This window comes from Sphingomonas sp. CFBP 8760 (assembly GCF_014841615.1).
Lineage (GTDB): Bacteria > Pseudomonadota > Alphaproteobacteria > Sphingomonadales > Sphingomonadaceae > Sphingomonas.
In genome coordinates this window covers 1-45,686 of record NZ_JACYUG010000024.1, presented here as the reverse complement: position 1 = coordinate 45,686, position 45,686 = coordinate 1, and the positions used below count along the sequence as shown (strand labels likewise).

General features: G+C 68.6%; 38 protein-coding genes and 1 tRNA gene. 25 read left to right on the top strand and 14 right to left on the bottom strand.

Annotation, left to right across the window (positions count from 1 at the left end; all coding sequences use genetic code 11):
- On the top strand, positions 1-405 hold a 405-nt coding region (locus IFT82_RS18545; RefSeq protein ID WP_192129615.1), incomplete at its 5' end, for an IS5 family transposase.
- 291 nt (positions 406-696) lie between these two features.
- Here the strand turns inward: IFT82_RS18545 and IFT82_RS18540 are convergent.
- The 4 genes from IFT82_RS18540 to IFT82_RS18525 are packed head-to-tail and all read right to left on the bottom strand — an operon-like array spanning position 697 to position 3,669.
- Positions 697-2,499: an acyl-CoA dehydrogenase C-terminal domain-containing protein gene (locus tag IFT82_RS18540; protein ID WP_192129614.1), complete on the bottom strand. Its 1,803-nt coding sequence runs from the start codon at positions 2,497-2,499 to the stop codon at positions 697-699.
- A 50-nt stretch (positions 2,500-2,549) separates the two neighbouring features.
- Positions 2,550-2,972, bottom strand: coding sequence for a MerR family transcriptional regulator (locus tag IFT82_RS18535; RefSeq protein WP_192129613.1), 423 nt, complete (start codon positions 2,970-2,972; stop codon positions 2,550-2,552).
- A 31-nt stretch (positions 2,973-3,003) separates the two neighbouring features.
- Entirely contained in the window at positions 3,004-3,363 is a 360-nt protein-coding gene (gene hisI, locus IFT82_RS18530; RefSeq protein WP_192129612.1) for a phosphoribosyl-AMP cyclohydrolase, read from the bottom strand.
- Positions 3,364-3,417: 54 nt separating this feature from the next.
- On the bottom strand, positions 3,418-3,669 hold the full coding sequence (locus tag IFT82_RS18525; protein WP_192129611.1) for a DUF7218 family protein: 252 nt from the start codon (positions 3,667-3,669) through the stop codon (positions 3,418-3,420).
- Positions 3,670-3,796: 127 nt separating this feature from the next.
- Here IFT82_RS18525 and purF point away from each other — a divergent pair, with 127 nt between their 5' ends.
- Positions 3,797-5,269 (top strand): amidophosphoribosyltransferase, encoded by a 1,473-nt coding sequence (purF, locus tag IFT82_RS18520; protein ID WP_192129610.1) that lies wholly within the window; start codon positions 3,797-3,799, stop codon positions 5,267-5,269.
- Positions 5,270-5,271: 2 nt separating this feature from the next.
- Complete coding sequence (locus IFT82_RS18515) at positions 5,272-5,982, top strand: SDR family NAD(P)-dependent oxidoreductase (protein ID WP_192129609.1); 711 nt, start codon at positions 5,272-5,274, stop codon at positions 5,980-5,982.
- Between the two features lie 45 nt (positions 5,983-6,027).
- Here IFT82_RS18515 and IFT82_RS18510 read toward each other — a convergent pair whose 3' ends face one another.
- From IFT82_RS18510 to IFT82_RS18500, 3 genes are all read right to left on the bottom strand, one after another.
- Positions 6,028-7,239 (bottom strand): SAM-dependent methyltransferase, encoded by a 1,212-nt coding sequence (locus tag IFT82_RS18510; protein WP_192129608.1) that lies wholly within the window; start codon positions 7,237-7,239, stop codon positions 6,028-6,030.
- A gap of 108 nt (positions 7,240-7,347) precedes the next feature.
- Complete coding sequence (locus tag IFT82_RS18505; RefSeq protein WP_192129607.1) at positions 7,348-8,706, bottom strand: cryptochrome/photolyase family protein; 1,359 nt, start codon at positions 8,704-8,706, stop codon at positions 7,348-7,350.
- Positions 8,707-8,713: 7 nt separating this feature from the next.
- Entirely contained in the window at positions 8,714-9,646 is a 933-nt protein-coding gene (locus IFT82_RS18500) for a histone deacetylase (protein ID WP_192129620.1), read from the bottom strand.
- A gap of 59 nt (positions 9,647-9,705) precedes the next feature.
- Here IFT82_RS18500 and IFT82_RS18495 point away from each other — a divergent pair, with 59 nt between their 5' ends.
- The 12 genes from IFT82_RS18495 (at position 9,706) to IFT82_RS18440 (ending at position 21,951) form a co-directional block, all read left to right on the top strand.
- Entirely contained in the window at positions 9,706-10,680 is a 975-nt protein-coding gene (locus tag IFT82_RS18495) for an alpha/beta hydrolase (protein ID WP_192129606.1), read from the top strand.
- Positions 10,677-11,162 carry an RNA pyrophosphohydrolase gene (locus IFT82_RS18490; RefSeq protein WP_192129605.1) on the top strand — a complete coding sequence of 162 codons (486 nt, stop codon included), beginning with the start codon at positions 10,677-10,679 and terminating at the stop codon, positions 11,160-11,162. Before IFT82_RS18495 ends, IFT82_RS18490 begins: the two co-directional genes overlap by 4 nt.
- A gap of 39 nt (positions 11,163-11,201) precedes the next feature.
- Positions 11,202-12,134: a DUF481 domain-containing protein gene (locus IFT82_RS18485; RefSeq protein WP_342355160.1), complete on the top strand. Its 933-nt coding sequence runs from the start codon at positions 11,202-11,204 to the stop codon at positions 12,132-12,134.
- A gap of 53 nt (positions 12,135-12,187) precedes the next feature.
- Positions 12,188-13,339 (top strand): hydrolase, encoded by a 1,152-nt coding sequence (locus IFT82_RS18480; protein ID WP_192129618.1) that lies wholly within the window; start codon positions 12,188-12,190, stop codon positions 13,337-13,339.
- Positions 13,336-14,349, top strand: coding sequence for an arginine N-succinyltransferase (locus IFT82_RS18475; protein ID WP_192129604.1), 1,014 nt, complete (start codon positions 13,336-13,338; stop codon positions 14,347-14,349). The genes IFT82_RS18480 and IFT82_RS18475 overlap by 4 nt, the downstream gene beginning before the upstream one ends.
- A complete protein-coding gene (locus IFT82_RS18470) occupies positions 14,349-15,599 on the top strand; it encodes an N-succinylarginine dihydrolase (protein ID WP_192129617.1) in 1,251 nt (416 codons plus the stop codon). Before IFT82_RS18475 ends, IFT82_RS18470 begins: the two co-directional genes overlap by 1 nt.
- Before the next feature lie 89 nt (positions 15,600-15,688).
- A complete protein-coding gene (locus tag IFT82_RS18465; RefSeq protein ID WP_192129603.1) occupies positions 15,689-15,910 on the top strand; it encodes a hypothetical protein in 222 nt (73 codons plus the stop codon).
- A gap of 68 nt (positions 15,911-15,978) precedes the next feature.
- Complete coding sequence (gene cysD / locus IFT82_RS18460; RefSeq protein ID WP_192129602.1) at positions 15,979-16,878, top strand: sulfate adenylyltransferase subunit CysD; 900 nt, start codon at positions 15,979-15,981, stop codon at positions 16,876-16,878.
- Positions 16,878-18,791: a sulfate adenylyltransferase subunit CysN gene (gene cysN / locus IFT82_RS18455; protein WP_192129601.1), complete on the top strand. Its 1,914-nt coding sequence runs from the start codon at positions 16,878-16,880 to the stop codon at positions 18,789-18,791. Before cysD ends, cysN begins: the two co-directional genes overlap by 1 nt.
- Positions 18,788-19,540: a 3'(2'),5'-bisphosphate nucleotidase CysQ gene (locus IFT82_RS18450; RefSeq protein WP_192129600.1), complete on the top strand. Its 753-nt coding sequence runs from the start codon at positions 18,788-18,790 to the stop codon at positions 19,538-19,540. Before cysN ends, IFT82_RS18450 begins: the two co-directional genes overlap by 4 nt.
- A gap of 87 nt (positions 19,541-19,627) precedes the next feature.
- Entirely contained in the window at positions 19,628-20,824 is a 1,197-nt protein-coding gene (locus tag IFT82_RS18445; protein WP_192129599.1) for an acyl-CoA dehydrogenase family protein, read from the top strand.
- Entirely contained in the window at positions 20,824-21,951 is a 1,128-nt protein-coding gene (locus IFT82_RS18440) for an acyl-CoA dehydrogenase family protein (protein WP_192129598.1), read from the top strand. The genes IFT82_RS18445 and IFT82_RS18440 overlap by 1 nt, the downstream gene beginning before the upstream one ends.
- A gap of 13 nt (positions 21,952-21,964) precedes the next feature.
- Here IFT82_RS18440 and cas3 read toward each other — a convergent pair whose 3' ends face one another.
- Positions 21,965-24,508, bottom strand: coding sequence for a CRISPR-associated helicase Cas3' (cas3, locus tag IFT82_RS18435; RefSeq protein WP_192129597.1), 2,544 nt, complete (start codon positions 24,506-24,508; stop codon positions 21,965-21,967).
- Between the two features lie 173 nt (positions 24,509-24,681).
- On the opposite strand from cas3, the gene drmD reads away from it, so the two are divergent.
- The 6 genes from drmD to IFT82_RS18405 all read left to right on the top strand — a co-directional run bounded on the left by drmD (position 24,682) and on the right by IFT82_RS18405 (position 37,767).
- Complete coding sequence (drmD, locus tag IFT82_RS18430; RefSeq protein WP_192129596.1) at positions 24,682-27,903, top strand: DISARM system SNF2-like helicase DrmD; 3,222 nt, start codon at positions 24,682-24,684, stop codon at positions 27,901-27,903.
- A complete protein-coding gene (locus tag IFT82_RS18425) occupies positions 27,900-31,856 on the top strand; it encodes an Eco57I restriction-modification methylase domain-containing protein (protein ID WP_244646962.1) in 3,957 nt (1,318 codons plus the stop codon). The genes drmD and IFT82_RS18425 overlap by 4 nt, the downstream gene beginning before the upstream one ends.
- Positions 31,853-35,338: a DISARM system helicase DrmA gene (gene drmA / locus IFT82_RS18420; protein ID WP_192129595.1), complete on the top strand. Its 3,486-nt coding sequence runs from the start codon at positions 31,853-31,855 to the stop codon at positions 35,336-35,338. The genes IFT82_RS18425 and drmA overlap by 4 nt, the downstream gene beginning before the upstream one ends.
- Positions 35,339-35,351: 13 nt before the next feature.
- Positions 35,352-37,241 (top strand): DUF1998 domain-containing protein, encoded by a 1,890-nt coding sequence (gene drmB / locus IFT82_RS18415; protein ID WP_192129594.1) that lies wholly within the window; start codon positions 35,352-35,354, stop codon positions 37,239-37,241.
- A 51-nt stretch (positions 37,242-37,292) separates the two neighbouring features.
- Positions 37,293-37,484 (top strand): Flp family type IVb pilin, encoded by a 192-nt coding sequence (locus tag IFT82_RS18410; protein ID WP_192129593.1) that lies wholly within the window; start codon positions 37,293-37,295, stop codon positions 37,482-37,484.
- A 121-nt stretch (positions 37,485-37,605) separates the two neighbouring features.
- Positions 37,606-37,767 (top strand): Flp family type IVb pilin, encoded by a 162-nt coding sequence (locus IFT82_RS18405; protein ID WP_192129592.1) that lies wholly within the window; start codon positions 37,606-37,608, stop codon positions 37,765-37,767.
- Positions 37,768-37,846: 79 nt separating this feature from the next.
- On the opposite strand, the gene IFT82_RS18400 is transcribed toward IFT82_RS18405, so the two are convergent.
- Genes IFT82_RS18400 through IFT82_RS21250 form a run of 4 tightly spaced genes read right to left on the bottom strand, consistent with a single transcriptional unit; the run spans position 37,847 to position 41,626 of the window.
- Positions 37,847-38,794, bottom strand: coding sequence for an acetyl-CoA carboxylase carboxyltransferase subunit alpha (locus IFT82_RS18400; protein WP_192129591.1), 948 nt, complete (start codon positions 38,792-38,794; stop codon positions 37,847-37,849).
- Between the two features lie 9 nt (positions 38,795-38,803).
- Positions 38,804-39,709 (bottom strand): tyrosine-type recombinase/integrase, encoded by a 906-nt coding sequence (locus tag IFT82_RS18395; protein WP_192129590.1) that lies wholly within the window; start codon positions 39,707-39,709, stop codon positions 38,804-38,806.
- The gene (locus tag IFT82_RS18390; RefSeq protein ID WP_192129589.1) at positions 39,706-41,508 is read right to left on the bottom strand and encodes a hypothetical protein; all 1,803 of its coding nucleotides are present in this window, start codon (positions 41,506-41,508) and stop codon (positions 39,706-39,708) included. Before IFT82_RS18390 ends, IFT82_RS18395 begins: the two co-directional genes overlap by 4 nt.
- Positions 41,492-41,626, bottom strand: coding sequence for a hypothetical protein (locus IFT82_RS21250; protein ID WP_274602270.1), 135 nt, complete (start codon positions 41,624-41,626; stop codon positions 41,492-41,494). Before IFT82_RS21250 ends, IFT82_RS18390 begins: the two co-directional genes overlap by 17 nt.
- A 101-nt stretch (positions 41,627-41,727) precedes the next feature.
- Between IFT82_RS21250 and IFT82_RS18385 the strand changes: the two genes are divergently transcribed.
- The 3 genes from IFT82_RS18385 (at position 41,728) to IFT82_RS18375 (ending at position 44,034) form a co-directional block, all read left to right on the top strand.
- Complete coding sequence (locus IFT82_RS18385) at positions 41,728-42,258, top strand: shikimate kinase (protein ID WP_192129588.1); 531 nt, start codon at positions 41,728-41,730, stop codon at positions 42,256-42,258.
- On the top strand, positions 42,255-43,400 hold the full coding sequence (gene aroB, locus IFT82_RS18380) for a 3-dehydroquinate synthase (RefSeq protein ID WP_192129587.1): 1,146 nt from the start codon (positions 42,255-42,257) through the stop codon (positions 43,398-43,400). The genes IFT82_RS18385 and aroB overlap by 4 nt, the downstream gene beginning before the upstream one ends.
- 145 nt (positions 43,401-43,545) lie before the next feature.
- Positions 43,546-44,034, top strand: coding sequence for a MarR family winged helix-turn-helix transcriptional regulator (locus IFT82_RS18375; protein WP_192129586.1), 489 nt, complete (start codon positions 43,546-43,548; stop codon positions 44,032-44,034).
- Here the strand turns inward: IFT82_RS18375 and IFT82_RS18370 are convergent.
- Positions 43,989-45,005, bottom strand: a complete 1,017-nt coding sequence (locus tag IFT82_RS18370) for a lytic murein transglycosylase (protein WP_192129585.1) — start codon at positions 45,003-45,005, stop codon at positions 43,989-43,991. The two genes, IFT82_RS18375 and IFT82_RS18370, sit on opposite strands and share 46 nt — an antisense overlap.
- 122 nt (positions 45,006-45,127) lie before the next feature.
- Between IFT82_RS18370 and IFT82_RS18365 the strand changes: the two genes are divergently transcribed.
- Positions 45,128-45,217, top strand: a tRNA-Ser gene (locus IFT82_RS18365).
- A gap of 222 nt (positions 45,218-45,439) precedes the next feature.
- Here IFT82_RS18365 and IFT82_RS20620 read toward each other — a convergent pair.
- Positions 45,440-45,686: hypothetical protein (locus IFT82_RS20620; RefSeq protein WP_207105836.1), on the bottom strand; the 247-nt coding region annotated here is incomplete at its 5' end.

Genomic DNA, 45,686 nt, shown 5'->3' with positions numbered 1-45,686 from the left:
GGGCGTTCCCGAGGCGGACTGACGACCAAGATCCACATGCTCGCCGATACGTTCGGCCGCCCCTTGAGGTTTCGCATCACGCCGGGGCAAGCCAGCGACATCGCCTCCGCGTCCGATCTGCTCGAAGGTCAGCGAGCCGGGGCAGTGCTCGCCGACAAAGCCTATGACGGCAACGACTTACGCGACAGGATCGCCGCCATGAAGGCCAAGGCTGTCATCCCGTCAAAACGCAACCGCAAGGTCGTCATCCCGCACGACGCCGGCATTTACAGACATCGCAACCAGATCGAGCGATGCTTCGGCCGCCTCAAGCATTTCCGCCGCTTCGCCACTCGCTATGATCGTCGAACGGCACACTTCACCGGCTTCGTCCATCTCGCCGCCGCCATGATCTGGCTCCGCTGAATGTCGATCTGCTCTAAGTCCGCCAGCATACACCGACAAATGGGAATCAACGACAATTCAAGCTGGTTCCTTCAACTTGCCAAAGTAGTGCTAGTCACGATGACATTAGGCTGAACCCGATGTCCGTCATTGCGACCCCAGCGAAGCAATCCAGGGCCGGATCAGGACGCCCTGGATTGCTTCGCTGGGGTCGCAAGGGCGGATTGGGTCAGGCCCATGTCATCTCGCTATACCCCGCCATCCCCCATGGCGGGGTATAGCGATACCGGGGTGTGCAGATATTTCCGCCCCTTACGCGGCGAGGAACATCTCCGGTGGCAACGCCATCACCGCATCCGCGCCGCCCTCGATCTTGCGCCGCAACGCGCCCGCCTCGGGCAGGATGCGCTCCGCGAAGAAGCGCGCGGTCACCAGCTTGGCGTCGAGGAACGCGGCATCGCCCTCGCCGGCCGCTTTCAGCCGGGTCGCGGCCACCGCCATGCGCAGCCACATCAGCCCGGTCGCCACCAGTCCGGTCAGGTGCATATAGCTGACCGCACCCGCCCCGACATGGTCCGGGTTCTTCATGCCGTTGGCCATGAACCACATCGTCGCGGCCTGCTGCTCGCCCAGCGCCCTTTCCAGCCGCGCGGCCAGATCGGCGGTCGTGGCATCGGCCTTGGCCGCAGCGACCTCGGTCGCGACCAGCTTGAAGAACGCCTGGATCGCGCGGCCGCCGTTCTGGGCCAGCTTGCGTCCGACCAGGTCCATCGCCTGCACGCCGTTGGTGCCTTCATAGATCTGCGCGATCCGGGCATCGCGGACATATTGCTCCATCCCCCATTCGCGGATGTAGCCATGGCCGCCATAGACCTGCTGCGCGTTGGTCGCGATCTCATAGCCCTTGTCGGTGCCCACCCCCTTGATGACCGGGGTCAGCAGGCCGATCAGGTCGGCGGCCATCTGCCGATCCGCCTCGTCGACCGCACGGTGTTCCAGATCAACCTGCAACGCCCCCCACAGGCACAGCGCGCGCAGACCCTCGGTCCATGCCTTGCCTTCCATCAGCATCCGGCGGACATCGGGATGGACGAACAGCGTATCCGCCTTCTCGTCCGGTTCCGCCGGTCCGGCCAGCGCCCGGCCCTGCCGCCGGTCGCGGGCATAGTGGACCGCGTTTTGATACGCCGTCTCCGCGATACCCAGCCCCTGCAGGCCGACGCCGAGGCGTGCCGCGTTCATCATGATGAACATCGCGGCGAGGCCCTTCATCTCCTCGCCGACCAGCCAGCCGGTCGCCCCGTCATAGTTCATCACGCAGGTCGAATTGCCGTGGATGCCCATCTTGTGCTCGATCGACCCGCACGACACCGCGTTGCGGGCGCCCAGCGTGCCGTCGTCGTTCACCATCACCTTGGGCACCACGAACAGCGAGATGCCCTTCGAACTGTCCGGCGCCCCCGGCGTCTTGGCGAGGACCAGATGGATGATGTTGTCGGTCAGGTCATGCTCGCCCGCCGAGATGAATATCTTGGTGCCGGTGATCGCGTAGCTGCCGTCGTCGTTCGGTACCGCCCGGGTGCGGATCAGGCCCAGATCGGTGCCGCATTGCGGCTCCGTCAGGTTCATCGTGCCGCCCCATTCGCCCGACACCATCCGCGGCAGGTATTTCTCCTGCTGCTCGGGCGATCCCTTCACCACCAGCGCGGCGATCGCGCCATGCGCCAGGCCGGGATACATCGCGAACGCCATGTTGGCGGAGATCATATATTCCTGGAACGCGGTCGACACGACGTGCGGCATGGCCTGCCCGCCGAACGCCTCGGGCGCGGACAGCGTGCCCCAGCCCGATTCGACGAACCGGCGATAGGCATCCTTGAAGCCGTCGGGCGTCGTCACCGATCCGTCGGCATGGCGGGTGCAGCCCTGCTCGTCACCGATCTGGTTGAGCGGGAACAGCACCTCCGCGACGAAACGGCCGCCCTCCTCCAGCACCGCCTCGACCGTGTCGGGGGTGGCGGCGCCGAAACCGGGGACGTTCGAATAGGCGGGCAGGCCCACGACATGCTCCAGCACGAAGCGGGTATCGCGGACGGGGGGCGTGTATTGCGGCATTACCGGGACATCCTCTGTTTTATCGTCGGTCGTTTTTATCGTTGGTCGTTTTATCGTTGGTCTGGGGCACCGACGGGTTCAACCAGCGCGACGAAGTCGGCGAGTTCGGCGATCGCGGCATCGATGTCGCGTCGTTGCGCCTCCAGCGCCGCGATCCGCGCACGGCAGCGCTCGATCGTCACCTGCCGCTGCACCCGCCGGCCGTCGTCCAGATCGTACAGGTCGATCATCTCGCGGATCTCGCCGAGCGAAAAGCCGACCCGCTTGCCGCGCAATATCCACGCCAGCCGGGCGCGATCGCGGTGCGAATAGACGCGGACGGTGCCGCGCCGGTCGGGGGCGATCAGCCCTTCGTCCTCGTAGAAACGCAGCGCCCGCGCGGTGACCGCGAACTCCTCGCACAGGTCGGAGATCGAATAATCGTCGCGGTCGTGACGCGGGGTGATCGCCGCATAGGAAGCTGCATCGGCCATGCCCCCCTATCGCATGACGTTTACGTCAACGTCAAGTCAACGGGATCAACCGATCGCCGTCGATCCGGCGATAGAAGCAGCTCCCGGCACCGGTGTGACAGGCCGGCCCCGCCGGATCGGCGATCACCCACAGCGCATCCTGATCGCAGTCGATCCGCATCTCCACCACGCGCAGGACGTTGCCGGACGTCTCGCCCTTCTTCCACAGGCGCTGCCGGCTGCGCGACCAGAAGGTCGCTTCCCCGGTGGCCTGCGTCGCCGCCAGCGCCTCGGCATTCATGTGCGCCACCATCAGCAGCGCGCCCGCCCGGTCGGTGACGACCGCGGTGACGAGGCCGGCGGCATCATAGGCGGGGTCGAGAGTCAGGCTGCGGTCGCGGGGTTCGGTCATGCCCCCTGCCTAGCGCGCCGCCACGGCCCCGTCACCGCCATGTCAGCCGCCATGTCAGCCGTGATCGCGGATCGCCTTGATTAGCGCGGCCTTGTCCATCTTCGACCGGCCGGCGATCCCCACCTTGCGCGCCTGTGCCAGCAGGTCGGTCTTGGTCCGGTCCTCCAGGTGGACGCTGTTGTGCGACAGCGTGCCGGCCGCCTTCGCATTGGCGATCCGCGCCGCCTTGCCGGGCGAATTGCCGTCCTCGACCAGCTTCTCGAACAGCGCGTCATCCTTGATCTGCGGGCCGTGGTCGCGTGCCATGATCTCGTCTCCTTGCCGCCGCCAAAACCATCGATGCGACGATCGGCTCCCGATTTTCGTGACAAACAGGCGACAAGCCGGACGACCCTATCTATAGGGCGCGCGACACCAAGAGAGCCCCGCTCCCATGCTGACCACCAATCCCTATGATGTTTCCTCCGACGACGGGGACACGCTGCGCGAAGAATGCGGCGTGTTCGGCGTCTCCGGCAGTTCCAGCGCCGCCGCGCTCGTGGCGCTCGGCCTCCACGCCCTCCAGCATCGCGGGCAGGAGGCGGCGGGCATCACCTCGTTCGACGGCACGCATTTCCACACCCATCGCGCGATGGGCCATGTCGCGGGCAATTTCGACCGCGACGACGTGATTCGCGCGCTGCCCGGCACCGTGGCGGCGGGGCATGTCCGCTATTCCACCTCGGGCGATACGGCGTTGCGCAACGTGCAGCCGCTCTATGCCGAACTGCAATCGGGCGGCTTCGCGGTCGCGCACAACGGCAACATCTCCAACGCGCTGAAACTGCGGCGCGAACTGGTGCGGCGCGGCTCGATCTTCCAGTCGACCAGCGATACCGAGACGATCATCCACCTCGTCGCCACGTCCAGCTACCGCACCCTGATCGACCGGTTCATCGATGCGCTGAAGCAGATCGAGGGCGCCTATTCGCTGGTGGTGATGACGCCGGAGGGGATGATCGCCTGCCGCGATCCGCTCGGCATCCGGCCGCTGGTGATGGGCCGGCTGGACGATGCGGTCATCTTCGCCTCCGAAACCGTCGCGCTCGACGTGTGCGGCGCGACGTTCGAACGGATCGTGGAGCCGGGCGAACTGGTGATCGTGCAGAATGGCGAGGTCCGCTCGGTCAAGCCGTTCGCCCCCGTCCCCGCGCGGCCCTGCATCTTCGAATGGGTGTATTTCTCGCGCCCCGATTCGATCGTCGACAGCCATTCGGTCTATTCGGTCCGCAAGGAGATCGGCGCGCAGCTGGCGGCCGAATCGCCGGTCGATGCCGATCTGGTCATCCCCGTCCCCGATTCGGGCGTGCCGGCCGCGATCGGCTATGCCCAGGCATCGGGCATCCCGTTCGAACTCGGCATCATCCGCTCGCACTATGTCGGGCGCACCTTCATCCAGCCGGGCGACAAGGTCCGCCATCTCGGCGTCAAGCTGAAGCACAACGCCAACCGCGCGCTGATTGAGGGCAAGCGGGTGATCCTGGTCGACGATTCGATCGTGCGTGGCACCACCAGCCTGAAGATCGTGCAGATGATGCGCGACGCGGGCGCGGCGGAGGTCCACCTGCGCATCGCCTCCCCGCCCACCCGGCACAGCTGCTTCTACGGCGTCGACACGCCGGAGCGGACCAAGCTGCTGGCGCACAAGCTGGATCTGGGCGGGATGACCGATTTCATCCATGCCGACACGCTCGCCTTCGTCTCGATCGACGGGCTGTACAAGGCACTGGGCGAGGCGAAGCGCGCCGATGTCCGCCCCAATTACTGCGACGCCTGCTTCACCGGCGATTATCCGACCACGCTGACCGATCATGACGACAGCGCACAGGTCGATCAGTTCGCGCTGCTCGCCGAACGCGTGATCTGACCATGGCTGATCTGCCACTCGAAGGCCGCCTCGCGCTCGTCACCGGCGCCAGCCGGGGGATCGGCGCCGCCACCGCGATCGCCCTGGCGGCGACGGGCGCGCACGTCGTCATCACCGCGCGCACCGCATCGGCGCTGGAGGAGGTGGAGGAGACGATCTTCGCCGCCGGCGGCTCTGCGACGATCGCGCCGCTCGACCTGACCGAAACCGATGCGATCGCCCGGCTGGCGGCGGCGGTCGGCGAACGCTGGCAGGCGCTCGACGTGATGGTGCTGAACGCCGGGATGCTCGGCAGCCTGTCGGCGGTACCCGCGATCGATCCCAAGGAATTCGCGCAGGTGCTGACGCTCAACGTCAGCGCGCAAGGGGCGATGATCGCCGCGTTCGATCCGCTGCTGCGTCGGGCCAAGGCGGGCAAGGTGATCGGCGTCACCAGCAGCGTCGGCCGCGATCCGCGCGCCTATTGGGGGGCCTATGGTGCGTCGAAGGCCGCGTTCGAAACGCTGCTGGGCGCCTATGGCGACGAGGTCGAACAGCTCGGTCGCACCCGCGTCGCGATCCTCGATCCCGGCGCCACCCGCACGAAGATGCGCGCCCGCGCCTATCCGGGTGAGGACCCGCAATCGGTGAAGGACCCCGCGATCGTGGCGGAATGCATCGTCAGGCTGGCGGTCGACGGCTTTCCGGCGGGGCATCGCGAACGGGTGGGATAGCGCAGGTCCCGTCATTGCTTCGCTATGCTCGCAATGACGGACTGCTCACCCCTTCACCAACGTCACCTGCGCCACGTCGATCCCGCCGCCGCGGAACCCGCCCTCGCAATACATCAGGTAATAGCGCCAGAGCCGCCGGAACCGCGTGTCCAGCCGTGCCGGCAGCCGCCCCTCGCGGTCGGCGGCGTCGAAACGCTGGCGCCATTGTCGCAGCGTCTCGGCATAATCCTGACCGAACCCCTGCCGGTCCTGCCAATCCAGCCCGCGCGCGGCCGCCAGCGCGCGAAACCGCGGTTCTGACAGCAGCATCCCGCCCGGAAACACGTGGCGCTGGATGAAATCGACGCTGGCGGCATAGGCGGGGAACACGTCGTCGGCGATCGCGATATACTGGATCGCGGCGCGCCCGCCCGGCTTCAGCGCGGCGGCGATCGCGTCGAGATAGGCGGGCCAGTATTCCTGCCCGACCGCTTCGACCATCTCGATGCTGGCGACCGCGTCGAACTGCCCGGCCACGTCGCGATAATCGGTCAGGGCCACGTCGACACCGGGCAGCGCCCGCGCATCCACCGCCGCCTTCTGTTCGGCGGACAGCGTCAGCGCATGGACGCGCCGGCCCTCGCCCGCCGCCAGCGCCGCGAACGATCCCCAGCCACACCCGATCTCCAGCACCGTGTCGCCGGGCTTGGTCGCGGTGCGGTCCAGTATGGCGTGCAGCTTGGCGGCCTGCGCCTCGGCCAGTGACTGGCCGAGGCGCTCGAAGATCGCGCTCGAATAGGTCAGGCTCTCGTCCAGCCATTCGCGGTAGAAATCATTGCCCAGATCGTAATGCGCGGCGATATTGCGCCGTGCACCGCCCCGGTCGTTGCGCCGCAACCGGTGCCATGCCCGCCCCGCCAGCCGCGCGACCGCCCCCGCGCGTGCCGCATCGCCCAGCGGCACGCGGTTGCGCATGAACAGGTCGAACAACGGCACCGCATCGGGGCTGGACCAGTCGCCCGCCTCCCATCCCTCGTACCAGCCGACCGAACCCGCGGTGGCCAGCCGCCACAGCGCGCGCCAGCGATGCACCGCGACGGTCGCGACCGGGCCGTCCGCCCGCCCGCCGATCAGCCGCGCGCTGCCGTCCGGCAGCGTCGCCTCGATCGCCCCGACCGCCAGTCCGCGATCGATCCGGTCGAGCAGCCGGTGGAACGGATGCGACAGCACCCGCACGGGCAACGACACGCGACGACGATGGATGGCCCCGGCTTTCATGCGCGGCCCCATGCACCCGCATCGTCGGCAGGGGAAGCCCGCTCGGTCGAGCGGCCTGGCTCGATGGATCGTCCGGGCGGGCGCGCGAAGAACGTCGGGAACGCCCCGTCAGATCGCCCGCGCCGCCGCCAGCGCCCGCTCGCGTGCCTCGCGGTGGCCGACGATCTTGGCGGGATAGTTCGCCGGTCGGCATCCCGCCGCGTCGGGATCGTGGATCGCCGCGTCGCCCACGTCCGCCAGTTCGGGCACCCAGCGGCGGATATAATCGCCCGCGTCGAATTTTTCCGACTGGCCGAGCGGCGCCATGATCCGCCCGAACATGTTGGCGTCGACCCCGGTGCCCGCGACCCATTGCCAGTTGACGGCATTGTTGCCGTAATCTGCATCGACCAAACAGTCCCAGAACCAGCGTTCGCCCTCGCGCCAGTCGATCAGCAGATGCTTCACCAGGAAGCTGGCGGTAATCATCCGCACCCGGTTGTGCATCCAGCCGGTGTTCCACAACTGGCGCATCCCGGCATCGACGATCGGATAGCCGGTATGCCCGGTCTGCCAGGCGCGCAGATCGGCCTTGGCCTCCGCGCCCTGCCGCCACTGCAACCGATCGTATTTCGCGCGGCCATTGGCATCGGCATAATCGGGCAGCGCCATCACGACGCCGCTGGTGAAATCCCGCCACGCCAGTTCCTTCAGGAAGGTGTGACCGGCATCGACGTCGGCCGCATGCCACACCGCCCGTGCCGAAATCTCGCCGAAATGGAGATGGGGCGACAATCGCGTCGTGCCCTCGGTCGCGGGCAGGTTGCGCGCCTCGTCATACTCGCCCAGCAGATCGGGGATGTCCGCCACCTTCGCCTGCGCGCACGCCTCGCCCGGCGTCCAGTCAGCATCGAACCCGCCCGACCAGTCGGGCGCGGTCGGCAGCAATTTCCAGTCGGCTGGATCGTCGCTCGCCGGCCATTGCTCTGGCGCGGTGATGCTGTCGGGGGCGGGATACGGTGCCTCGGGCGGCAGGAAGTTCTGCAACGCCTTCCAGAAAGACGAATACATCCGGAACGGCTGGCCACCGCCGGTGCGGACATCCTCGATCCGGGTCAGGTGGTTGCCGTCGTGCAGGTGCAGTCGGTCACCCAGTGCCGTCTCCGCCGCCCGCCACCACGGTTCGTAATGGCGCAAGGCGTGGACGCGCGCCGCCCCCGTCTCCTCGATCACCGCCGCCAGCACGGCCTCGGCCCGGCCGCGCCGCAGGATCAGGCGGCTGCCCTTCGCCTCCAGCGCCGTGGCGAGCGCCGCCAGGCTGTGGTGCAGCCACCAGCGCTGCGCACCGCCGATCCGCCAGTCGCCCGGTGTCTCGTCGTCGAGGATATAGAGCGGGATCACCGGCCCCTCGCCCGCCGCGGCGATCAGCGCGGGTTGATCGCAAAGGCGCAGGTCCTGACGGAACCAGAGGATGACGGGATCGGGCATGTCCCGCCTAACGGTCGCCCGCGCCAAACGCTCCCGCTTCCTGCCCGCCCAGCGCCTCGCCCAGCGTCAGGATCGCATCGACATGCCGCCGGGCGATCGCCATCACGTCGTCGCCATAGCCGCCGCCGACCGTGCAGGCGACCGGCACCCCCCGCTCCCGCGCCAGCCGCGCCACCAGCCGCTCACGCGCGACCAGCCCCGCCAGCGTCAGGTCCAGCCGCCCCAGCCGATCGCCGCCGAACGGATCGACCCCCGCCTGATACAGGATCAGTTGCGGCCTCATGTCGTCCAGTAGCGGCACCAATGTACGCTCCAGCGTGGCCAGATAATCGGCATCGCCGACCCTGTCGGGCAGCGGCACGTCGAGCGTCGATCGGGCCTTGCGGGCGGGAAAGTTCTTTTCGGCATGGATCGAATAGGTGGCGATCTCCGGCCGCCCCGCGGTCAGCACCGCGGTGCCGTCGCCCTGATGCACGTCGACATCGACGATCAGCACCCGATTGACCCGACCTTCCTCCACCAGCCTGATCGCTGCGACCGCCAGGTCGTTGAAAACGCAGTATCCGGCCCCGGTGTCGGGCAGGGCGTGGTGGCTGCCGCCGGCGGTGTTGGCGGCAAAGCCATGCGCCATCGCCAGCAGCGCGGCCAGATAGGTGCCGCCCGGCACCGCCGCCGCGCGGGTCGCGACGACCGGCTTCACCGGAAAGCCGATCCGGCGCTCCTTGGCAGGGGGCACCTGCGCGGTCAGCACCTCGGCGACATAATCGGGGTCGTGCGTCGCCTCCAGCCATGCGGGCGGCATCGGTTCGGGCAGGTGCCAGGCGATCCGTTCCCCTTCGGCGAGCAGCAGGTCGCGGATCGCCCCGTTCTTGCCCCAGCGATAGGTGGACCGGGCCGGCGCCTCGGTGACATAGGCCGGATGGTGGACGACATGGATCACGCCGATTAGGTAGGGTGCCGACCCCGACCCCGCCATCCCGACTTCAGCCCGGAGCCCGCATGACCGACCATTATGTCCGCCCCGATGTCCGCCAGTTCCTCGATTATCTCAATGCCCTGCCGGGGCCGCGCACCCACGAACTCGATCCCGTCGCCGCGCGGCAGATGTTCACCGCGACGAAGGACCTGACCGACCTGCCCGTGGGCGATCTGGCGACGATCCGGGATATCGTCATTCCCGGCCCCGACGGCCCGATCCCCGCCCGCCTGTTCGATGCGGCGGAAACGCGGGTGCCGGGGCCGGTGATGGTCTTCTATCACGGCGGCGGTTTCGTGTTCGGCGAGATCGAGACGCATGCCTCGCTGTGCGCGGAGATGGCGCGGGTGCTGGGGATGCCGGTGCTGTCGGTCGAATACCGGCTGGCGCCCGAACATCGCTGGCCCGCCGCGCCCGACGATGCGGAGGCGGCGGCGCGCTGGGTCGCGTCGAATCCGGCGGCGCTTGGCCGTACCGCGACCGGCCTCGTCCTGTCCGGCGACAGCGCCGGGGGGATGCTGGCGATCGTGACCGCGATGGCGCTGCGCGACCGGCCGGCGGCGGTGCCCGTCATCGCGCAGGCGCCGCTCTATCCCGTCACCGATCCCGCCGGCCGTTACCCGTCGTTCGAGGAGTTCGCCGAGGGGTATCTGCTGACCAAGGCGGCGATGCTGTGGTTCGGCGATGCCTATCAGGCGGATATCGCGCATATGCGCGGCTCGCCGATGCTGGCGCCGCTGGCCGGGATGCCCCCGGCGGTGATCGTCGCCGCCAGCCTTGATCCCCTGCGCGATCAGGGCCGCGCCTATGCCGCCCGCCTGATCGAGGCGGGGGTGCCGACCGTCTACCGCGAGGCGGTGGGGACGGTCCACGGCTTCGCGACGCTGCGCAAGGCGATCCCCTCCGCGGTCGGCGACATCGCCGGCTTCCTCGTCGCGCTGAAGGCCGTGGTGGCGGAGTCCGAGGCGGCCCGCGTGATGGCGCAGGCGGCCCGATGACCGACCTGCCCTATCGCCCGTGTGCGGGGATCATGCTGGTCGATCGCACCGGCCGCGTCTTCGTCGGCCAGCGCATGGATTCGACGCTGGAGGCATGGCAGATGCCGCAGGGAGGGATCGATCCCGGCGAGGAGCCGCTGAGCGCCGCTATGCGTGAGCTTGGTGAAGAAACCGGGATCGCGCCCGACAAGGTGGAACTGATCGAGGCGGCCGATGGCGACTTCGTCTACGATCTGCCCCCCGAACTGGTCGGCAAGGTGTGGAAGGGGCGCTGGCGCGGGCAGAGCCAGCGCTGGTTCCTGTTCCGTTTCCTGGGCGAGGATACCGATATCGACATCGCCACCGCGCATCAGGAGTTCCGGGCGTGGCGCTGGATCGAGCCGGACGATCTCCCCCGGCTGATCGTGCCGTTCAAGCGCGCGCTGTACGAGGCGGTACTCGCGGCATTCCGGCCCCGGCTCGACGCGGAGCGCGCGCGCTGACCGGTTGCAGCGCGGCATCGGTCGGGTAAGGAAGGTCGCGTGCCGTTCCCGATCCTCCTGCTGGCTGCCACCGCCCCCGCCGCCGTCACCCCGGTCGCGATCACGCCCGCCACCGATCCGCAGACCGCCGCCGGCGCGATGATCCCCGAATCGATTCGCGCGATGCTCGACGCCGCGATCCAGTCCGGGAACGACGGCGACGTATCGACCATCGTCAAATATGCCCGTTCCGCCGATCCGTTGAGCGGCGATGCGGTGCTGGCGATCGCGCAGAAATGGCGGAACGACCGGGCCGCCGCGCGCGAACAGGTGATCCGGCAGGCCAGTTTCCTGAACCTGTGGAAGGGGCGCGCCGAGGTCGGCGGATTCCTCACCACCGGCAATTCCGATACCGCCGGCGGCAGCGCGGTGCTCGCGGCGGAGCGTGAGGGGCTGCAATGGCGGCACAAGTTCCAGGTGCAGGCGGACTATCAGGAAAGCCTGAACGTCACGACGCGCGAGCATTACCTCGTCGCCTACGAACCCAACTACAAGATCGACGACCGCGCCTATATCTATGGCGCGGTGCAGTATGAAAGCGACCGGTTCCTCGGCTATACCGATCGTCTGTCGGCATCGAGCGGCGCCGGCTACAGCTTGCTGAAAAGGCCGCGGATGCAACTCGACCTCGAACTCGGGCCGGGTTTCCGTCATACCGAATTCACCGATGCGACCGTCCAGTCGAGCATCGCCGGGCGTGGATCGATGGATTTCCGGTGGCAGATACTGGGTGGCCTGACACTGCGCCACGTCGCCTCTGCGTATATCCAGCGGTTCAATTCGACGGTGAGCACGACGACGTCGGTCAACGCCAAGCTGCTGGGGCCGCTGTCCGCCCAGCTGTCGTACAACGTCCAGTACGAAAGCATGCCGCCGGAAGGGCGGGAAACGACCGACACGATCAGTCGCGCATCACTGGTCTATACTTTTTGACGGCGATCGATCCGATCGGGCGCGATGCGATCGCGGGGATCGACGCCGCCGCGATGCTGGCGCAGGTCGAACGCTGGGCCGCGATCAACAGCGGCACGCGCAACCTGCCCGGTCTGGCGACGATGGCGGGATTGCTGGCGGATGCCTGCGCCACCCTGCCCGGGGCGGTGCGGCTGGTCGATCCCGCCCCCGTCGACAGCGTCGGCGTGGACGGCCGGATCGAACCGATCGACCATGGCCGCCACCTCGTCGTGTCCGTGCGACCGGAGGCCGCACGACGGCTGTTGTTCGTAGGCCATATGGATACGGTGTACGGCGTCGATCACCCATTCCAGACGCTGGCCTGGCGCGACGACGGGGCGTTGGTCGGGCCGGGGGTAACGGACATGAAGGGCGGGCTAGCGGTGATGCTGGCCGCGCTCCACGCGGTGGAGGCGAGCGGCGCCGCCGCCGGGATCGGGTACGACGTGCTCATCAATTCCGACGAGGAAACCGGATCGCTGTCATCGGCCGCGCTGATCGCCGATCTCGCCCGCGGCAAGACGGCGGCGTTCGGCTACGAGCCTGCGCTGGCGGACGGGACGCTGGCGGGGGCGCGAGGTGGCACCGGCAATTTCTCGGTCGTGGTGCGGGGTCGCAGCGCCCATGCCGGCCGCAATCCGCGCGATGGCCGCAATGCCGTGGTCGCGGCGGGCGATCTGGCGCTGCGGCTCGCCCGGTCGGATCGGCCGGGCTTCGCGGTCAACCCCGCCCGGATCGACGGTGGCGGCCCGAACAACATGGTGCCCGATCTGGCGGTGCTACGCGTCAACTTCCGCCCGCGCGATCGCGACGCCATCGCGGCGGCCGATCAGGTATTGCGTGCCACCGCCGCCGCCATCGCCACCGATCATGAGGTGACCACGACGGTACATGGCGGCTTCACCCGCCCGCCCAAGCCGGTCGATCCGGCGGCGGCGCGGCTGTTCGGGCTGGTCGGACGGGCGGGCGCGACGCTTGGCCTTGCCATCGCGCGGTGCGATACCGGCGGGGTATGCGACGGCAACAACATCGCCGCGGCCGGTGTGCCGGTGGTCGATACGATGGGGGTGCGCGGCGGCGCGATCCATTCGGCGGACGAATATCTGCTGGTCGATAGCCTGGCGGAGCGGGCCGCCCTGTCGACGCTGGCGATCCTGCGGCTGGCCAAGGGTGACCTGACATGAGCTTCCGCATCCGTGCCGCGACCGATGGCGATCTGCAGCCTCTCTACGAGATGGCGAAGCTGACCGGCGGCGGCTTCACCAACCTGCCGCCCGATCGCCACGCCCTGAGGGCAAAGCTCGATCGCAGCCACGCCGCCTTCGCGCGGGCGGACGGCCCGGTCGAGGACGAGCTGTTCGTGCTGGTGCTGGAGAATGTCGCGACCGGCGAGGTGCGCGGCACCTGTCAGATCTTCACGCGGGTGGGCGATCGCCACCCCTTCTACAGCTATCGCATCGGCACGCTGACCCAGCACAGCCGCGAACTGGCGCGCACCTTCCGCGCCGAAATGCTGACGCTGACCACCGATCTGGAAGGATCGAGCGAGGTCGGCGGCCTGTTTCTCCATCCCGGCGAGCGGGCGGGCGGGCTGGGCCTGCTCCTCGCCCGGTCGCGCTATCTGTTCATTGCCGCCCACCGCGCCCGCTTCGCCGACCGCATCCTGGCGGAATTGCGCGGCGTGATCGACGAGGCGGGCGGATCGCCGTTCTGGGACGGCCTTGCCGGGCGGTTCTTCGGGATGAATTTTCAGGACGCCGACCAGTTCAATGCGATCAACGGCCACCAGTTCATCGCCGACCTGATGCCCAAGCATCCGGTCTACACCGCGATGCTGACCGACACCGCGCGCGCCGCGATCGGCCTGCCCCACCCGTCCGGCCGCGCCGCGATGCGGATGCTGGAGCATGAGGGGTTCCGGTACGAAGGCTATCTCGACATCTTCGACGGTGGCCCGACGATGACCGCACGAACCGATCACGTCCGCTCGATCGCCGAGGCGCGAAGCGATCCGATCGTGGCGGTGGCGGCGGGTGGCACGGAGGCGCTGGTGGCCACCGGCACGCTGGCCGGGTTCCGCTGCACCTTCGGCACGGTCGCGGCGGCGGATGGCGGCATCGCCCTGTCGCCGGCTGCCGCCGCGTCGCTGGGCGTCGCTGCCGGCGACCGCGTACGCCATGTGGGGCGCTGGTGATGACGGGCGTGGTGGAGATCAATTTCGACGGCATCGTCGGGCCGAGCCACAATTATGCCGGTCTCAGCCCCGGCAACCTTGCCGCCACCCGTAACGCCGGCGCGACCGCGCATCCGCGCGCGGCGGCGTTGCAGGGTATCGCAAAGATGCGCGCCAATCTGGCACTGGGACTGACGCAGGGCATCCTGCTGCCCCATCCGCGCCCCGATCGCGTCTGGCTGACCGACCTTGCCACCGACCCCCTTGCCGCCCCGCCGCATCTGCTGGCGCAGGCGATGTCCGCCTCCGCCATGTGGGCGGCCAACGCGGCGACGGTATCGCCCGCCATCGATACGGCCGATGGCCGTTGCCACCTGACGGTCGCCAATCTCGTCACCATGCCGCACCGCAGCCATGAATGGCAGGCGACGCTGGCGCAGTTACGGATCGCCTTCGCGCACCCCCACTTCACGGTCCACGGTCCAATCCCCGCCCCGTTCGGTGACGAGGGCGCGGCCAATCATATGCGGCTGTGCGACGGGCACGGTGCGGCGGGTGTTGAGGTCTTCGTCTACGGCCGCAGCGGCGGTGCCTTTCCCGCGCGCCAGTCCGAAGAGGCGAGCCGGGCGGTCGCGCGACGCCACCGGCTCGATCCCGTCCGCACGCTGTTCGTCGAACAATCCCCCGCCGCGATCGCGGCGGGCGCGTTCCACAACGATGTCGTCGCGGTGGCCAACGAACGCGTGCTGTTCGCGCACGAACACGCCTTTGCCGATCCGGTTGGTTTCCATGCCGAGCTGCGCGGGCGCTTTCCCGCAATCGAGATCGTCGAGGTGCCTGCGGCGGCGGTGCCGCTGGAGGAGGCGATCGCCGCCTATCTGTTCAACGCCCAACTGGTATCGACGCCGGCCGGCATGACGCTGGTGCTGCCCGGTGAGGCACGGGCGAGCGAACCCGTCTGGCGCTGGCTTCAGGCGCATGTCGCCGGGAACGGCCCGATTCGCCGGCTGGAGGTGGTCGACGTCCGCGAGTCGATGGCGAACGGCGGTGGCCCCGCCTGCCTGCGGCTGCGCGTGGTGGCCGATCCGGCGACGATCGACCCGCGCTTCCTGGTCGACGAGCACCGGCTTGCCCGGATCGCGGGGGTGATCGAGGCGAACTGGCCGGCGGAAATCGCCCCCACCGCGATCGGCGATCCGCAATTGATCGCCACGGTGGAGGCCGCCCGCCTCGCGCTGCTGGACGTGCTCGACCTGCGTGAACTGGCCTGACCTGTCGGGTTAATTGACGATCAACCATCTCCGTTAACCCAGAAACCGCGCTTTTCCGGCAATGGCCCGGTTCTTGCTGCATAATCGACATGCTCCACCGCTTTCTCCGCCTGTTCGTCATCAAAACCAAGTTCGAGGCGTTCCTGGTCATCTATGGACTGGCGCTCGGCGCGACGCAGCGCGGGGCCCAGTATCTCGATCAATATCCCGGCTATGCCGGCTGGCTGCTGTTCGCATGCTGCCCGGCGGCAGTGTTCATGGCGGGTGTTCGCATCCTCGATTCGCTGGAGCGCGAACAGGAGATGACGTGACCGGGCTTGGGGGCGTGACAGGATAAGTTGGTCGCACACCGCGGCGGCGTGACTATCTGCACCGTGACATGAGCACGCTCACCCATCTGCAACGCCTCGAAGCCGAGAGCATCCACATCATGCGCGACGTGGTCGCCGAAACCGAACGGCCGGTGATGCTGTATTCGGTCGGCAAGGACTCCGCCGTGATGCTGCATCTGGCCAAGAAGGCGTTCGCGCCGGGTCGCCCGCCCTTCCCGCTGCTGCACGTCGATACGACGTGGAAATTCCGCGCGATGTACGAATTGCGCGACCGTGCGGCGCAGGCGGCGGGCATGGACCTGATCGTTCATCGCAATCCCGATGCCGAGGCGGAAGGGATCAACCCGTTCGATCATGGCGGCCGCCATACCGATATGTGGAAGACCGAAGGGCTGAAGCAGGCGCTGACGCTCGGCGGTTTCGATGCCGCGTTCGGCGGCGCCCGCCGCGACGAGGAGAAGAGCCGCGCGAAGGAGCGCATCTTCTCGTTCCGCTCCGTCAGCCACGGCTGGGACCCCAAGGCGCAGCGCCCCGAACTCTGGCACCTGTACAATGCCCGTAAGAATCGGGGCGAGAGCATCCGGGTGTTTCCGCTGTCTAACTGGACCGAGCTCGACATCTGGCAATATATTTTGGCGGAGGGGATCGAGATCGTACCGCTGTATTTCGCCGCGCCGCGCCCCACCGTGGAGCGCGACGGGATGCTACTGATGGTCGATGACGACCGCTTCCGGTTTCTGCCGGGCGAAACGCCCGTCGAACGATCGATCCGTTTCCGCACGCTCGGCTGCTATCCGCTGACCGGCGCGGTCGAGAGCACGGCGGATACCCTGCCCGCGATCATCCAGGAAATGCTGTTGACCACCACCTCCGAACGGCAGGGGCGCGCGATCGACCACGATCAGTCGGGCAGCATGGAGAAGAAGAAACGCGAGGGGTATTTTTGATGACCGCCTATCGCCCCGATGCGCTCGTCGCCGAGGACATCGACGCCTATCTGGCGGGCCATGCCGCCAAGTCGATGCTGCGCTTCATCACCTGCGGGTCGGTGGACGACGGCAAGTCGACGCTGATCGGTCGCCTGCTGTACGACAGCCGCGCGGTGTTCGAGGACCAGCTCGCCGCGCTGGAGGCGGATTCGGCACGGGTCGGCACGCAAGGAGCCAATATCGATTTCGCGCTGCTGGTCGACGGGCTGTCCGCCGAGCGCGAACAGGGCATCACGATCGATGTCGCCTATCGGTTCTTCGCGACGGAAAAGCGCAAGTTCATCGTCGCCGATACGCCGGGGCACGAACAATATACCCGCAACATGGTGACCGGTGCATCGACCGCCGACTGCGCCGTGATCCTGATCGACGCGCGCAAGGGCGTGCTGACGCAGACGCGGCGGCACAGCTATCTGGCGCATCTGGTCGGCATCCGGCAGATCGTGCTGGCGGTGAACAAGATGGATCTGGTCGGGCACGACCGCGCGACCTTCCAGTCGATCGTCGCCGACTATACGGAATTCGCCGCCTCGATCGGGATCGGCGCCTTCACCGCGATCCCGCTGTCGGGGCTGACCGGTGCGAACGTGACCGAACCATCGGCCGACATGGGCTGGTATGACGGGCCGACCCTGCTCGCGCATCTGGAGGCGGTGCCCGTGGATGCGGATCGGGCCGGTCAGCGGCCGTTCCGCCTGCCGGTGCAATGGGTCAACCGTCCCGATCTCGACTTTCGCGGCTTTGCCGGCACCATCGCGGGCGGGCGGGTATCGGTCGGCGATCCGGTGCGGATCGTACCGTCCGGCCGCACCACCACGATCGCCCGCATCCTCGGCCCGGACGGTGAACGGACCCGCGCGATCGCGGGTGAGGCGGTGACCGTGACGCTGGCCGACGAAGTCGACTGTTCGCGCGGCGACGTGATCGCCGCATCGGATGATCCCCCCGCGATCGCCGACCAGTTCGCTGCGACTTTGGTCTGGCTGACGGACCAGCCGCTGACGCCGGGCCGCGGCTATTGGTTGAAACTGGGCACGCAGACGGTGAACGCCACCGTGCAGCCGCCCCGTCACGTGATCGACGTGAACACGCAGGCGCAACTGTCGGCCGCAACGCTGTCGCTCAACGATATCGGCGTGGCGGAGGTGTATTGCGACCGCCCGATCGTGTTCGAACCCTATACCGCCGGCGTCGAGCTGGGCGGATTCATCCTGATCGACCGGGCGACCAACGCCACCGTCGCCGCCGGCATGATCGACGGCGCGCTGCGCCGGGCGGAGAACGTCCATTGGCAGTCGATCCATGTCACGCGCGAGGCGCATGCCCTGCAAAAGGGCCAGACCCCGCGCGTGCTGTGGTTCACCGGCCTGTCGGGATCGGGCAAGTCGACCATCGCCAATCTGGTCGAGAAGAAGCTGCATGCGCTGGGCCGGCACAGCTTCATGCTCGACGGGGACAATATCCGCCACGGCCTCAACCGCGACCTCGACTTTTCCGAAAGCGGCCGGATCGAGAATATCCGCCGGGTCGGTGAGGTGGCGCGGCTGATGGCGGATGCCGGGCTGATCGTCCTCACCGCCTTCATCTCGCCGTTCCGGGCCGAGCGTGCGATGGTGCGCACCATGGTGCCGCCCGGGGAGTTCGTGGAAATCTTCATCGACACGCCACTGGCGACCGCGGAGGCGCGCGACGTGAAGGGGCTGTATGCCAAGGCGCGGGCCGGCGAGATCGCCGACTTCACCGGCATCTCCAGCCCGTATGAGGCACCCGAACGCCCCGAAATCCACATCGATACGCTGCGCGAGACGCCGGAAGCGGCGGCGGAGCGGATCGTCGAACATATCTTCGGCGTCTGGAGTCCCGACCTGTGACCGATCCCGTTCCGGACGATGATGCCGCACTCGCCGTGGTGATCGCGCAAGAGGCGGGGGCGCTGTTGCAGGCGATCCGTGCGGAGGGTCGGGAAACCGGCAAGGCGCTGGGCGACCGGGGCGACCGCGAGGCCAATATGCTGATCCTGGCACGGCTGGCGGCATCACGCCCCGACGACTTCATCCTGTCCGAGGAAAGCGTCGACGATCGCCGACGCTGTGCCGCGACGCGGGTATGGATCGTCGATCCGCTCGACGGCACCCGCGAATATGCGGATGGCCTGGACGACTGGGCGGTGCATATCGGCCTTGCCATCGCCGGCCGGCCTGCGGTGGGCGCGGTGGCGGTGCCGGGACTGTCGCGGACCTGGTCGACCGCCGACCTGCCGCCCGCCTTCCGCCCGCTGCCCGTCCGGCCCCGCGTGGTCGTCAGCCGTACCCGCTGCCCCGACATCGCCGTCCGGGTCGGGGAGGCACTGGGCGCCGATCTGATCGGCATGGGTTCGGCCGGCGCGAAGGCGATGGCGGTGATCGACGGGCGTGCCGATATCTACCTGCACGAAGGCGGCCAGTACGAATGGGACAATTGCGCCCCCGCCGCGGTCGCGCTGGCCGCCGGTCTCCACGCCTCGCGCATCGATGGCGCACCATTGGTCTACAACTGCCACGATCCGCTGCTGCCCGACCTCCTGATCTGTCGACCCGAACTGGCCGACCGGACCCTCGCCGCGATCGCCGCCACTCGCTGAAACCAATTATAGAAGATCGGGTATGTTTCGACTTGCCCGCACCACCGGACCTGATATGCCTTGGGCAAAACAGGATCGGAGTGGATCATGGACCTGCGCTTTACGCCTGAGGAAGAGCTTTTCCGGGAAGAGGTACGCGACTTCCTGCGCGATCACCTGCCCGAAAGACTGCGCCACAAGGTCAGGCACGACCTGACGATGACCAAGGCCGATATGGAGGAATGGCACGCCATCCTGCATGCGCGCGGCTGGCTGGCCAGCCACTGGCCCGAACAATATGGCGGCCCCGGCTGGACGGTGGTGCAGCGATCGATCTTCGAGGACGAGGCCGCCCGCGCCCACGCCCCCCGGATCGTGCCGTTCGGCGTCGGGATGCTCGGCCCCGTGCTCATCAAATATGGCAGCGAGGAACAGCGCCGCACCATCCTGCCGCGCATCCTCGACGGGCGCGACTGGTGGTGTCAGGGCTATTCCGAACCGGGCGCCGGCTCCGATCTCGCCAGCCTGAAGACCAGCGCGGTGCGGGACGGCGATCATTACGTCGTCAACGGCCAGAAGACCTGGACGACGCTGGGCCAGTTCGCCAACCGCATCTTCTGCCTCGTCCGCACCGATCCCACCGCCAAGGCACAGGAGGGCATCTCGTTTCTGCTGATCGACATGGATACGCCGGGCATCGAAGTGCGGCCGATCGTGCTGCTCGACGGGGACGCGGAGGTGAACGAGGTGTTCTTCACCGATGTCCGCGTGCCCGTCGCCAATCTGGTCGGCGAGGAGAACAAGGGCTGGACCTACGCCAAATATCTGCTGACCTATGAGCGCACCAACATCGCGGGCGTCGGGTCTTCGATGGCGGCGTTCGACCGGTTGCGTACGATCGCGGGCAAGCTGACGCGCGGCGGCCGGCCGCTGCGTGACGACCCGCTGTTCGCGGCACGGATGGCGCGGGTGGAGATCGACCTGGCCAATATGGCGACCACCAACATGCGCGTGATCGCGGCGGCGGCGGGCGGCGGCGCGCCGGGGGCGGAAAGCTCGATGCTGAAGATCAAGGGCACGGAGATCAGGCAGGCGATCACCGCCCTCACCCGCCGTGCCTATGGCCCCTATGCCCAACCCTTCATGCCGGAGGCGCTGGAGGACGGCTACAACGGCGAACCGGTAGGGCCGGAAGACGCGATCGCCGCCGCGCCCGCCTATTTCAACAACCGCAAGCTCTCGATCTTCGGCGGATCGAACGAGGTGCAGAAGAACATCATTTCCAAGATGATCGTGGGGCTCTGATGGATTTTCACCATGGCGAGGACCGTCAGATGCTCGGCGACACGGTGCGCCGGTTTCTGGCCGAAAAGGCCCCGGTCGAGGCGCGGAACCGGATCGCCTATGGCGATATCGGTTACAGCCCGGAGATATGGCGCGGGCTGGCCGAACTGGGCGTGATCGGCGCGTTGTTCGGCGAAGAGGTCGGCGGGTTCGGCGGTGGCGGGTTCGATATCATGGTGGTCTTCCATGAAATCGGCCGCGCGCTGGCGGTGGAGCCGTTTCTGGGTGCGCTGATGGTCGGACAGGCGCTGGCCGCGGCAGGGCGGGCCGATGTGATCGAGGGCATCATCGCGGGGACGACCATCGCCGCCTTCGCCCATGCCGAACCGCAGGACCGGGCCGCAGGCGATCCCCTGGCGACGCGGGCGCGGCGTGACGGCGCCGGTGAGAATGGCGCCGGTGAGAATGGGGGCTGGACGATCGACGGGGCCAAGGCGGTGGTGGCGCACGGCGAGGCGGCCGACGTCCTGCTCGTCTCCGCGCAGACCGATGCCGGCGTCGCGCTGTTCCTGGTCCCGCGCGACAGCGCCGGACTGGGCGTGCGCGGCTATGCCAATATCGATGGCGGCCGGTCCGCCGAGGTGACGTTGCGTGGCGTCACCGTGCCCGACGCGGCACTGATAACCGCGGACGGCGCCGCCGCCATCGCTGCGGCGGAGGCGGCCGGGCTGCTCGCACTCTGCGCGGAGGCGCTCGGCGCGATGGAGATCGCGCGCGATCACACGGTCGATTATGTCCGCACCCGCAAGCAGTTCGGTGTGCCGATCGGCAAGTTCCAGGCGCTGCAACACCGCATCGCGACCGTGCTGCTGGAAATCGAGCAGGCGCGATCGGCGGTCATCAACGCCGCCGATGCCTTTGGCAGCGATGCCGCCCCCCGCGCGCTGGCCGCCGCCAAATACACGATCGGCGCGACCGGGCAGTTGGTGGCCGAGGAGGCGATCCAGCTTCACGGCGGCATCGGCATGACATGGGAGTTGCCGCTGTCGCATTATGCCAAGCGGATCACGATGATTGACGGCCAGTTGGGCGATCAGGACGAGCATCTGCAACGCTACATCGCGCTCGGCCGCGCCGCCACCGCATAGACGCCAAGGGGCGTCAGACGGCGGGCGCCAGCCCCCAGCGGTCGTAGCGGAAGCTGCGACCGCCCAGCCGGAACCGCCAGCCGTCCCCGTCGCGCACCGCCGGGGATGGCTGTTCATTTAGCGCCACGTCACCGGCCATCCATGCCGGAATGCCGATCCGCGGCACCGGCTCCCCGAACGGTCCCTCCAACGGGACGGGCAGGTCGATCAGCAGGTCGCGCGCGCCCAACCGGGTGGCCACCGCCTCGGCGCGGTCGGGGAATTCCAGATCGCTGAACGGCACCGACCAGTCCAGCGACACCCTTCTCGCCGCCTCGATATCGCTCAGTATCGCCCCGCGCTGCGCGGCGGCATGATTGTGCCAGCCAGCATCGGCGTTCGCGGTGATGGCGGCCAGCGCCTGCGGGTGCAGCGCCTGTTCGACCAGCCGACGATTGTCCGCCGGGATCGTCACGACCAGGTTTGCCTCCAGCACGCGCAACGTCGCCTCCAACTGGACAATGTCGGGATAGGGACCACGCTTGCCCAGCCCCTGTGACGGACGCCCCGCCACCAGCAGCGGCGTCAGGTCGCGCATCGCCGGTCGCATGACGATGGCGCGGGCATCGGCAAAGGCACCACGATCGCGGCCGGCATGGCGATGCAGCCGCCCGATCCGCTGGAGCAGCACGTCGACCGGCGCCAGATCGGTGACGAGGAAGTCGGCATCGATATCGAGCGATTGTTCCAGCGTCTGCGTGCCGATCAGGATGCGGCCCATGGTCGACCGGGCCTTCCCGAATTGAGCCTCCACACCCGCATCCAGCAACCGGCGGTCGCTGGCCGCGAACCGGCCATGATGCACGGTCGCCGCGCCATCGATGCGAAAGGCGAGATCGGGGGCCAGCGTCTCGACCGTCTGCGCCACCGCTACGGCACCGGCGACGCTGTTGCGGATCACCAGCACCGATGCGCCGGCGCGTGCCGCCGCTATGGCCTGCGCGGCGATCGCAGCGGGATCGTCGATCGACCCGACCAATTCGATCGTCACACGCTTCTGATCCGGCGGCGGCGCGGCGATCGCCCGCACCGGCGCGGCGCTGCCCGACAGCGCGGGATAGGGCCGTGCCACCGCCTCGGCGAGGGTCGGCAAGGGCTGTTTCAACAACCGCGCGCGCGTCGCGGCACCGAGCGTCGCCGACAGCAGCAACGCCTGCCCGCCCGCGCCGACATGATTGCCCAGCAAGCGCTCGAGTAGCCCGCTCATATAGGCGTCGGAGGCATGAACCTCGTCCACCACCAGCAGGCTGCGCGCGAGCGCGGCGGCGCGGACGGGCGCGTGGCGGATGCCGATCGCCCCCGACAATGCCTGATCGATCGTGCCGACCGCCACCCGCGCGGCGAGATACTGGTTGGCATGTTCCGCCGCCCACCGCGCATCGACCGGCCGGCCGCTATCGGCGTCGTCATCCCAATGAACGCGACGGCCGGGGCTACGCGCGCCATCGGTATCGCCACGCAGATAGCCGGGCACCGCCAGCACCGCCTGCGGTGCATCTGCTCCCCATACCCGATTCAACATCCGGTTTACCCGTCCATGCAGCTGCACTGCCGCCGACCGGGTGGGGAGCGCGAAGTACAGCCCGTCGACCTCGCCGCGCCGCCGCAACGCCAGCCAGCGCCACAATGCCGCCTCGGTCTTCCCCGATCCGGTTTCCGCCTCGATCAGCGCGATCGACCCCAGATCGTCCGCCGCCGACTCAGGCTGGACGCCCCGTGCCACGAAGCCGAACGCCGCCGTGAAGTCGCTGGGCGGGGTGGCGATCGGCGCCAGCCCGCGTGCGACGACCGCATCCTGCGCGGCCACCTCCCGCATCGCCGCTCGCAGTGGACCATGCGGACCCGCGACCGGAAAGCGCCGCACGTCGGAGCCGATCCAGTCGGCCAGCACCAGCAACCCGGCGAACAGTGCGACGAAGCGCGACTCCTGCGGCAGACCCTCGCCTTCCGCCCAGGCCAGCGGATAGCGGGTACGGACCCGATCGACGAGATCGGCCGCGCTGGTGGCGGGATCGTGCCCGTCCATGGCCAGCCAGTGCCGGACATGCTGTTGCCAGGGACGGTTACCGCTGCGCTGCTGCCGCGCGAATTCGGCGCGCAGGCGGCCATGATGCGCCATCAACGCGGACACATAGGGCTCCGCCGACCATGACCGGATGATCCCATGCAAAGCCCTGCCCCCGGCGGACTCGCGCAGGCGGGTATCCATCAGCAGGGCGGCGACCTGTCCCTCATGCCCGATCGGCGGCTCCGTCTGGTCCGACCGCGCCTGAAAGCCACGATTGGCCTTGCCGATATCGTGCAACGCCGCCAGCGCGACGAGCCGCGACCGGTCCTGCTCCGTCAGCACCCGCCCGGCGCAGTGCGTCAGGGACCGGTCCCACGCGCCCGCGCGGAGCAGCCGTTCCAGCACCGTCGCCACGTCGAAGCCATGATCGGCAAGCGGCAGGGCGGCACGCACCCGCCCATCCGCGTCGTGCGTCAGCTTGGCCCAGATCGTGTCGAGCGATGCCTGCATGGGGCAATTCCCTTTACTGCCGATCGTTCATCGTGCCGCATCGTACCCGCCCGCGACAGCCGAAGCTGCACCTTCCCGCTTCCCCGAACCATCCGTTTCGGTGGGAAAAACCGCGCCATGCCGGATGCGACACCGGTTGCCCGAACCATCCGATCCGGTGTCGTGTCGATGCGATGTCAGCATCCCCCCAGCCCCGGATCGGCCAATTCGTATCGTTGCGGGGCAGGCTGTGGCTAGTCGAGGACGAACCGGCGGCATCCTATGACGGCCATCTGCTCGCCTGCATCGACGACGATGCCGGTGGCGAGACGGTGCGCGTGCTGTGGCCGGCGGAGATCGACGCGCGGCTGCGCGACGAGGAGGCATGGGATACGCTGGGTCTGGGCGGCGATGACGGGCCGGCGGCGTTCGCGGCCTATCTGCGCACCGTCCAGTGGCGCACCGCCACCGCGACCGAGCGCGATCTGTTCCAGGCGCCGTTCCGCGCCGGCATCCGGCTCGATCCCTATCAACTCCTGCCGCTGCGCAAGGCGTTGCGGCTGCCGCGCGTCAACCTGCTGATCGCCGACGATGTCGGACTGGGCAAGACGGTGGAGGCGGGGCTGGTCCTGCGCGAACTGCTGCTCCGGCGGCGGGTGGACTTCACCGTGGTGCTGGCGCCGCCAGCGATGACCGGTCAATGGCGCGACGAACTCCAGACCAAGTTCGGCCTGTCGTTCGAGATCGTTGATCGCCGCCATCTGGAGGACCTCCGCCGTCGCCGGGGGCATGGCGCCAATCCGTGGGCGGCGGGATCGCGCTTCATCCTGTCGCACCGTCTGCTGGGTGACGAAGCCTATGTCGCCGGCCTGCGCGACGTGCTGGAGGATTTCCGCGCCCGCTCGCTCCTGATCCTGGACGAGGCGCATCACGCCGCCCCCGCCGGCGGGGGGCGGTATGCGGTGGAGACGCAATTCACCCGCGAACTGCGCGATCTTGCCGGCCGGTTCGAGCATCGACTGTTCCTGACCGCGACGCCGCACAACGGCCATTCGAACAGCTTCGCGACCTTGCTCGAACTGCTCGACCCGCAACGGTTCACCCGTGGGCTGACCGTCCGGCCCGCCGATCTGGAACCGGTGATGGTGCGCCGGTTGAAAAGCGACCTGCGCCTGCTCGGCGAGCGGTTCCCGGAACGGGTGGTCGAACCCGTGGTGATCGACGGCCTCCCGGCTGATGCGCCCGAACTGAGGCTGGCGGCGATGCTGGCCGGATATCGCGACCTGCGTGATCGTCGGATCGGCGGGCTGGGCGGCGGCCGCGCGGCGCAGGCACGGCTCGCCTTTGTCGGGTTGCAGCAGCGATTGCTGTCATCCGTGCCCGCCTTCGCGCGCACGCTGCGGGTCCATATCGCCTCGCTCGACCGGCTGATCGCCGGACAGACATCTGTGCCGCCGGTGGTGGAGATCGACCCCGATATCGCCCCCGAACGGGCGGCCGACGAAGAGGCGGCGCTCGACCGGCTCGCGGCGGCAGACACCGCGCAGGTGGATGCTGCGGCGCTGGCCGGCGCATCGGGCGGAACCCGTGAACAGTTGGCGGCGGAACGCGCTCATGCCGCCGCGATGCTGGCGGTCGCGGATGCCGCCCGGCACCTGCCCGATGCCCGCGTCCGCTGGCTGCTCGACTGGATACGCACCCATCTGCTCGATGCCGGAGCGCGCTGGACCGGGCGGCGGTTGATCCTGTTCACCGAATATGAGGATACGCGCCGCTGGTTCCAGCGCCAGCTGTCCGTCCTGCTCGACCCCGCCGACCCGGACGAGGATCGGCGGATCGACAGCTTCACCGGCATCACCTCGACCGAGCGGCGCGACGCGATCAAGCGCGCCTTCAACGACCCCGATCATCCGATCCGCATCCTGCTGTGTACCGATGCCGCGCGCGAGGGGATCAACCTCCAGTCGCAATGCCATGACCTGATCCATGTCGACCTGCCGTGGAACCCGTCGCGGCTGGAACAGCGCAACGGCCGGATCGATCGCAAGCTGCAACCCGCCGACACCGTCACCTGTCGATACTTCGTCTATGCGCAGCGCCCCGAGGATGTGGTGCTCGACGCACTGGTGCGAAAGACCGAACTGATCCGGCGGCAACTGGGATCGGCCGGCCAGGTGCTGGGCGACCGGATCGCCGAGCGACTGGCCGCGCGCGGGATCGGCCGTGCCGAGGCGCCTGACGTGGCGGCCCGCATCCGCGATGCCGAGGCGGACGAGCGGGTCCGCACGGCGGTGTGCGACATGGACGATGGCGATACCGCCCGGCTCGCACGGCTGCGGCGGGAACAGGCGGACCTATCCGCCGCGTTGGAACAGGCCCGTGCGAAGGTGGGCGTCGATCCCGATGCGCTGCGATCGGTGGTCGCCCTGGCGATCGCCCGCACCGGCGCCAACGTCGATACCGCCTTGCCCCCGATATCGGTGGTGGAGGGCACGCCCGTCTTCGCGCTGCACGAAGCCGCCCCGGCGCTGGCCAACGATCCCGCCTGGCAACCGCTGTTCGACGAGCTGCGTTCCCGCAACCTGCGCCCCGGCGAAAAGCCCGGCCAGTGGCGGGCCAGCGCCGATGCCGGGTTTCGCCGGATCAGCTTCGCCCCCGCGATCCTCGCCGATGGCCGCGATGCGGATGTGGTGCAGCTTCATCTCGAACACCGCCTCGTCCGTCGTCTGCTCGGCCAGTTCCTCTCCGCCGGTTTCCGGCAGGGGCTGCAACGGACCTGCGTGATCGAAACCGGTGCGGCCCGTGTCGCGCGGGTCCTGTTGATCGGCCGGCTGGCGCTGTACGGCGAGGGCGCGGCCCGGCTGCACGAGGAGGTGTTGAGCGTCGCCGCCGATTGGCGCGATCCGGCCCGTGGCCCCGCCACCCTGCGCCCGCTCGCCCCTGGTCGGGAGGCGGAGGGGCGGGTGCTGGACGAACTGATCGCCGCGCTGGACGAGGCGCGGATGGCGACCCCCGCGATCGTCGCCACCGCCAGTGCGGGGGTAGCGGCCGATATTGCTGACCTGCGCCCCGTCCTCGAACGCCGCGCCGCCGAACAGGCCGCACGGGCCGCCACCGAACTGGCGCGACGGGCGGAGGCGGAGGCGACCGGACTGGAACGGCTGCTGCGCGAACGGATCGAGCGCATCCGCCGCGAACGCGGGCAGGACGACCGCCAGTTCGCCCTGCTGCTCGACGAGGCGGAGGCGCGGCAGCGGGCAGCCGACCGACGGTCGTGGGACCGTGCGGCGACCCGGCTGGACGACGAACTGGTGCGCGAGCCAGAGCGGCTGCGCGCCGCCAACCGCGTCCGCGCGACGCGGCTGGAACCGATCGGCATGGTGTACCTCTGGCCCAAGCAGGATCGACCGGCATGAGCGGCCGGATCGATGGCGGCCAGCACGACTGGATCGGGTATCTGCAACCGGTCGGGCTGGTGGTGGCGCCCGTGGTGCTCACCCGGCTAGGCCTGTGGCCGGAACCACAGGCGGCGGCGGACAACGAGGCGGTGGCCGCGGCACTGACCCGGCTGGCCGATGGCGATCGCTTCGCCTTGTTCCGGGACGTGCTGGGCTGGCCGGTGGCGCAGGTCGCGGGTGCGCCGGATGGCCCTGCCCTGCCCACCGCCCTCACCCGCTCGCTGCGCGATGGCGAGACGTTGCTCACGCCGACCTATGCGGTGCGGGCACCCACCGGCGACGACTTCCAGTTGCTGGTGCGGATTGAGGATGCCGGGATCGTGCTCGACCGGCGCGGCACGCTGGGGGGATGGGAGGCGACCGCGCATCAGCGCTTCGAACGGCTGCTCCGCGAAACGGGGGTCCTGGCCGGTGTCCTGATCGGCGAGGTGGAAACCGGTCGCAGCGACAGCCCGGTCGAACCGGTACTCCGCCTGGTGGTGGCGCCGCGTGGCGAGGCGGCGGGATGGATGTCATGGCCATTGCCTGCGCTGACGAAGGTATCCGGACGCGGGATGCTGGCGGGGCTGAAACTGCTGCTCGATGCCCATGCGCTGTTCACCGGCGCGCCGTCGCACCGGTTGCCGGTAGTGCTCGCGGAAAGCCGGGCGGCGCAGGCCGCGGTGTCGACCCGGCTGGCCGGCCAGGTGCTGGCCAGCCTCCACGAACTGCTGCGCGGTTTCGATGCCGCCGCACCCGATCTGATCCGCGATCTGGCGGTGCGGCGACCGCACCACCTGTACGAGGGGCTGCTCACCGTCCTGCTCCGCCTGATCTTCATCGCCTATGCCGAGGATCGCGACCTGATGCCGTCGGGTGGGGGGCGCGGCGCGACGCTGCTGTACGAACAGGGTTATTCGCTGGGCGGGTTGCATGTCCGCCTTGGCGACGATCGCGCGCTCAACCCCGATACGATGGACGAACGCTATGGCGCCTGGGGCCGCCTGCTCGCGCTGTTCCGGCTGGTGGAGCGTGGTGCCGGGGATTTCATGCAGGCGCGCGGCGGCAAGCTGTTCGGCGAGGCGGCCTTCCCGTTCCTGTTCGGCCGCACCGATCCCGACGATCCCGAACGGGTGCTGACCATCGGCGACGGGTGCATCGCCCGCGTGCTGGACGGCCTGCTGACGCTGGACGGCGAGCGGGTGTCCTATCGCGCGCTCGATGTCGAGAAGCTCGGCTCGGTGTACGAAACCGTGATGGGCTTCACAGTGGAATGTGCCGCCACCCCCATGCTGGCGATCCGCGCGGGCAAGGGAAACCGTACCCCGGTCTGGGTCGATCTCGCCGCGCTGGCCGCCGCCGGGGGTACCGAACGGGTCCGGCTGTTGAAAGAGTGGACCGGACGCGGGCTGTTTCCCGCCGCCGTGGCAAAGGAACTGCGCCGGGCGGGAGGCGTCGCCGGCCTGGAGGCGGCGCTGGCCGCGGTGGTCGATCCGCGTGCCGCCCCGCGCGGTGCAGCCGTGGCGGCGGGGACGCCGATCCTGCAACCGACCGACGAGCGGCGCCGGACCGGCAGCCATTATACCCCCCGCGCCATGACCGAGCCGATCGTGGGCCATGCCCTCGCCCCCGCGCTGGCGCGGATCGGTGCGGATGCGACCCCCGGCGACGTGCTCGACCTGAAGGTCTGCGATCCGGCGGTCGGATCGGGCGCGTTCCTGGTCGAGGCGTGCCGGCAACTGGGCGCGCGGCTGGTGGAGGCGTGGGAGCGCTGGCCGGCGCAACGGCCGACCATCCCGGCGGACGAGGACGATCTGCTCCATGCCAAGCGCCTCGTCGCGCAGCATTGCCTGCGCGGAGTCGATTGCAATCCGCTGGCGCTCGATCTCGCCAAGCTGTCCCTGTGGCTGGAGACGCTGGCGAGCCGGCACGAATTTACCTTCCTCGATCACGTCCTGCGCGCGGGCGACAGCCTGGTCGGGTTGCCCAATCCCAAGATCATGGCTGTCACCTGGGGTAAGATGTCGGGACAGCACACGTTCGTCGAGCAGATCGTCCGCGATGGCATCCGCGCCGCCGCCGATCTCGATCGGCTGATGCGCCACGAGGCCGAGATCGCCTCCTACGATACGCAGGAACGTCGCCACCACGAAGCGACGACCGCGAAGCATCACGCGCATCTGGTCGCCGATGCGGTACTGGAAAGCTTCTTCGCCGGCACGACCCATCGCGAGCGCGAACGCGGGCTGGCCGAGATGCAGCAATTCGCCCTGTCGCCCCGTGACGAGAACTGGGCAAAGCTGGCCGCACTACGCGATCGGTTGCGGGCCTCCCCGATCGGGATCACCAGCTTCCACTGGGAACTGGAGTTCAACGACGTCTTCGCGCGGCCCAACCCCGGCTTCGACGCGATCGTCGGCAACCCGCCCTTCGCGGGCAAAAACACGATCGCGTCCGGCCACCCGCTCGCCTATCCCGACTGGCTGAAGACGCTCCATCCCGGCGCGCACGGCAATGCCGATCTGGCCGCGCATTTCTTCCGCCGCGCCTACGGCCTGTTGCGCCAGGGGGGTGCGATGGGGCTGATCGCCACCAACACGATCCGCCAGGGCGACACCCGCGAAACCGGGCTGCGGCACATCGTCGGCGACGGCGGCGTCATCTACCGCGCGATCAGCCGCGCCCGCTGGGAGGGCGAGGCGGCAGTGGTCGTCGCGCAGGTGTTCGTGAGCAAAAGCGGCACCCCGCCATCGCCATCGCCATCGATCCTCGACGATCGCCCGGTACGGCGCATCTCGGCCTATCTGGTCGAGGGCGATCTGGATGGATCGCCGGCACGGTTACGGGCGAATGCGGGGAAATCGTTCGCCGGCTTCGAAATATACGGAATGGGTTTCACATTCGACGACGAGAATGCCGGCAAAGGCAAGTCTACACCGCTTGCAGAAATGCAACGATTGATATCAGTAGATCGGCGGAACACTGAGATCATACGCCCCTATCTCGGCGGCGAAGAAGTGAATAATTCATCTACACAAACATATCATCGATACACGATCGACTTCAGGGATTACCCTCTTTCTCGCAGCAATAGCGGCCGATCATGGAATTTTCTGAGCCAGGTTGAGCAGACCGACCAGATACGACGAGGGATCGTCGCGTTCGATTATCCGGGTGCCGTTGCCGCCGATTGGCCCGATCTGCTCGAAATCGTCCGCTTGCGTGTTTTGCCGGAACGACAAAAACAGGATCGTCAGCGACGCACCGACCTTTGGTGGCAATTCGGCGAGGTAGCACCCACTCTACGAAAGTCTCTCGATGCCATCGGCGATGGCTGTTGCCTTGTCACCAACCGGGGTGCCTCACCTCACTTATCATTCGCGATGGTGCCAGCCGGCATATGTCTGGCAAAGACCCTCGCCGTCTTCGCTCTCTCAACCCACGCCGCCTTCGCCACGCTGCAATCGCGCGTCCACGAAGTCTGGGCGCGGTTCTTCGCATCGACGCTGGAGGACCGGCTCCGCTACACCCCCTCGGACTGTTTCGAGACGTTCCCGCTCCCGCCCGGCTATGCCGATGCGCCCGCGCTGGAGGCGGCCGGGCGCGCGTATCACGATCACCGCGCGGCGTTGATGATCGCCCGCGATCAGGGGATGACGCCGACCTACAACCGCTTCCACGCCCGTGCCGACGACGCTGCCGACATCGTCACGTTGCGGGGGTTGCATCACGCGATGGATGACGCGGTGCTGCGGGCCTATGGCTGGGACGATCTGGCCGACCGCGCCGCCGCGCAGTTCCTCGACGAGCATAGCGAGGACGATCACCGCTATCAGGGACGGCTGTTCTGGCCGGCGCCCTTCCGGGACGCGCTGCTGGCGCGGCTGCTGCGATTGAACGAGGAACGCGCGATGGCGGAGACGATGCTGTGAGCGCGGCGGGTATCCGCGACGGGCTGGTGAGGCGGCTGCGCCGCAATCTCGTCGGCCCCAGCGAGCCGGAGGATGCCGATCTTGCGGCCGAGCGGTTGCCGGCGGGGGAAAGCCCGTCGCGATGGTATCTGACCGGCTTCATCGCGCCGTCCGGCGAACTCACCACCTCTGCCACGGCGGCAGCCGCCGATCCGGCGGAAGATGCCGGGTTCGACGAAGGCGACCTGTTCCTGCCCGATCTGGAAGGCTTCGGCGCAGGCGGCGCCGCCGGCGATCATGACGAGCCCGAACCGCCCGCGGCGCGCCGGCGCTTCCTGCCGAGTTCGATCGGCCTGTCGACCATGATCGACCCGGCCGTCACCACGCTGGACGTGACGGTGAGCTGGGGCGACTACGTGCCCGAGCCGCCGCTGCCACCGGAGGTGCTGGACAATGGGGTCGAACCCCGCGGCGAGCCGGTGACGTGGCGGCGCATCGCCCGATCGGCCACGCTGACACTGGCGATACCGGCCGAGAACGACGGGCTGGTCAAGACGCCGATCCCGGAATCGGCCGCCACCGCCCGGCCCGGCGGCGCACTGGAACTGGGCATCCGCGCCCGGCCGTTCCGGCTGGCGCTGGCGACCGGGGCGGTGCGCGAGGTGCGCGTGGTCACGATCTTCCTCGTCAACAAGCGCCGGGAACCCGCCTCGCGCTACCGCGATCTCGCTTATGCCTATCAGGTGCGGATCGACCTGCATTGCCCGGACGGGTTCGTCGCGCAGCATGATCTGTCACGGATCACGCGCGACGATTGGGACGAACAGCTTGCCGATCTTCATTACCGCGATGCCGCTGCCTATGCCGTCGGACTCGGCTGCGCGACCGGGCACGGGGCAGATGCCGATGGCGTGGTGCGCCGCGTCCACACTACCCACCTGCCGCGTGCGGCGGTCGAGCGCACCGTCACCGCCCCGGTTGCCGGCGTCGAGTTCGCGATGGACCGTCTCGCGATGCTGGGGGATCAGGACGGAGCGGCGGTCCATGCCGCGCTCGATCCACTGGTCGCCGCCTACGCCGCATGGGCGGAACGACAGCGGCAGGCGGCGAGCGCTGCCGACATCGCCGATGCCCCGCAACGCGCGCGGACCGCAGCGAAGCTGATCGAGGGACAGGCCGCCGCGTGTGCCCGGATCGCGGCCGGCATCGCGCTGCTGGCGGACGACCGGCGCGCCCGGACCGCCTTCGCCATCGCCAACCGTGCGGTCGCCGATGCCGGCCGTGCCCGTCGCCCGGGGGACCGCGCACCCGCATGGCGGCCGTTCCAGCTCGCCTTCATCCTGCTCAACCTCGCCGGCATGGCCGACAGGACCCATCGGGATCGCGAGATCGCCGACCTGCTGTTCTTCCCCACCGGCGGCGGCAAGACCGAGGCGTATCTGGGCCTTGCGGCCTTCACCATCGCCCTCCGGCGGCTGGGGGCGGACGGCCTGCTCGGCGCGGGCGTCAGCGTCGTGATGCGCTACACGCTGCGCCTGCTGACGCTGGACCAGCTCGGCCGTGCCGCCGGCATGGTCTGTGCGCTGGAACTGCTCCGGGTCGGGTCGGACTATCGCCGCGCGGACGACCGGCCGCTACTGGGCGACTGGCCGATCGAGATCGGGCTGTGGGTGGGATCGGACGCCAGCCCCAACTGGCTGGGCGGCAAGGGCGACAAGCGTGACGATACCGCGGTCAAGCGGGTGCGCGCCTATCGATCGGGGCGAGATCCCCGCGCGCCCGCGCCGATCAAGGCCTGTCCATGGTGCGGCACCGCCTTCACGGCGCAGAGCTTCCAGTGCGTGCCCCATGCCGACCAGCCGACCAATCTGGAGATACGCTGCGCCAACACCGGCTGCGCCTTCACCGGCGACCGGCCGTTGCCGATCGTCACGGTTGACGAGGCGATCTATCGCCGCCTGCCCGCCTTCCTGATCGCCACCGTCGACAAGTTCGCGGCGTTGCCATGGCGGGGTCAGGCGGGGGCGTTCTTCGGCCATGTCGACCGGGCGGATACGACCGGATTCTATGGCGCGGCGGAGCCCGGCCGCGGGCGACCGATCGATGGTGGCGACGGGCATGGCACCGCCCGGCTCGATCCGCCCGATCTGGTGATCCAGGACGAACTCCACCTCATCTCCGGGCCGCTCGGCACCGTCGCCGCGCTGTACGAGGCGGCGATCGACCGGCTGGCCAGCCGTGATATCGGCGGCGTCAGGGTACGGCCGAAGATCGTCGCCTCCACCGCCACGGTGCGGCGGGCACAGGGGCAGATCAGCGCGCTGTTCGACCGGCACGTCACGCATATCTTCCCCGCTCCCGGCCTCGACCGGCGCGACAGCTTTTTCGCCCGCACCCGCGCCGAGGGGCCGGACGATCCCGCGCGCTGGTATCTGGGGCTGGCGGCGGCCGGACGCGGCCCGAAGCTCGTCTTCCTCCAGGCACTCGTCACGCTGCTGGCCGGTGCGCAGGGCTGCGCGGAAGAGTCCGGCGACGATGCTGACGCCTATCTGACCGCGCTGTGTTACTTCAATGCGTTGCGCGAACTGGGCGGCGCGCGGCGGATCGTCGAGGATGAGGTGGCGACGCGGGCGCGGACCTATGGCACCGAACGCCGCCGGCTGGAGCCGCCTGACCATCCGTTCGGCAATCGGATAATCGGCGAGCCGGTGGAACTCACCTCGCGCGTATCGACCGATCAGGTCGCGGCGGCGAAACGCCGGCTGGAGACGGTCTTCGCCGGAGAGGGTGCCGAACCCGTCGACGTGGCGCTCGCCACCAACATGATCTCGGTCGGGCTCGATATCGACCGGCTCGGCCTGATGCTGGTGCAGGGCCAGCCCAAGACCGCGGCGGAATATATCCAGGCGACCAGCCGGGTCGGACGCAACCCGGCCCGGCCGGGGCTGGTCGTCGTCGTGCTCAACGTCCATCGGCCGCGCGACCGGATGCACTTCGAACAGTTCGGCCATTTCCACGACACCTTCTACCGCGCGGTGGAGGCGACCAGCGCGACGCCGTGGTCCGCCCGCGCGCTCGATCGCGCGCTGCCCGCCGTCGTCGTCGCCATCGCCCGGCATCTCGACCCGGCACTGACCCCGTCGGACGCGGTCGCGGCCCTCGCCGGATCGCCGCAGACGCGGACGGCGGTCGTCCGCCATCTCGTCGACCGGGCGCCCGACGACATCGGCGGTGGCAAGGAACGGCTTGCCGCCCTGATCGAAGGGCTGCTGGACGACTGGATCGCCGTCGCCGCCGTCCAGACCGCGCTCGGCACCGGTTTCAGCTACGAGGATCGCCCGCACCGGCTGCTGCATCCTCCGCTCGACCCGGCCCCGCCCGATGACCCCGCCCATCGCCGCTTCCATGCGGGGTGGAGCATGCGGGATGTCGAACCCGGCGTGCTCATCCGCCCGCGCGGCCCCGATGGCGAGACGGTGGCCGGCGCGAAGGACATCGAATGACGAGGGAAACGGTATGAGCGGGTCGAAACGCGTCACCCTGCGCGCGTCGCAGATCGTCACCGCGTTCGGACCGGGATCGATGGTCGACCTGCCCACCCGGTCGGTGGTGATCGGGGGGCTGGACCTGTGGCACATGCGCGAACGGGACAGCTGGCGGCCGATCCACGAACCCCGCGCGGTTCAGGTGCTGGAGGCGTTGCTGCGCGCGACCGGCCGGTTGGGTGACGGCATCGCCCTGTCGCTGCGCACCCCGCCGGTGGATGACGAGGGGCAGCAGGGACCGGGGCGGCCCGGTCGCCAGCCGCCGGGGATCGAGGCGCGTATCTTTCCCACGTGGTTCGTCGCACGCGATGCCGAACCGGTCGCCGCATCCGACGCCGGCCAGATCCGCCGCCGCCGGCTGGTACGCTGGCGCGATCTCGATCCGCGTGGCCGGACCGACTTCATCGATGACGACGGCCGCCGCCTCGGCGTCACCCCGATCCGCTTCGTCGCCGGCTGCAAGAAGGGGCATCTGCAGGATATCGACTGGGGCTATGCGGTGCATCCCGGCGCCACCGGGCGTTGCGGGCAGCCCCTGTGGCTGGAGGAGCGTGGCACCTCCGGCGATCCGCGTTCGACCCGGATCGTCTGCGCCTGTGGTGCGGCGCTGTCGCTGCACGACGCACAGGCGACCGGCCGGTTCGGGGACTGCCGTGGCCGCCGGCCGTGGCTGCCGACACCGGAGCCCGGCGGCTGTTCGGAGAAACTCCGCTTCCTCACCCGGACCGCGACCAACGGTTATTTCCCGCAGGTGCTGACCGTAATCTCGCTACCCGCCGCCGAGGACGAACTGACCCGCTTGGTCGAACAGCATATGGATGCGCTGGGCTGGGTCGAGTGCGAACGCGACAGCGCCGCCGCGCGCAAGTCGAACCCCGCGCTGCGGGCGGCGCTGGAGGGATGGAGCGACGCCGATGTGCTCGCGCGCATCGGCCAGTTGCGGCACGCGCAATATCAGGCAATCGAAAAGGCGCCGAAGGTGGCCGAGTTCGATCTGCTCGCCTCCGGGCTGGACGAGATCGGATCGGATACCGCGGATGCCAAGCTGCACGCCCGCACGCTGGCCCGCGCCGACTGGGACGGCGACCGCCCCCGCCTCGCCCCGATCGCGTCCGTCGTCGCGGTGCATCGCCTGCGCGAGGTGTCGTGCCTGTACGGCTTCACCCGGTTCGAAGCCGCCCCGACCGCGATCGACGGCGATCTGGAGGAACTGACCATCGCGGTGGAGGGCGCGGCGCTGGCGACCGATCTGGAATGGTTGCCGGCGGTCGAGCAGCTGGGCGAAGGCGTTTTCCTCCGCTTCGATCCGGCCGTGCTGGCGGCCTGGGCGGCACGACCGGCGGTGACGGTGCGCGGCGAAGCCCTGCACCGCGGCTGGAGCCGCTGGCGCGACGGACAGCCCTATGCCGACCGGCTGCGCTTCCCCCGCCTCGGCTATTACGCGATCCACGGCTTCTCGCATGCGCTGATGAACGAGATCGCGCTGGAATGCGGTTATCCCGCCACCGCGCTCAAGGAGCGGCTGTACGCGATCGTGGACGACCAGCCGCGCTTCGGGCTGATGATCTACACCGCCAGCACCGGCGCACAAGGGACGCTCGGCGGACTGCTGGCGGTGCTGCCCCGGCTGGGGGCGATCGCCGAACGGGCGCTGGATGCGCTCGCCTTGTGCTCGGGCGATCCGATCTGTGCCGAACACGATCCCGACGATCATGCCGACGAACGCTCGCTGAGCGGGGCGGCCTGCCACAGTTGCCTGCTCGTCGCGGAAACCAGTTGCGAGGCGCGTAACCTGTACCTCGACCGCGCGCTGGTATCCGCGACCATCTCGACCCCCGGCGCCGCCCTGTTCGCCGGATAGCGGCCGGGAGCGTTCGGCATTCCTTAAAGATCGCGAAGTATGCCAGCGGTCATGACCTTGATACGCCTCCTCTCCCGTCTGGTGCGACCGATGCTGGCCGACCGGCGTGGCGGCACGGCCGTCGAATACGGACTCATCATCGCGCTGGTCGTGCTGGCGATGATCGGGGCGCTGGGCAACTTCGGACGCGGCGCCACCAGCATGTGGGCCAATGTCAGCGACCGCGTGGTTAATGCCCGGTAATCAAAGCCAAATAACATCGACCTTAAACATTCTTCAACCTCCGTCCGGGTAATGAACAAGGGTCGATCCGGACTATCCGGCACGACCGGGTACTGAAGCTTCGCCAACGATGGAGACCGGAATGAAGACGATTCGCACCATTTTCAAGAATAACAAGGGTGCCACCGCGATCGAATACGGCCTGATCGCCGCGCTGATCGCCGTTGCCGCCATCGGCGCCATGACCAGCCTGGGCACCAAGCTCAACTCAACCTTCAACATGGTCGCCAACAACATGAAGTAATCGTCCCCGCAGGACGATTACCACGCGGGGGCGGCGGGCTTACGGGTCCGCCGCCCCTGTCATGTCCGGGATGATCGCTTTAAAGCCGGCCCATCTTCAGGAACTTGGCGCGGCGTTCGCTGCGCAGTTGCTGCGCGGACAGCGGCGTCAGGTCGGCCAGCGCCGCCTCGATCGCATCGCCCAGCGCGGCGATCGCGGTGACGGGCACGCGATGCGCGCCGCCCAGCGGCTCGGGAACGATCGTGTCGATCACCCCCAGCGATTTCAGGTCCTGCGCGGTCACCCGCATCGCCTCCGCCGCGTCGGGCGCCCGGTCAGCGGTACGCCACAGGATCGAGGCGCAGCCCTCCGGACTGATGACCGAATAGACCGCATGTTCGAACATGATGACGCGGTTGCCCGCCGCCAGCGCGATCGCGCCGCCGGAGCCACCCTCGCCCACCACCGCCGCGATCACCGGGACGCCCGCCGCCAGACATGCCTCGGTCGACCGCGCGATCGCCTCCGCCTGACCGCGTTCCTCCGCCTGGATACCGGGAAACGCGCCGGACGTATCGACCAGCGTCACCACCGGCAGGCCGAATCGGTCGGCCAGTTCGACCAGACGGATCGCCTTGCGGTACCCCTCCGGCTTGCCCATCCCGAAATTATGGCGAAGCCGGCTGGCGGTGTCGTCACCCTTTTCGTGGCCGATCACCAGGATCTTGCGCCCGCGGAAAGTCGCGAAACCGCCCAGGATCGCCTGGTCATCGGCGAAGGCCCGGTCCCCGGCCAGCGGCAGCCATTCGTCGAACAGCCCGGCGACATAATCGCGGAAATGCGGACGTTCCGGATGTCGGGCCACCTGCGTCTTCTGCCACGGCGTCAGCTTGGCGAAGGTATCGCGCAACAGCTTGTCGGATTTGGCCTGAAGCCGCTGCACATCGGCGGCGATATCGACATCGCCGTTGGCAGCGGTTTCGCGCAGTTCGTCGATCCGCCCCTGCAATTCGGCGATCGGCTTCTCGAAGTCGAGGAAACTTGGCATCGGCGGCGGTTAGGACCGGCGGCCGGGAAGGTCAACGAGCGGATGCCGCGTCGTCACCAGTTCGACCAGCCGCGACGCGTCGACATGCGTGTAGATTTCGGTCGTCGCGATGTCGGCATGGCCCAGCATCGTCTGCAATGCCCGGAGGTCCGCGCCCCCTGCCAGCAGATGGGTGGCGAAGGCATGACGCAGCACATGCGGGCTGACCCGGTCCGGCGGGATGCCGGCATCGGCCGCCAACGCCTTGATAAGCTGATACAGGCGGATGCGGGTCAGGTGACCGCGGCCCGACGGGAACAGATAGGCCCGCTCCGCCGGCACATGCACCCGCCACGCCGCCACCGCCGCCCGCGCACGATCGGATAGCGGGACCAGGCGTTCCTTGTCGCCCTTGCCCCGCACGATCAGATAAGGCCGGTCGGGTGCCACCGCATTGCGCGACAGGGAGACGAGTTCGGTCGCGCGCAGTCCCGATCCGTAGAGCAGCTCGACCAGCGCGGCGAGCCGCAGGTCGGCGGCGGCCGGATTCGCCGCCGCCACCCGCTCCGCGACGACCGCGAACAGTTGGTCGACATCGGCATGGCTCAGCGCCCTGGGCAGCGGCCGGGTGGCGCCGGGCCGGGGCAGCGCTACGCCCGGATCGTCGGCACGATGCCCCTCGTCGCGCAGGAAGGCGAAGAACCGCCGCAACGCCGCCGACTTGCGCGCGACGGTGGGGGTGGCCAGCGCGCGCCACTCGTCGGCGAGCCGCGCCAGCGCCTCCGCCTCCGCCCCCGCCAGTCCCCCGTCCAGCACCGCCGAGGCGAGCGACAGGTCGCTGCGATAGGCCGCGATCGTGTTCGCCGCGGCTCCCGCCTCCGCCGCCATCATTTCGAGGAATCGGTCGATCAGCGTCCGGTCGGAAGGGCCGGTCATGCGCGGGCGATCGCCTCGGCCGCGATCATCCGCGCCTCGCCCTCCAGGCCGACCGCGCGCAGCGCCGCGACGATGCGATAGAGCGCGGCGGGCGGCACGCCGCGCCACCCGGCCGCCTGCATACCCGTCGCCGCAAGCAGCGCGACCGTACCGGGCTGGCCATCGTCCACGGCCCGGTCCAGCGCGCGGGTCCAGCTGTCCCCGGTGCCGATCGGCACCCCCAGTTCCTGCGCCAGCGGCGTAACGTCGGCGGTGGCGATCCGCCCCAGCCCCGCCAGTCCGGCGAAGAACAGCCGCCGCTTCACGTCGCCGCCGCCATATCCCTGCACGTCGCCCGCCCCGAACCGGCGGCGGGCATCCGGATCGGCGAGCGCGATCATCGCCCATGCGTCGCTGCCCGCCGGGGCCATGCCGGCCCAGCGCGCGGCACTGCGATCGAGCCCGGCAGCCAGCATCGCCGCGACGAGCCGGTCGACCTCCTCCACCCCGCCGCGCACCGGCTGGCGCACGGCCGCGCGGGCGGTGAGGACAAGGCGCGCATAGTTCGGTTCACCGCCCCATAGCCGCCGCAGCGCCGCCAGCCGGACGGCGGCGTCGGCATCGGCATAGGCGGTGCGCAGATCCTCGGCGGTTGCCCTTGCCGTGGAGGCGGTATCGTCGTCCGCGGCCAGCACGCCATACAGGTCGACCAGCGCGACGTTGGACAACACGCCCTGCGCCGCCGCCGTCTCCGCCGCGGCCAGCCGGACGGCGGGCGACAGCATCGGCAGCAGCGCGCGCCAGCCGGTCACCTGCGGGCCGGCGGCAGCGACCAGCGCGTCGGGCATCGCCGCCCCGGTGGCGGCGGCCAGACCGAACCGCCAGATCGTCAACCGGTCGACCATGTCCCATTCGATCGTGACCGCCTGCCGCCCCTGCCCGCCGGCACCGATCACCTTCTGCGCCAGTCGCAGGTCGATATCGCTGGCGAAGCGGCGGCGGCGCACCGCGGCCAGCCCGGCGCGCGCCGCACGGCCATTGCCGGCCAGCGCCGCGCAGATCGGCTGGGCCAGCGCCCAGGCGCCCTCGCGCGTCGTGGCGAGACCGGCATCGGCAAGCGGACACAGACCGGCCGGGTCCCCCGTCGCCAGCATCGCGTTAAGCGCAACCTGATAGAGCTTGGGGGTGTAGTCGGCATTGTCGACGCGTTGCACCAGCGCCTGGGCCGCCACCGATTCGCCCATGCGCAGCAACAGCCACGCCCGCTCCGCGGCATAATCGGCGCCGTTCAGCCCGGCGGGCGTATCCAGTTCGGCCGTCAGCGTGCGCCGCAACAGGATCGACAGCCAGCGGGACGGCAACGGCGCGGCGGTGCGCCGCATCAGCGCCTCCAGATAGCCGCCATCGGCATCACCGAACGCGTCAGCCGCGACCTCGTCCGTCGCGCCGACGCGCGACAGCGATCGACGGGCGAACAGCGGCATCTCATAGGCAGCCAGCGCCGCCCGGTCGACCGGGGTAGGACTCGCCGTCGGGCTGGGCGACGGCGTGTCGAGCGGCAGCGGTTGCACCACCGCACCTGCGGGATCGTTTGTCGGCGCGACCGGCGTCGATGCCGGGGCGGGTCCGGTCGCCGTCGCCCGCGGAGCCGGCGTCGGCGTACCGCGCGGCGGTGCCGCCCGTGTTGCCGCGGGGCGCGGCGGTGGTGCCGGGTCGCCGAACCCCGGGGGCAGGATCGATTCGGGGCGGTCCTGCGCCGTCACCGCCACCGCGGTCGCGGCCAGCAGGGCGGCGGCCAGCGCCTTACTGGAGGTTCGCAAGCACGACCTGCTTTTCGACCTGGGTGACCGGCCGCTCGCCGCTGCGACCGGCCAGCAGGAACAACCCGCCCACCACCACGACGAGGATGACGGCGATGGAGACGATCAGGCGGGACATGGGCAAACCTCGGTACGGACGCGAACAGGCGAATAGATATAGATAGGGCTGCAACACGCGCTTTTGCGTGGACGCGTCCCGGCTGTATAGCGCGGCCAACGATGATGCAAAGCCACTCCCCCTGGACCGGCAGGCCGATCGTGCTCGTCGGGTTGATGGGCGTCGGCAAATCCACGGTCGGTCGTCGGCTGGCGGTGCGGCTGGCGGTACCGTTCGTCGATGCCGATCATGAAATCGAATCGGCCGCCGACATGTCGATCACCGAGATTTTCGCCGAATATGGCGAACCCTATTTCCGCGACGGCGAGCGCCGCGTGATCGCCCGGCTGATGGATGGCACGCCCAAGGTGATCGCCACCGGCGGCGGCGCGTTCGTGAACGACGAGACGCGCGCCCTGATCCTGGCGCAATCGACCGCGATCTGGCTGAACGCGCATCCCGACGTGCTGGCCGAGCGGGTCAAGCGGCGCGATACCCGCCCCCTGCTGCGCGGGCGCGACCCGCGCCGCGTGCTCGCCGACCTCGCCGAGCAGCGCGATCCGTTCTACGCGCAGGCGCACATTCATATCTCCAGCCAGCGCGGCCCCCACGAGGCGACCGTCGCGGCGATCCTGAAGGCGATCGGACGATGACCCTTTCCACAGATACCGCCGACACCGCGCTCGCCCCCCGCACGGTGATAGTGGAGCTGGGCGCGCGACGTTACCCGATCGTGATCGAGAACGGCCTGCTGGCGCGCGCGGCCGATCACCTCGCGCCACTGGCCCGGGGGCGCACGATGGCGATCGTCACCGACGAGCATCTGGGGACGCATCTGGCGACGCTGGCCGATGGCTTGTCGGCGGCCGGCGTGACGACCGAGGCGCTGGTCCTGCCGGCGGGGGAAGCCAGCAAGAGCTGGTCGACGCTGGAGCGGGTATGCGACTGGCTGTTGCGGCTGGGGGTGGAACGCGGCGATCATGTCGTCGCGCTCGGTGGCGGGGTGATCGGCGATCTGGTCGGCTTCGCCTGCGCCATCCTGAAGCGCGGCTGCGGCTTCGTGCAGATTCCCACCACCCTGCTGGCACAGGTCGATTCGTCGGTCGGCGGCAAGACCGCGATCAATACCGCCGCCGGCAAGAACCTGATCGGGGCGTTCCATCAGCCGGCGCTGGTACTGATCGACCCGACCGTGCTTGACACGCTGCCTTCACGCGAAGTGCGGGCCGGTTATGCGGAGGTCGTGAAATACGGTCTGATCGACGATGCGGATTTCTTCGCATGGTGCGAGGAACATGGGGCAGCACTGCTGGCCGGCGATCCCGCGGCCCGACTCCATGCCATCACCCATGCCGTCAGCGCCAAGGCGCGGATCGTCGCGGCCGACGAACACGAGACGGGCGGCATCCGCGCCCTGCTCAATCTGGGCCACACCTTCGGCCATGCGCTGGAGGCCGAAGCAGGGTTCGATGGCCGGCTGATCCATGGCGAGGGCGTGGCGGCGGGGATATCCCTGGCCTTTCGCTATTCGGCGGGTCGCGGCTTGTGCCCGGCCGCCGATTCGGACCGCGTCTCTGCCCATTTTCGTGCCGTCGGCCTGCCCGACGGACTCGCGGCCAGCGGCATCGCGGCGGACGGTGTGCAATTAGTGACACATATGCGGCATGATAAAAAAATGGCGGCGGGGACACTGCCGTTTCTGCTCGCCCGGGGCATCGGTGCGACCTATCTCGATCGAACCGTTGATCTCATTGATATCGAACAATTTTTGGATAACGAACCAAAAAGGGTCTAAAAAACGGCGGATATGCTGCCTATCGGTCGGGGCAAATAACAGCTACTGGAGTTTTTAACTCGATCTGGGTTAGTGTCAGCATGTGATAACGCTGATCCCACCCCCCGCCGATCTGTTCCTGCGTGAAGACGCCATCCGTGGCGGCATGGACCTGATGCTGTTCGCGCACAGCCGCCACCTGCGCAAAGCGGACGAGGAACTGGCTCGATGGGGTCTGGGGCGGGCTCATCACCGCGTTCTGTACTTCGTGGCGCGTCGCCCGGAGATGACGGTTGGCGAATTGCTGGCCATCCTGAGCATCGCGAAGCAGTCGTTCGCCCGCGTCGCCCGCCAGTTGACCGACAAGGGCCTGCTCAGCCAGCGGCCGGGCGATCGCGATCGGCGCCAGCGCCTGCTGAGCCTTACCGAGGCCGGGGCGGAACTCGAAATGGTGCTGTTCGCGGATATGCGGCACAACATGGCGCAGGCTTATGCCGCGGCGGGCGGGCCGGCGGTCGCCGGGTTCTGGATGGTGATGCAGAATCTGATGGGTGAAGAGGCGCGCGGGCATTTCGCGCGGCTGCATGGCATCGGCGGCGGCGGTGCTCGTTATCCGGCGATGGCATCCGCCAGCAGCCCGACCGACAACGCATAGAAATTCGAGCAGTTGTAATCCAGGATGACACGGTAGTTGCCGGTCAGGAGATAGGCGGTCGCCCCCTCGCCGTCCGGCTCCATCAGCGTCGCCTGAACGCTATCCGCCGGCCAGGCGCCACCCTGCGGCACCAGTCCCAGCGCGCGCCATTCCGCCATGCTCCGCCAGCCGCTGTGGCGCTGGAACACGCGGGGGCAGCGCGGGCTGACCAGCGTGTTGCGGATCGCCGCGCGATCGAACCCCGCCGGTACCGACACCGCCATCCCCCAGGGCTGACCACGCCGCCAGCCCGCATCGGTGAAATAGTTCGCGATCGAGGCGAGCGTGTCGGGCTGGCTGCTCCAGATGTCGGCGCGACCGTCACCATCGCCGTCCCGCGCGACGCGCAGATAGATCGAGGGCAGGAACTGCGGATTACCGGTGGCGCCCGCCCAGCTGCCCTTCAGTTGCGACCGCGGCGTGCCGCGATCGATCATCGTCAACGCGGCGATCAGTTCCCCCTCGAACAACGAGCGCCGCCGCCCGTCGAACGCCAGGCTGGCCAGCGACCGGACGAGATCGAAATTGCCGGTATAGGCGCCATAGTTCGTCTCATGCCCCCAGATCGCGACCATGATCGACTCGGGCACCCCCGTCTGCGCCTCGATCGCCGTCAGCCGGGGCCGCTGCGCCTGATAGACGCTGCGCCCGCGCCCGATCCGGGCCGCGTCGACATGCTGGACGCGATAGGGCGCGAACGGCGAGAAGCTGGTGCTCAGCACATTGCCCGGCTGGCCGCGATCGAGCTCGACGACACGGGGGTTGAGGGTCAGTCCGGCAAATTCGCGGTCGACCGTCGCCCCCGCCACCCCCTGCGCCACCGCGCGTGTCCGGACACCGGCCAGATAGGACTGGAACGGATCGTCCTGTGCGACGGCGGGCGTGGTGGCGACGAGGGCGACGGCGACCAGCACCGATTTTGTGAACGACATGGCTGCGGCTTGTCGCGGGGTATCGCCCGATCGGCAAGTCCCGGCCGTCGTTGGGGTTGCACGGATCGGCGCGGACGCTATCGAAGGGCTCGCATCCATCGCCCCCGCCGGCGGTCGATCCGGGAAGAGTGTCCGAGTGGTTTAAGGAACCGGTCTTGAAAACCGGCGAGCGGGCAACCGTTCCGTGGGTTCGAATCCCACCTCTTCCGCCAGAATTTATGCTATGCTGTTGTTTTTAAACGATTTTATTTTGGTTTAAACGAACCGACCAACAAGGCGACCAACATTTTTGAAATGATGAATAAAGAGCGCTGGACCGCCAAGCGCTTTGATTCGGTCTTGCTAGGACCATGAAAGCGCAGACCGACGCATGTAGGCCACTACACTCGTTGGCTTGACGAATATCTCATCATAATCATTATCTGCATAAATCTTCAGAAAAGTCCGATAGAAAACGATTTCCTAGACGACACCCTATGTGATACCTCTTCATAGATTTTGTCAATATTATCCAATAAAACTTTTGCTATCTTATACACACCACTGTTTTTTGCAAACAATATATCGATATTTGAAAGGTCAATTTTATAACTCTTCCTGACTAAATTTCCAGCTTCGTCTTCTTCGTTAGATGTTTGGTCCCGACGATTGATGGTGCGGGTTTGATATGAACCGGTCCAG

Coding starts and splice junctions, on each gene's coding strand:
- drmD (WP_192129596.1), top strand. CDS start 24,682: ATGTCAGCATCCCCCCAGCCCCGGATCGGCCAATTCGTATCGTTGCGG.
- IFT82_RS18495 (WP_192129606.1), top strand. CDS start 9,706: ATGACCGACCATTATGTCCGCCCCGATGTCCGCCAGTTCCTCGATTAT.
- IFT82_RS18510 (WP_192129608.1), bottom strand. CDS start 7,239: ATGAAAGCCGGGGCCATCCATCGTCGTCGCGTGTCGTTGCCCGTGCGG.
- IFT82_RS18385 (WP_192129588.1), top strand. CDS start 41,728: ATGATGCAAAGCCACTCCCCCTGGACCGGCAGGCCGATCGTGCTCGTC.
- purF (WP_192129610.1), top strand. CDS start 3,797: ATGCTGACCACCAATCCCTATGATGTTTCCTCCGACGACGGGGACACG.
- drmB (WP_192129594.1), top strand. CDS start 35,352: ATGAGCGGGTCGAAACGCGTCACCCTGCGCGCGTCGCAGATCGTCACC.
- IFT82_RS18475 (WP_192129604.1), top strand. CDS start 13,336: ATGAGCTTCCGCATCCGTGCCGCGACCGATGGCGATCTGCAGCCTCTC.
- aroB (WP_192129587.1), top strand. CDS start 42,255: ATGACCCTTTCCACAGATACCGCCGACACCGCGCTCGCCCCCCGCACG.
- IFT82_RS21250 (WP_274602270.1), bottom strand. CDS start 41,626: ATGTCCCGCCTGATCGTCTCCATCGCCGTCATCCTCGTCGTGGTGGTG.
- IFT82_RS18465 (WP_192129603.1), top strand. CDS start 15,689: ATGCTCCACCGCTTTCTCCGCCTGTTCGTCATCAAAACCAAGTTCGAG.
- IFT82_RS18470 (WP_192129617.1), top strand. CDS start 14,349: ATGACGGGCGTGGTGGAGATCAATTTCGACGGCATCGTCGGGCCGAGC.
- hisI (WP_192129612.1), bottom strand. CDS start 3,363: ATGACCGAACCCCGCGACCGCAGCCTGACTCTCGACCCCGCCTATGAT.
- IFT82_RS18505 (WP_192129607.1), bottom strand. CDS start 8,706: ATGCCCGATCCCGTCATCCTCTGGTTCCGTCAGGACCTGCGCCTTTGC.
- IFT82_RS18480 (WP_192129618.1), top strand. CDS start 12,188: ATGCTGGCGCAGGTCGAACGCTGGGCCGCGATCAACAGCGGCACGCGC.
- IFT82_RS18540 (WP_192129614.1), bottom strand. CDS start 2,499: ATGCCGCAATACACGCCCCCCGTCCGCGATACCCGCTTCGTGCTGGAG.
- IFT82_RS18535 (WP_192129613.1), bottom strand. CDS start 2,972: ATGGCCGATGCAGCTTCCTATGCGGCGATCACCCCGCGTCACGACCGC.
- IFT82_RS18490 (WP_192129605.1), top strand. CDS start 10,677: ATGACCGACCTGCCCTATCGCCCGTGTGCGGGGATCATGCTGGTCGAT.
- IFT82_RS18525 (WP_192129611.1), bottom strand. CDS start 3,669: ATGGCACGCGACCACGGCCCGCAGATCAAGGATGACGCGCTGTTCGAG.
- IFT82_RS18370 (WP_192129585.1), bottom strand. CDS start 45,005: ATGTCGTTCACAAAATCGGTGCTGGTCGCCGTCGCCCTCGTCGCCACC.
- IFT82_RS18375 (WP_192129586.1), top strand. CDS start 43,546: ATGGACCTGATGCTGTTCGCGCACAGCCGCCACCTGCGCAAAGCGGAC.
- cas3 (WP_192129597.1), bottom strand. CDS start 24,508: ATGCAGGCATCGCTCGACACGATCTGGGCCAAGCTGACGCACGACGCG.
- IFT82_RS18400 (WP_192129591.1), bottom strand. CDS start 38,794: ATGCCAAGTTTCCTCGACTTCGAGAAGCCGATCGCCGAATTGCAGGGG.
- cysN (WP_192129601.1), top strand. CDS start 16,878: ATGACCGCCTATCGCCCCGATGCGCTCGTCGCCGAGGACATCGACGCC.
- IFT82_RS18410 (WP_192129593.1), top strand. CDS start 37,293: ATGACCTTGATACGCCTCCTCTCCCGTCTGGTGCGACCGATGCTGGCC.
- cysD (WP_192129602.1), top strand. CDS start 15,979: ATGAGCACGCTCACCCATCTGCAACGCCTCGAAGCCGAGAGCATCCAC.
- IFT82_RS18440 (WP_192129598.1), top strand. CDS start 20,824: ATGGATTTTCACCATGGCGAGGACCGTCAGATGCTCGGCGACACGGTG.
- IFT82_RS18405 (WP_192129592.1), top strand. CDS start 37,606: ATGAAGACGATTCGCACCATTTTCAAGAATAACAAGGGTGCCACCGCG.
- IFT82_RS18395 (WP_192129590.1), bottom strand. CDS start 39,709: ATGACCGGCCCTTCCGACCGGACGCTGATCGACCGATTCCTCGAAATG.
- IFT82_RS18425 (WP_244646962.1), top strand. CDS start 27,900: ATGAGCGGCCGGATCGATGGCGGCCAGCACGACTGGATCGGGTATCTG.
- IFT82_RS18445 (WP_192129599.1), top strand. CDS start 19,628: ATGGACCTGCGCTTTACGCCTGAGGAAGAGCTTTTCCGGGAAGAGGTA.
- IFT82_RS18515 (WP_192129609.1), top strand. CDS start 5,272: ATGGCTGATCTGCCACTCGAAGGCCGCCTCGCGCTCGTCACCGGCGCC.